At 72.8% G+C, this 57,671-nt stretch carries 45 protein-coding genes and 1 tRNA gene (2 of these 46 running past the window's edge); 19 read left to right on the top strand and 27 right to left on the bottom strand.

The features are described 5' to 3' along the window. Together OIE69_RS23990 and OIE69_RS23985 are read right to left on the bottom strand one after the other, a co-directional pair. Positions 1 to 59, bottom strand: the 5' end (the start) of a protein-coding gene (locus OIE69_RS23990; protein ID WP_392567561.1) for a GmrSD restriction endonuclease domain-containing protein. It extends 850 nt beyond the left edge of the window; 59 of the gene's 909 nt are visible here — the first part of the coding sequence; the start codon lies at positions 57 to 59; the stop codon falls past the left edge of the window. 164 nt (positions 60 to 223) lie between these two features. Further along, on the bottom strand, positions 224 to 961 hold the full coding sequence (locus tag OIE69_RS23985; RefSeq protein WP_326575477.1) for a hypothetical protein: 738 nt from the start codon (positions 959 to 961) through the stop codon (positions 224 to 226). 221 nt (positions 962 to 1,182) lie between these two features. Between OIE69_RS23985 and OIE69_RS23980 the strand changes: the two genes are divergently transcribed. The 3 genes from OIE69_RS23980 to OIE69_RS23970 all read left to right on the top strand — a co-directional run bounded on the left by OIE69_RS23980 (position 1,183) and on the right by OIE69_RS23970 (position 5,419). Next, positions 1,183 to 3,201, top strand: coding sequence for an N-6 DNA methylase (locus tag OIE69_RS23980; RefSeq protein ID WP_326575475.1), 2,019 nt, complete (start codon positions 1,183 to 1,185; stop codon positions 3,199 to 3,201). Between the two features lie 98 nt (positions 3,202 to 3,299). Next, positions 3,300 to 3,893: a hypothetical protein gene (locus tag OIE69_RS23975; protein ID WP_326575473.1), complete on the top strand. Its 594-nt coding sequence runs from the start codon at positions 3,300 to 3,302 to the stop codon at positions 3,891 to 3,893. Further along, positions 3,890 to 5,419, top strand: a complete 1,530-nt coding sequence (locus OIE69_RS23970) for a serine/threonine-protein kinase (RefSeq protein WP_326575471.1) — start codon at positions 3,890 to 3,892, stop codon at positions 5,417 to 5,419. The genes OIE69_RS23975 and OIE69_RS23970 overlap by 4 nt, the downstream gene beginning before the upstream one ends. A gap of 18 nt (positions 5,420 to 5,437) precedes the next feature. Here the strand turns inward: OIE69_RS23970 and OIE69_RS23965 are convergent, their stop codons facing one another. Both OIE69_RS23965 and OIE69_RS23960 read right to left on the bottom strand, forming a co-directional pair. Next, entirely contained in the window at positions 5,438 to 6,829 is a 1,392-nt protein-coding gene (locus OIE69_RS23965; RefSeq protein ID WP_326581389.1) for a polysialyltransferase family glycosyltransferase, read from the bottom strand. Positions 6,830 to 6,831: 2 nt separating this feature from the next. Continuing rightward, positions 6,832 to 7,800, bottom strand: coding sequence for a glycosyltransferase family 2 protein (locus tag OIE69_RS23960; RefSeq protein ID WP_326575469.1), 969 nt, complete (start codon positions 7,798 to 7,800; stop codon positions 6,832 to 6,834). Positions 7,801 to 8,254: 454 nt separating this feature from the next. On the opposite strand from OIE69_RS23960, the gene OIE69_RS23955 reads away from it, so the two are divergent. After that, complete coding sequence (locus OIE69_RS23955) at positions 8,255 to 9,643, top strand: hypothetical protein (RefSeq protein ID WP_326575467.1); 1,389 nt, start codon at positions 8,255 to 8,257, stop codon at positions 9,641 to 9,643. Next, on the top strand, positions 9,640 to 11,958 hold the full coding sequence (locus OIE69_RS23950; RefSeq protein WP_326575465.1) for a glycosyltransferase: 2,319 nt from the start codon (positions 9,640 to 9,642) through the stop codon (positions 11,956 to 11,958). The genes OIE69_RS23955 and OIE69_RS23950 overlap by 4 nt, the downstream gene beginning before the upstream one ends. 259 nt (positions 11,959 to 12,217) lie before the next feature. On the opposite strand, the gene OIE69_RS23945 is transcribed toward OIE69_RS23950, so the two are convergent. The 5 genes from OIE69_RS23945 to OIE69_RS23925 form a co-directional block, all read right to left on the bottom strand. Further along, positions 12,218 to 13,186 (bottom strand): acyltransferase, encoded by a 969-nt coding sequence (locus tag OIE69_RS23945; RefSeq protein ID WP_392567673.1) that lies wholly within the window; start codon positions 13,184 to 13,186, stop codon positions 12,218 to 12,220. Positions 13,187 to 13,339: 153 nt separating this feature from the next. After that, on the bottom strand, positions 13,340 to 13,762 hold the full coding sequence (locus OIE69_RS23940) for a hypothetical protein (protein WP_326575463.1): 423 nt from the start codon (positions 13,760 to 13,762) through the stop codon (positions 13,340 to 13,342). Between the two features lie 166 nt (positions 13,763 to 13,928). Next, entirely contained in the window at positions 13,929 to 14,822 is an 894-nt protein-coding gene (locus tag OIE69_RS23935) for a hypothetical protein (protein ID WP_326575461.1), read from the bottom strand. Then, positions 14,819 to 15,649 (bottom strand): VTC domain-containing protein, encoded by an 831-nt coding sequence (locus tag OIE69_RS23930; RefSeq protein ID WP_326575459.1) that lies wholly within the window; start codon positions 15,647 to 15,649, stop codon positions 14,819 to 14,821. Before OIE69_RS23930 ends, OIE69_RS23935 begins: the two co-directional genes overlap by 4 nt. Beyond that, positions 15,646 to 16,293, bottom strand: a complete 648-nt coding sequence (locus tag OIE69_RS23925) for a DUF4956 domain-containing protein (RefSeq protein ID WP_326575457.1) — start codon at positions 16,291 to 16,293, stop codon at positions 15,646 to 15,648. The genes OIE69_RS23930 and OIE69_RS23925 overlap by 4 nt, the downstream gene beginning before the upstream one ends. Before the next feature lie 580 nt (positions 16,294 to 16,873). Between OIE69_RS23925 and OIE69_RS23920 the strand changes: the two genes are divergently transcribed. Next, positions 16,874 to 17,959 carry an acyltransferase gene (locus tag OIE69_RS23920; protein ID WP_326575455.1) on the top strand — a complete coding sequence of 362 codons (1,086 nt, stop codon included), beginning with the start codon at positions 16,874 to 16,876 and terminating at the stop codon, positions 17,957 to 17,959. Positions 17,960 to 18,044: 85 nt separating this feature from the next. On the opposite strand, the gene mfd is transcribed toward OIE69_RS23920, so the two are convergent. From mfd to OIE69_RS23905, 3 genes are all read right to left on the bottom strand, one after another. After that, on the bottom strand, positions 18,045 to 21,584 hold the full coding sequence (gene mfd, locus OIE69_RS23915; RefSeq protein WP_326575453.1) for a transcription-repair coupling factor: 3,540 nt from the start codon (positions 21,582 to 21,584) through the stop codon (positions 18,045 to 18,047). A gap of 1,327 nt (positions 21,585 to 22,911) precedes the next feature. Beyond that, entirely contained in the window at positions 22,912 to 25,491 is a 2,580-nt protein-coding gene (locus OIE69_RS23910; RefSeq protein WP_326575451.1) for an ABC transporter permease, read from the bottom strand. Next, entirely contained in the window at positions 25,488 to 26,276 is a 789-nt protein-coding gene (locus OIE69_RS23905) for an ABC transporter ATP-binding protein (protein WP_326575449.1), read from the bottom strand. Before OIE69_RS23905 ends, OIE69_RS23910 begins: the two co-directional genes overlap by 4 nt. 334 nt (positions 26,277 to 26,610) lie before the next feature. On the opposite strand from OIE69_RS23905, the gene OIE69_RS23900 reads away from it, so the two are divergent. Continuing rightward, positions 26,611 to 28,128 carry an MDR family MFS transporter gene (locus tag OIE69_RS23900; protein WP_392567672.1) on the top strand — a complete coding sequence of 506 codons (1,518 nt, stop codon included), beginning with the start codon at positions 26,611 to 26,613 and terminating at the stop codon, positions 28,126 to 28,128. 18 nt (positions 28,129 to 28,146) lie between these two features. Here OIE69_RS23900 and OIE69_RS23895 read toward each other — a convergent pair whose 3' ends face one another. Continuing rightward, positions 28,147 to 28,377 carry a hypothetical protein gene (locus tag OIE69_RS23895; protein ID WP_326575445.1) on the bottom strand — a complete coding sequence of 77 codons (231 nt, stop codon included), beginning with the start codon at positions 28,375 to 28,377 and terminating at the stop codon, positions 28,147 to 28,149. A 78-nt stretch (positions 28,378 to 28,455) separates the two neighbouring features. Between OIE69_RS23895 and OIE69_RS23890 the strand changes: the two genes are divergently transcribed. Beyond that, positions 28,456 to 28,716 carry a Uma2 family endonuclease gene (locus OIE69_RS23890; protein WP_326575443.1) on the top strand — a complete coding sequence of 87 codons (261 nt, stop codon included), beginning with the start codon at positions 28,456 to 28,458 and terminating at the stop codon, positions 28,714 to 28,716. On the opposite strand, the gene OIE69_RS23885 is transcribed toward OIE69_RS23890, so the two are convergent. From OIE69_RS23885 to OIE69_RS23870, 4 genes are all read right to left on the bottom strand, one after another. Beyond that, entirely contained in the window at positions 28,701 to 29,663 is a 963-nt protein-coding gene (locus OIE69_RS23885) for a DivIVA domain-containing protein (RefSeq protein ID WP_326575441.1), read from the bottom strand. The two genes, OIE69_RS23890 and OIE69_RS23885, sit on opposite strands and share 16 nt — an antisense overlap. A 100-nt stretch (positions 29,664 to 29,763) precedes the next feature. Beyond that, entirely contained in the window at positions 29,764 to 32,073 is a 2,310-nt protein-coding gene (locus tag OIE69_RS23880; RefSeq protein ID WP_326575439.1) for an SUKH-4 family immunity protein, read from the bottom strand. 8 nt (positions 32,074 to 32,081) lie between these two features. Beyond that, the gene (locus tag OIE69_RS23875) at positions 32,082 to 33,068 is read right to left on the bottom strand and encodes an HNH endonuclease (RefSeq protein WP_326575437.1); all 987 of its coding nucleotides are present in this window, start codon (positions 33,066 to 33,068) and stop codon (positions 32,082 to 32,084) included. A 77-nt stretch (positions 33,069 to 33,145) separates the two neighbouring features. Next, complete coding sequence (locus tag OIE69_RS23870) at positions 33,146 to 33,721, bottom strand: hypothetical protein (RefSeq protein ID WP_326575435.1); 576 nt, start codon at positions 33,719 to 33,721, stop codon at positions 33,146 to 33,148. 312 nt (positions 33,722 to 34,033) lie between these two features. Here OIE69_RS23870 and OIE69_RS23865 point away from each other — a divergent pair, with 312 nt between their 5' ends. Continuing rightward, complete coding sequence (locus tag OIE69_RS23865; protein WP_326575433.1) at positions 34,034 to 34,528, top strand: YwqJ-related putative deaminase; 495 nt, start codon at positions 34,034 to 34,036, stop codon at positions 34,526 to 34,528. After that, entirely contained in the window at positions 34,525 to 35,004 is a 480-nt protein-coding gene (locus tag OIE69_RS23860) for an SUKH-3 domain-containing protein (protein WP_326575431.1), read from the top strand. The genes OIE69_RS23865 and OIE69_RS23860 overlap by 4 nt, the downstream gene beginning before the upstream one ends. A gap of 1,321 nt (positions 35,005 to 36,325) precedes the next feature. Here the strand turns inward: OIE69_RS23860 and OIE69_RS23855 are convergent. After that, a complete protein-coding gene (locus OIE69_RS23855; RefSeq protein ID WP_326575429.1) occupies positions 36,326 to 37,681 on the bottom strand; it encodes a sensor histidine kinase in 1,356 nt (451 codons plus the stop codon). 139 nt (positions 37,682 to 37,820) lie between these two features. On the opposite strand from OIE69_RS23855, the gene ppc reads away from it, so the two are divergent. Further along, positions 37,821 to 40,550 carry a phosphoenolpyruvate carboxylase gene (ppc, locus tag OIE69_RS23850; protein WP_326575427.1) on the top strand — a complete coding sequence of 910 codons (2,730 nt, stop codon included), beginning with the start codon at positions 37,821 to 37,823 and terminating at the stop codon, positions 40,548 to 40,550. Between the two features lie 84 nt (positions 40,551 to 40,634). On the opposite strand, the gene OIE69_RS23845 is transcribed toward ppc, so the two are convergent. Then, entirely contained in the window at positions 40,635 to 41,237 is a 603-nt protein-coding gene (locus OIE69_RS23845; protein ID WP_018559808.1) for a TetR/AcrR family transcriptional regulator, read from the bottom strand. A gap of 76 nt (positions 41,238 to 41,313) precedes the next feature. Next, on the bottom strand, positions 41,314 to 42,303 hold the full coding sequence (locus tag OIE69_RS23840) for an acyl-CoA desaturase (protein ID WP_326575425.1): 990 nt from the start codon (positions 42,301 to 42,303) through the stop codon (positions 41,314 to 41,316). 246 nt (positions 42,304 to 42,549) lie between these two features. Here OIE69_RS23840 and OIE69_RS23835 point away from each other — a divergent pair. The 6 genes from OIE69_RS23835 to OIE69_RS23810 all read left to right on the top strand — a co-directional run bounded on the left by OIE69_RS23835 (position 42,550) and on the right by OIE69_RS23810 (position 47,298). Then, a tRNA-Gln gene (locus OIE69_RS23835) sits at positions 42,550 to 42,620 on the top strand. A gap of 107 nt (positions 42,621 to 42,727) precedes the next feature. Continuing rightward, on the top strand, positions 42,728 to 44,167 hold the full coding sequence (gene glmU, locus OIE69_RS23830; RefSeq protein ID WP_326575423.1) for a bifunctional UDP-N-acetylglucosamine diphosphorylase/glucosamine-1-phosphate N-acetyltransferase GlmU: 1,440 nt from the start codon (positions 42,728 to 42,730) through the stop codon (positions 44,165 to 44,167). Between the two features lie 141 nt (positions 44,168 to 44,308). Then, positions 44,309 to 45,286 carry a ribose-phosphate diphosphokinase gene (locus OIE69_RS23825; RefSeq protein WP_089222310.1) on the top strand — a complete coding sequence of 326 codons (978 nt, stop codon included), beginning with the start codon at positions 44,309 to 44,311 and terminating at the stop codon, positions 45,284 to 45,286. Positions 45,287 to 45,482: 196 nt separating this feature from the next. Then, entirely contained in the window at positions 45,483 to 46,085 is a 603-nt protein-coding gene (locus tag OIE69_RS23820) for a 50S ribosomal protein L25/general stress protein Ctc (RefSeq protein ID WP_326575420.1), read from the top strand. Positions 46,086 to 46,152: 67 nt separating this feature from the next. After that, the gene (gene pth / locus OIE69_RS23815; RefSeq protein ID WP_392567560.1) at positions 46,153 to 46,755 is read left to right on the top strand and encodes an aminoacyl-tRNA hydrolase; all 603 of its coding nucleotides are present in this window, start codon (positions 46,153 to 46,155) and stop codon (positions 46,753 to 46,755) included. 48 nt (positions 46,756 to 46,803) lie between these two features. Beyond that, complete coding sequence (locus tag OIE69_RS23810; RefSeq protein WP_326575418.1) at positions 46,804 to 47,298, top strand: hypothetical protein; 495 nt, start codon at positions 46,804 to 46,806, stop codon at positions 47,296 to 47,298. A 78-nt stretch (positions 47,299 to 47,376) separates the two neighbouring features. Here OIE69_RS23810 and OIE69_RS23805 read toward each other — a convergent pair whose 3' ends face one another. Both OIE69_RS23805 and OIE69_RS23800 read right to left on the bottom strand, forming a co-directional pair. Beyond that, positions 47,377 to 47,745, bottom strand: a complete 369-nt coding sequence (locus tag OIE69_RS23805; RefSeq protein WP_326581382.1) for a VOC family protein — start codon at positions 47,743 to 47,745, stop codon at positions 47,377 to 47,379. A gap of 5 nt (positions 47,746 to 47,750) precedes the next feature. Continuing rightward, positions 47,751 to 48,572: a trans-aconitate 2-methyltransferase gene (locus OIE69_RS23800; RefSeq protein ID WP_326575416.1), complete on the bottom strand. Its 822-nt coding sequence runs from the start codon at positions 48,570 to 48,572 to the stop codon at positions 47,751 to 47,753. A gap of 121 nt (positions 48,573 to 48,693) precedes the next feature. Here OIE69_RS23800 and OIE69_RS23795 point away from each other — a divergent pair, with 121 nt between their 5' ends. Beyond that, positions 48,694 to 49,191, top strand: coding sequence for a MarR family winged helix-turn-helix transcriptional regulator (locus tag OIE69_RS23795; RefSeq protein WP_326575414.1), 498 nt, complete (start codon positions 48,694 to 48,696; stop codon positions 49,189 to 49,191). Between the two features lie 695 nt (positions 49,192 to 49,886). On the opposite strand, the gene OIE69_RS23790 is transcribed toward OIE69_RS23795, so the two are convergent. The 5 genes from OIE69_RS23790 to galT all read right to left on the bottom strand — a co-directional run bounded on the left by OIE69_RS23790 (position 49,887) and on the right by galT (position 56,027). Then, positions 49,887 to 50,969 carry a hypothetical protein gene (locus OIE69_RS23790; RefSeq protein WP_326575412.1) on the bottom strand — a complete coding sequence of 361 codons (1,083 nt, stop codon included), beginning with the start codon at positions 50,967 to 50,969 and terminating at the stop codon, positions 49,887 to 49,889. Between the two features lie 30 nt (positions 50,970 to 50,999). Further along, a complete protein-coding gene (locus OIE69_RS23785) occupies positions 51,000 to 51,791 on the bottom strand; it encodes a response regulator transcription factor (RefSeq protein WP_326575410.1) in 792 nt (263 codons plus the stop codon). Between the two features lie 906 nt (positions 51,792 to 52,697). Beyond that, positions 52,698 to 53,843 carry a galactokinase gene (galK, locus tag OIE69_RS23780; protein ID WP_326575408.1) on the bottom strand — a complete coding sequence of 382 codons (1,146 nt, stop codon included), beginning with the start codon at positions 53,841 to 53,843 and terminating at the stop codon, positions 52,698 to 52,700. After that, positions 53,840 to 54,829 carry a UDP-glucose 4-epimerase GalE gene (gene galE / locus OIE69_RS23775; protein ID WP_326575406.1) on the bottom strand — a complete coding sequence of 330 codons (990 nt, stop codon included), beginning with the start codon at positions 54,827 to 54,829 and terminating at the stop codon, positions 53,840 to 53,842. The genes galK and galE overlap by 4 nt, the downstream gene beginning before the upstream one ends. A gap of 124 nt (positions 54,830 to 54,953) precedes the next feature. Then, positions 54,954 to 56,027: a galactose-1-phosphate uridylyltransferase gene (gene galT, locus OIE69_RS23770; RefSeq protein WP_326575404.1), complete on the bottom strand. Its 1,074-nt coding sequence runs from the start codon at positions 56,025 to 56,027 to the stop codon at positions 54,954 to 54,956. Positions 56,028 to 56,128: 101 nt separating this feature from the next. Between galT and OIE69_RS23765 the strand changes: the two genes are divergently transcribed. Then, on the top strand, positions 56,129 to 57,671 hold the 5' portion of the coding sequence (locus OIE69_RS23765) for a sodium:solute symporter family protein (RefSeq protein WP_326575402.1). It continues 128 nt past the right edge of the window; the window shows 1,543 of its 1,671 coding nt (coding positions 1-1,543); it begins with the start codon at positions 56,129 to 56,131; its stop codon lies off the right edge, out of view.

Below are 57,671 nucleotides of genomic sequence, written 5' to 3'. Positions count from 1 at the left end.
CCCGCGCCGAGCAGCACGGCGACGGCCGCCGCTGCCGTTCCCGCCCTGGTTGTAAGCACCTCGGCACTCTAGGGGGTGGGGCGTACGGCCCGGCAGGGGGCGTACGGCGGCCGAACGGTGGGGCGCGCGGCGCCGGGTGACGGCCCGGCGGGAGGGAAGGCGACGGCCCCGGCGCGGCGTGCGCCGAGGCCGGGGCCGGGGCCGGGAACCGCAGCCGGTGGCCTCAGCCGGCCAGCTTGTCGATGTCGACGGTGTCCTTGGCCGCGGGCGCCTTGACCTCCGCCGGCTTGCCGAAGCCGGAGAAGAGCAGGGTGCCGGGCTCCTTGCCGCCCTTGACGACCACCTTCAGCACATAGGGCTTGCCCTCGGTCGCCACGTAGGCGGTGGTGGTCTCGGCGCCGTCCTTGCTGGTGATCGGCACCGCGGGCGTGCCGTCGAGGGTGACGGGCTCGCCCTTCTTCCCGCCCAGGTCGGCGTCCGAGTCCTTCTCCAGCTCGGCGAGGAACGCGTCGAGGTCGCAGGTTTCGACGAGGTCCTTGTTGTCCGGCGCGTCGGCCTTGGTCTTCATCCACCGGCCGCCGAGGAGGTCCTTCAGCGCGGCGCCGTCGGAGCCCTGGGCCTTCCAGAAGGCGTCGTCGCCCTTCATGTAGAGCGAGGGGCCCGCCTTGACGAGCTGCATGGTGCCGCCCTCGGCGGTGACCTCGCCCTGGCAGTCGCCGGTCCTGCCCATCGTCATACGGAACTTCATCGGCTCGCCGTCGGTGATGCCGTCGAGGGCGACGGTCATCGCCGGGACGGACTTCATGGCGGCCAGGGACTTCTTCCCGATCGTGGCGACCGGCTGGTCGGCGAGGGCGGTGGAGGCCGGTTCGGCCGTTCCGCCGAGCGGGCCGCAGGCGGCGATGGTGAGGGCGGCGGCGGCGCAGCCGAGGGCCGTGAGCGCGCGGCGAGAGGTGGTCATGTGGGTCGTCCCCCTTGGTGGACAGCGTGTGGATGACGGTTGCGGGCCGGCGGAACGCCGAGGGACTCCGTGAACCGATGGGTCAATCACAGCATGAGCTGTGAACCGAGTCAACATGAGATTTCGATTCACATGGATTCACGGCGTGAAGCCTCGGATCTAGCGTTCACCGGTATGCTCGTGGCCACAGCCGTACCCCGCGCGGGAAGGGAGCCAGCCAGGTGCCGGAGAACGCAAGCGAGGTGACCGCCGCCGGGATCGCGCGGCTGGCCGGGGTGGGGCGGGCGGCCGTCAGCAACTGGCGCCGCAGGCACGCCGACTTCCCCAAGCCGGTGGGGGGCACCGACACCAGCCCGGCCTTCGCGCTGTCCGAGGTCGAGAGCTGGCTCCGCGCCCAGGGCAAACTCGCCGAGGTCCCGCTGCGCGAACGGGTCTGGCAGCGGGCCGAGTCGCATCCCGCGGGCACCGCGGCCGCGCTCCGGCAGGCCGGCGCCGTCTGCCTGCTGATCCGTGAACGCCCCGACGCCGCGCCCCGGATGAAGGGCGCGCAGGACACGGAGGCCGGGGAGGCCGTACGGGAGGTCTTCGAGCGGCACTTCGGGGGACGGTTCGCCCCCGGCGCGCCCGTCGACGCCGAACTGCTGCGCGGAGCCGCCGAACTCGCCGCCGGGATGGGACCGCGCCAGGCCTACGAGTTCCTGCTCGGGCGCTGTCTGGACGCCAACCCCCGGCAGTACACGCTGACCCCGCCCGCGCCCGCCGAGCTGATGGCCGCACTGGCCGGCCCCGCCCGTACCGTGCTGGACCCCGCCTGCGGCACCGGCACCCTGCTGCGTGCCGCCGAGGCCCCGCACGAGGTGTACGGCCAGGAGGCCGACCCGGACCTGGCCGCGCTCGCGGCGCTGCGGCTCGCGCTGCACGCCGACCCGGCCGCCGGGGTACGGGTGGCGGGCGGCGACAGCCTGCGCGCCGACGCCTTCCCCGGGCTCGCCGCCGACGCGGTGCTGTGCCACCCGCCGTTCAACGAGCGCAACTGGGGCCACGAGGAACTCACCTACGACCCCCGCTTCGAGTACGGCTTCCCGGCCCGCACCGAGTCCGAACTCGCCTGGGTGCAGCACTGTCTGGCCCGGGTCCGGGAGGGCGGGACGGTCGTGCTGCTGATGCCGCCCGCCGCCGCCTCGCGCCGCTCGGGACGCCGGATCCGCGCCGACCTGCTGCGGCGCGGCGCGCTGCGCGCGGTGGTCGCGCTCCCGGCCGGCGCCGCGCCCCCGTACGGCATCCCGCTCCACCTGTGGGTGCTCCGCAGGCCGGGCGCCGGCACGCCGGCCTCCCCGCACCTGCTGCTGGTCGACACCGCGGGCACGCAGGACGCCGCCCACGGGGGCGAGAAGGTGCCCTGGCAGACGGTGCGCGCCACCGTGCTGGACGCCTGGCAGTCCTTCGACCGGCACGGCACCACCGAGGAGCGGCCCGGCGTGAGCCGCGCCCTGAAGGTCATCGACCTGCTCGACGACGACGTGGACCTGGCCCCCGCCCGGCATCTGCCGCCGCCCGCCGCTGGCGGCGGGGCGGCCGAGCTCGCCGGGGTGCGCGACCGGCTGGCGGCCACCCTGCTGCGTACCGCCGAACTCGCCCCCGCTCCCGCCGGGGCGGCCGAGCCCGCCCGCTGGCCGCTCACCACGGTCGGCGAACTGGCCCGCGCCGGGGCACTGGTGCTGCGCGCGGGCGGCAACGGGAGCGCCCGCCCCGACGGCGGTCCCGCCGTGCTCACCGAGCACGACGTCCTCGGCGGCGGCGCGCCCAGCGGCACCCTGCCCGAGGGGCCGCCCGGGGAGGAGCCGGTCCTGACGCGGGAGGGCGACGTCGTCGTCCCGGTGCTCGGCCGGGGTTCGGCCGCGCGCGTCGTCGACGCCGCCACCGCCGGGGCGGCCCTGGGCCGCAACCTCCATCTGCTGCGCCCCGACCCGGCCGCCCTGGACCCGTGGTTCCTCGCCGGCTTCCTGCGCGGCACCGCCAACAACCGCCAGGCCAGCAGCTACGCCTCCACCGCGACCCGGCTGGACGTCCGCCGCCTTCAGGTGCCGCGGCTGCCGCTGGCCGACCAGCGCCGGTACGGGGAGCGCTTCCGCACCCTGGCCGCCTTCGAGGAGGCCCTGCGGCTGGCGGGACAGCTGGGCGAGCAGTTGGTGCAGGGGCTCTACGACGGACTGACCGACGGCACGGTGCGTCCCGAATAGTTACGGGATCGGGTGACAGCCCGTCGGCGGCGGCGGATACTCTCGCGATACCACTCGCAGCTGTCCCCCGCACTGATGTCCCAGGGAGTCCGAGAGCAGTGACGAACGGCCCCGGTCCGGTCCCGCCGTACCCACCCGCTCAGTCCAAGGCCACGGCGACCACCCTCCGTGCCATCTTCCTCGCGATCACCGCGATCAGCTGCGGCTTCCTGTCCTGCCTCCCCCTGCTGCACCTGGCCGTCCGACGGCGCCGGACCATGGACTGGGTCTTCTTCTGGACCGGAACCGCGGTGAGCATCGCCTCCTTCGCCACGATCGGCAGCCTGCCGGAGGAGAGCTCCTGGACCGACGCCGCGCTGATCACCGCCTTCGCCCTCGTCCCCCTGGTCGGCGTCCACTACCTGGTGGCCGACCTGGCGCTGGCACGGGCGGAAGGGGCGCCCGGCTACCCGTCGTACGCCACGACCGTGCCGTTCCCGCCGCCGCACCAGCAGGCACCGCCGCACCCGCAGGCGGACTACAACCCGTACCGCGCGACCCCGCCGGCACCGGCCCCGCCCCCGCCCCCCGCGCCGCAGACGCCCGTGCCGCCGCAGCCGCCCGCGCCCCCGCACCAGCCGCGGATCAACCAGGTGCGGGCGGAACTGGACGAGCTGAGCGACCTGCTGCGCAAGCAGGAGGGCGGTCAGTGAACGGTCGGATCGTCGCCGGCCGATACGAGCTGGCCACGGTCCTCGGCCAGGGCGGCATGGGCCAGGTGTGGACCGCGTACGACCGGCGGCTGGACCGGCGGGTGGCCGTGAAGCTGCTGCGCCCGGACAAGGTGGCCGGCGGCGCCGACGCCGAGGAGCTGCGCCGGCGCTTCGTGCGGGAGTGCCGGGTCACCGCACAGGTCGACCATCCGGGGCTGGTCACCGTCCACGACGCGGGCAGCGACGCCGACGAGCTGTACTTCGTCATGCAGTACGTGGAGGGCGCCGACCTCGCCGACCACCTCGCCGAGCACGACCCCTACCCCTGGCCGTGGGCGGTCGCCGTCGCGGCGCAGCTGTGCGCCGTGCTGGCGGCGGTGCACGCGGTGCCGATCGTGCACCGCGACCTCAAGCCCCGCAACGTGATGGTGCGTCCTGACGGCACCGTGGTCGTCCTGGACCTCGGCGTCGCCTCCGTGCTCGACACCGACACGACCCGGCTCACCCACACCGGCACGCCCATCGGGACCCCCGCGTACATGGCGCCGGAGCAGGCGATGAGCGGCGCCGTCGGGCCCCGCACGGACCTGTACGCGCTCGGGGTGCTGCTGCACGAACTGGTCAGCGGCACCGTCCCGTTCGCGGGCTCCACGGCGCTCGGCGTGCTCCACCGGCACCTGTACGAGCAGCCCGTGCCGCTGCGGCAGGTGCGCCCGGAGGTGCCGGAGCCGCTGGAGGCGCTGGTGCTGCAGCTGCTGGCGAAGGAACCGCAGCACCGGCCGGCCGACGCCCAGGAGACCTACCGCAGGCTGGCGCCGCTGCTGCCGGTGCCCGGCCCCGTCCACCGCCCCCTCGGGCCGATGGACCCCACCCGCCCCTTCCTGCGACCGCTCGCCCCGTGGCCGGACCGGCCGGCCGCCCCGTCGCAGCCCACCCCCGCCCCGGGCGGGACCGCGGCCTCCGCGGGCCACGGCATCGCGGAGGCGGTCGACGAGGTGAAGCGGCTGCTCGACGCCGGCCGCATCACTCAGGCGGTCGACATCCTGGGCGGCGTGCTGCCGGCCGCCGCGGAGAAGCACGGCGAGCAGTCACCGGTCGTACGGATGCTGCGCAAGCAGTACGCGGCCACGCTGATGGAGGACGGCCAGTACCGCCGCGCCCTGCCGGAGCTGCGCCGGCTCGCGGACGAACTCGCCGCGGAGTCGGGGCCGCTGGGGCGTCAGTCGCTGCAGTACCGCTACGAGGCCGCGCAGTGCCTGGAGCAGTTGGGCGAGGCCCCCGCGGCGCTCGCCGAGTACCGGGCGCTGCTGCCCTCCTTCGAGCAGTACCGCGCCACCGACCCTGACCTGCCGCTGGAGGTGCGGCGCCGCATCGGCCACCTGCTGCTGTCGGTGGGCGACCGCATGGCAGCCCACGACGTGCTGTCCCGTCTGCTGTACGACTCCGACCGGGTGCACGGCCCGCACCACCCCTTCTCGCTGGAGGTCCGGCGGACGCTGACCTGGCTGGGGCAGGTGGGCCGCTAGGCCGTGGCGGCCCGGGGACTACCGTCCGGCGCGGGCGCGCAGGCGGCGGGCCACGCGCACCATCCGGCGCACGGTGGTGTTGCCGCGCAGCCGCTGGGTGGCGCTGAGCGGGCCGCCGCCGGGCAGCCCCAGCGACGTGAGGCGGCGGCGCCGGAAGTAGTGCTCGGTGTCCGGGCCGAGGTTGTCCCGCAGCCACGCCGCGGTCTCCTCGCGCAGCCCGGGGTGCATCCTGGGCTGCATGCAGAAGCCCACGGCCCGTACGAGCGCGGCGAGTTCCCCGGCCGCGCCGCCCCGGCCGTCGGGGACGGCGACGTCGGGCACGAGGTGGTCGACGATGGTCAGCGGGACGCGGTTGCTGTTCTGGTAGGGAGTGAGCCGGTCCAGTACCAGCCGGGTCCCGGCCCGTGCGATCGCGACGTCGCAGTAGGCGCTCGCGGTGAGCATCGCGGTGGAGAAGCAGCCGACGACCAGACGCGGCCGGCAGACCTCGTACAGCGTCTCGGCCAGCAGCGGGCCGTCGAGGACGCGCAGCCGTGCGCCCTCGGCCGCCGCGGCCTCCTCCATCGCCTTGGAGTAGCCGGCCGGAGCCGTGGGGTGGGGCTTGAAGACGATCGAGCGGTGCCCCGCGGCGATCGCGCCGCGGACCATGGTGACGTGCAGTTCCTCTTCCTCCTGCGGGCTGAGGATGCGCAGGGCGGCGAGGTACTGGCCGAGCAGCACCGCGGTCGGCGGGTCCTCGGCGAGCGCGGTGAGCCGGGGGTCGTCCGCCGCCTCGACGGCGATCTCCTTGAGGACGGCCCGGAAGGCGTCGTCGGGGACGAGTTCGGGTTCCGCGCCGGTCTCCGCCAGCAGCAGCGGGCGCAGTCCGGGGACCAGGTCGAGGTGGAGGACCCGCTGGACGCGGTTGCCGAGAGGGCCGGGCAGCTTCTCGCGGGTGGGCCCGTAGCTCATCAGGCCGTCCGCGTACACGTGGACGGCGCTCTCGGCGAAGATCGTGGCGAGCGCGCGTGCCGGGTTGACCTGGATCGACTCCACCACGAGCTCGACCGGGACGTCGCCGAGGCCCCAGGAGTGCCGGAACAGCCGCTGCCAGATGGAGCTCTCGTCCTCCGACGGGGCCCACTGGGAGGGGCGGTGCGGGTGGATCACCTCGTTCCACGAGACGACCTCGTCGAAGCGGGTGACGATCCGCCGGTACCCGTGCATGTCGGAGAGCTGGACGACCGTCTCGGGGACCGGGGCGTTGTTGCTCACCAGCAGGATGCGCCGGGTGCCGGTACGCGGCCCGAAGGCACCGGCGTCCAGCGCGGCGGCGAGCGTCGCGGCGCCGTAGAGGGTCGAGACCTCGAAGATCTGGGCCCGGTCGTGGTTCATGCTCTCCTCGGCGGGGTCCGCCATCGTCACGGTCATCGTCACGCCGCCTTCCGCGCGTCGGCGCGCAGCCGCAGGAGCACGTCCGCGCGCTGGATGTCCATCTCGGCCAGGGTCCGGTCCAGGACGTCCTGCGGCATGCGGGCCAGCGCCGCGGCGGACTGCCGTCTGAGCTGCCGGCCGGTCTCGGCGTCGTAGCGCCGCACGTTGGACATGTGGAAGGCGATCAGCGCGCAGTAGGTGCGCACGATCTTGGGCAGGAAGCGGTCGGCCTCGCGGTCGGCGAGGACGCCGTCGAGTATCGCGTCGTGGGCGGGTATGAAGTCCAACTGCCGGCCGTCGCTGATCTGGGTGAGGGAGTCGCTGACCCCGCGCCGGTAGAAGACGCCGAGCGGGCGGATCACCGCGAAGGACTCGGCCGTCAGGTGCAGCCGCCAGACCCACTCGCGGTCCTCCGCGGTCCGCAGGCCGGTGCTGTAGCGCATACCGCCGTCCTCGAAGAGCCGGCGGTGGTAGATCCCGGCCCAGACGAAGGGATAGTCGACCATGGTGGACACGTGCGAGGGCGCGATCGCGTCGCGCGGGTCGAGCACGGCGTCCCAGCGCCTGGCCGGCGGGCGGTGCACGACCCGTTCGGCGCCGGTGGCCTTGACGTGCCCGGTGCGCACGAAGTCGCAGCCCAGGCCCTCGATGCCGGCGACGAGCTCGTCGAGGTAGCCGCGGGCGTACCAGTCGTCGCCGTCCAGGAAGGTCACGTACTGCCCGCGGGCCGCGTCCAGTCCGGTGTTGCGGGACTGGGCGACGCCCTTGTTCTCCTCGTGCCGGATCACCCTCAGGCCCGGCAGCCGGCGCTCCCAGTGGTCGAGGATCTCCGGGGTGCCGTCCGTCGAGTGGTCGTCGACGAGGATGAACTCGGTGTCCGCCCCCGCGTTGTTGGCAAGCCCGCACAACATGTCCGGTGCGTATGCCTGAATATTGCGGAAGGGAACGATTACCGAAAGTTTGGGCACCTGGGAATCCAGACGATCTCGAGGCGGGCCACGGACTCCGGCCCCCCGGACGGCGCCGGAGGGCAAGCGTATAGGACTAGATCCAGAACGGGCGTCGAGAATGCTTCCGCAAGATGAACACAGGGAATACGGAATGCGAACTCCCGCTTTTCCGCACGTCGCCCGCAACACCCTCGGACCGCCACCCAGGTCGTTCGCATCCGATTAGATCCTCGTTCACTCGGACGTCACATCCGCTCCCTATGGTGATCGCCTCCGCCCCATGTGCCGTGCGCGTGTCCATGTGCGTCGAGGTACCCCGGGCGGGGTCTGTTGATCCGCGCGGGAAACCCATGCAGTTCTCCCCAGCGGCCGTGTCATTGTTGGGAGCAGCATGGTCAAGTTCCGGGCTGGATGGCTCGAGAAAAGATTGGACAACGCCGCGGGGGCGGATATTCCGATCGCTTCGGTTTCCGTGGCGGAGTGCGTCCGGTCCTGCGCCGTCCACGGCGGCAAACTCGTCAAGAACCTGGACTGGAAGAAGGGCCAGCTCGCCGAAGCCATCCGGGAACTCCTCGCCCGGTACGCGGCCGCGATGACCGACCCCGGGGACGCCGCCGCGCTCTCCGGGGGGAAGAGCACCTGGCCGAAGTCGAACCCCGAGGTCTTCGACGCCCTCCTCGAGGTGGGCAACAAGGCCGTGGACGTGCGCGGCGCCGACGAGCTGCGGCTCGCGACGCGCATCACCGAGACGATCTTCGGCGTCCGCAAGCAGTCCCGGGCCGGCTGGCGGCTGCGGGCGCGCCTGATGGACGCGCTGGGCGACGACGCCGCCACCATCGCCGCGTACGAGCGCTTCCTGGCCCTCACCCCCAACGACGACCTCAACATCGCGGGCCGCATCACCAAGCTCCAGGAGAGCGGTGAGCGCCTGGCCGAGACGCTGGAGCTGCTCCAGCACGAGGCCCCCGGCGCCCGTGAGTTCCAGGGCGTCCCGGACACCGAGCTGTGGGCGGAGGGCCTGGCCCTCAAGGAGGCCGGCGACTGGGAGCGTGCCGAGCCCCGGCTCGTGGCCGCGCTTGTCTCGATGACCGAGCAGGACCGTCCCGCCACCTCCGTGCGCGCGGCGCTGACGGACTACGTGAACCTCCGCCTGGAGCGGGACCGCGGCCGGCTGGCCGGCTCGGCCCGGCTGCTCGGGCTGTACGCCGACGACCGCCGGCTGCGCGAGCTGGACCCGATCCCGGACCCCGGGCTGACCGGTACGGAGATGCTCGCCCTCAGCGACTTCCGCAACCTGATCGCGGGGAAGACGATCTGCCTGGTCGCCAACTCCCAGCGGGTGGGCACCAGCACGATGGGTCAGGAGATCGACGCCTACGACCTCGTCGTCCGCTTCAACTCCTACCGGATCGAGGCGCCGGCCACCGGAACCAAGACCGACATCCACGCGACGATCCACCTGCACAACTACAACTGGGACAAGAAGGTCGAGACGCGGCTGGTCTTCAGCGGCAGCCACCACCAGTGGCGCAACTCGGTCCGCCGCCGCCTGGTCCCCGGCGCCCAGCGCTACGTGGGCGACCGGACGCTGCGCTGGCCGGTGCGCGAGATCGGCCGGGTCGGCGAGGACGTGATGCCCTCGATCCCCACCAGCGGCTTCAACATGCTGTGGCTGCTGGACTTCCTGGACGTCAGCCCGAAGATCGACCTCATCGGGTTCGACTTCTACGACAGCGGTGCCTACCGCCTTCAGGAAGCCATGAAGCTCCCGATCGCCACCGCGCACGGCTACTCGGACGAGAAGGAGTGGGTCATGGCCCGCGCCCAGGAAGTCACTGAAATGAGGATATCGCTCCGATGACCGCCTCTGTCCCGGTTCCGGCGACCCGGAGCGAGACGCTGACCGGCAAGCGCCGCGTCGCCTTCGCGTCGTACGTAGACGAGAACTACCTGCCCGGCTTCCTCACCCTGCTGCGCAGCCTGGCACTGACCAACCCCACTGTGTGCGAGGACTTCGTCGTCCTCTACGACGACCTGCAGCCGGCGTCGATCACCGAGATCCGCAAGCTGCACCCGCGCATCGTGATGCGCCGCGTGGTCCCCGAGCGCTACGACGACTTCGTCAAGGGCGACCCGGAGAACTACCTGGTCCGCAAGGCGTACTTCATCCTCGACGTCTTCCGGATCCGCGACTACGACACGGTGATCACGCTCGACACCGACATGGTCGTCCTCGGCGACCTGGCCGAGCTGCTGCGGATGCGGGACGGCGTCGGCGCGGTGCCGCAGTTCCTGCTGGACCAGTCGAAGCTCAACAGCGGCCTGCTGGTGATCCAGAAGGATTACCTCACCGACGAGTTCTGCGCGCGGATCGACGCCGTCGGCACCGCCGGCACGTACGAGCTCGACAAGCACGACCAGGGCATCCTCAACGCCCTGCTCGCGGGCACGTTCATCAAGATCGACCCGCGCTACAACTTCGTGAAGCGCCGCCTGTCCGGGGACCGTTCCCCCGGCGAGGAGGACGTCGCCATCCTCCACTTCACCGGCCGCCACAAGCCGTGGAACGGCGGCGAGCACGGCTACTCGGGCGCCGAGGCGGCGTGGCAGGAGTACGACCTCCCCCACGCGGACTTCGTCGAGCGCTTCCTGGCGCTGCCCGACGAGAAGCACCCGGACCTGCTGATCCACTTCGGCCGCCACCTGGTCGCGAGCGAGGGCCGGCACGACGCCGTCCGCGAGGTCGCCGAGGCGTACCTGGCCAAGGGCCGCTACGAGGACGCGGTGGAGATCCTCGGCCGCTCCCCCATCCCCGCCGACGAGAGCCGTTCCCACGAGCTGCTCGGCCAGGCGCTGATGGCCACCTCCCGCTACGAGGAGGCCACCGCCCACCTGCTGCTCTCCACGGCCCACGCGCCGGCCGCCGCCCGTCCCTTCGGCCGGCTGGCGAACATGGCGTGGGTCCTCGGCGACAACGCGGCCTCCCGCGAGTACGCCCTGGCCGGCCTCAACGCGGACGTCAGCGACCGCGCCTGCCGGATCTCGTACGAGCGCGCGGAGGCGATCGCCGCCCGCCCGGCCGAGGCCGGCGGCCCCTCCGAGCAGCTGGCGCACGTGGCGTTCTACATGGAGCGCCAGGGCAACGCGGGCGACAAGATCCTGCCCGAGACGGTCCGGCTCTGCTTCGGCCCGGACACCGGCGACCGCAGCTGGCACTCCATCCACGCGCACAAGCTCTTCGACGAGGCGGCCCTGGAGCGGGTGAACTCGCGCCGCGGCCTGGTCATCGGCGGCGGCGGCCTGTTCATCCCGGACACCTCGCCGAACGGCAACAGCGCCTGGCAGTGGAACGTGCCGGACCGGCTGCTGGAGAAGATCGACGTCCCGCTGGCGGTCTTCGCGGTCGGCTACAACGCCTTCGACGGCCAGTCGTACACGCGCCGCCGCTTCGAGGAGAGCCTGCGGCTGCTGGTCTCCAAGTCGGCGTTCTTCGGTCTGCGCAACCACGGCTCGGTGGAGAAGGTCCGCGCGCTGCTCCCCGCGGAGCTGCAGGACCGGGTGCTCTTCCAGCCCTGCCCGACGACCGTCTCCCGCCAACTGGTGCCCGGCTGGCAGGACCCGGTGAAGCGCGACGACACGGTGCTGATCAACTGCGCCTACGACCGCGCGGGGCTGCGCTTCGGCCACGACTACGACCACTTCCTGCGGGAGATGGCCACCGCGGTCCGCGCCATCGGCAAGCACGCCGAGGTCCGCTACGCCGCCCACGCCCTGGACGACGAGCGCTTCGTCTTCGACCTGCGGCGTGAGTACGGCATCTCGATGCCGGTCGAGCCGATGTACGACTTCGACACCGACCAGCTGCGCACCGCCTTCGCGCGCACCAAGCTGGTGATCGGCATGCGCGGCCACGCGGGCATGATCCCGTTCGGCTGCGGCACGCCCATCATCAGCCTGATCTCCCACCCGAAGATGGCGTACTTCCTGTCCGACATCGAGCGCCCGGAGTGGGGCGTCTCGGTGCACGACCGGAATCTCGGCGCCATCCTCGCGGAGCGCTCCATCGGCATCCTGGACAACCTGTCGGCAACGGTCGCCGACGTCCACGGACGCCAGGAGGCGCTGTGGAAGGTGACGCAGGACAACGTGGCGAAGCTGAAGACCGTCCTCGGCTGAGCCTCCCCGGAGGGCCGGTCCTTCGGTGAGGGGCGCCGTGTCGCCGACACGGCGCCCCTCCTTCGCGTCCTCCGCACCTCGCGCGCCGTCGCGCGCGTCCACCCGCTGTTGATCATGCCGGTGCGGGAACTCGGCCTGTTCGCCCGGACGCCGGTCGTCCAGCGGCCCGTGGCGGCGCCCGGGGCCGGCCATGGCGGCGCGCTGAGGTGATCACGCAGGAGCCCCCCGCCGCGGCGGGGGGCTCCTGTGTCGTGCGGGGTCAGCCCAGCCAGCGGTTGAGCCGCAGGCGCGTCCACAGCAGGCTGGTGGCGAAGGAGAGGACCACGGTCCCCGTCACCAGTAGCGTGATCATGACGGCGGCGCCCAGCCAGCCCGCGTCCGCGGAGACGAGGTGCGGGGCGAGCGCCCGCAGGAACATCAGGTGCACCAGGTAGGCGCCGAAGGCCGCACCGCCGAGCCGGGACACCAGCGGCCGCAGGCGCTCGGGGATGCTGATCCGGTTGAGGGCCATGACCAGGGCGCCCGCCAGGAACGGCACGGCCAGCCCCGCGTAGGGCGAGGGGTAGTGCACCCAGTGCTCGTACGCCACGACCGCGGCCCACGCGCAGATCCCGCCCGCCAGCCACATCAGGCGCCGGCGGCGCCCGGTGGTGGCCGCGAGCGGCAGCGCGAGGAGCGCGGAGCCGGCGGCGGCGTAGGCGACCTGGTACGGGGAGAGGTTCCACTCGAAGTCGGGCAGGCCCACGTGGAGGACCTTGCCGATGTCGCCCAGGAAGGTCGGCGCGATGGCCAGCAGGACGAGCAGGCTGCCCAGGGCCCAGGGCCGCTTCCCCGCCTTGATCAGGGCGGCGAGCGAGAGCAGCAGGATCACCGGCACATAGGCGTAGAGGTACCAGAGGTGGTAGGCGGGCTGGATGGAGCCGAACAGCGACTCGAATGCCAGCCGCTGCGTGGGCCGGGAGTTGGTGTCCCGGATCCAGTCCCAGGCGAGGTACGCGGCGGTCCACACGCCCATCGGCAGCACGATGCGGGTCAGCCGTCTGCGGACCTGCGTGCCGTCCCTGGGGGTGGCGCCGACCAGCACGACCCAGCCGGCGATCGCGAAGAAGAGCGGCACCGCGCACCGGGTCAGCCCGTCCGCGACGAGCCCGGTCCAGTAGACGGGCCGGCCTCCGGCGGGCTCGCGGCCCACGGCGTTGATGAGCTGGCCTGCGGCGTGGCAGACGATGACACCGATGGAGCACAGGACGCGCAGCAGGTCGATGTCGTGTCTGTGCTCACGCGGCCGGGCGGCGGGCGCGGCGGACGCCTCGCTCGTCCCGGTCGCGTGACCGGTGGTGAGGACGGGGGCGGCGGTGGTCGTCTGGGCGGAGATCGGCGGTCACTCCCGGGTGCGCTCGCGGAGCGCGACCGGGGTCCGGCCGGGCTCGGGGGTCGGATGGTGGTGGTGCAGTGCACGGACACCGCGGGCAGGTGTGTCCGCGGTCCGGTCCGTCATCGCGGGCACGGAGGGCAGCGGATCGGCGGGCCGGGCGGCCGGGCCGTCCGTGCCCGCCGGCCTCGACGCGAGGTTCATCCGCTCTCCGAACCGGGTGATGCCGAACAGTTCCTGGACCTCCGTGTACCCCGTTTCCCCGATTTCGCCGCGGGGGATCTCGTGGGCGCCGGCCTCGCTGTGGGAGAGGGGTGCCCCGGGGGCGTCCGCCCGGCGGCCCGCGTCGTGCTCCGCGCGGGGGTCGGCGCCGCGCGGCGCGGTGGCGGGGCTCACGGCCTCCGGCGCCTCGGCGAAGACGGCGATGTCCATGGATCCGTTCCGGTCGCTGTCCGATTTCACCTGCCCCGGCAGACTATGGGACACCGTGGGGGGTGCGAGGTGCGAACCTGGTGAAGTCCGGCGGTCCCGGGGTGGCGTCCAGGTGAACCTGGCGTGGAGGAGCGCGGACGTCGCAGGTCACAGGGGGTGGCGTCCGTCATGCGCGGCTCGTTCCCCGGGTCTGCGCCGCCCGGATGTAATCGCCGACCAGTGAGCCGAGCAAGGCACCGGCGAGGAGGTCGTCCCGCAGGTGGTCGGCGGTGTAGAGCCGGGCGTGCACCACCTGCGCCTGCATCCAGCGGTACTCGGCGGCGCGCCGCGGGGCGAGGGCGCTGAGGACGGCGACGGCCGCGGAGGAGAGCGCGGCGGGCGCCGCCGGATAGGCGCAGACGCAGCCGGCGGCCGGGGTGGCCGTCCGGTCGGGGCGCAGCGCCGGGTCGAGGGCGGCGGGGCCGCGGCGCCGGTAGTGCCCGGCGAGCCGGTCGTTGATCGTCCCGGCGAGTTCCAGCGCGGCGTCCAGACGGGCCCGGGCGGCCTCACCCTCGGCCCGGGACATCAGTTCGCGCTGGTCCTCCAGGTACAGGCGCCAGATGTCGCGCTCCCCGTGGGCGGTCAGCCAGGCGGCGGCCGTCCGGCCGGCGGCGGTCCGCGTGCGGGCGAGGCCGCGGACCTGCCCCAGTCCGGCGGCGCGTCCGGCCTCCGGGGGCGGGCCGGGCACCTGCTGCGCCGCCCAGCGGACGAACGCCGGGTCGTCGCGGGCGGTGCCGTGCCCTGCCCGCCACCGGGCGTACAGCGTGTCGGCGGCCCGCCGCTGCCCGTCGAGCCGCGATGTCCAGCCGCGCAGTTCGGCGTCCGGGAACAGCGGGGGCGGCGGGTCCTGCTCGATCCGCCGCACCGCGGTGCCCGTCCCGGATCCGGCGGGCGCGGTGGCGTGGGTGCCGATCAGGCCGAGGACGACGGCCGCAGCGGCGGCGAGGGTGACGGCCGGGTACCGCCGGCCCGCACGGGGGGCCCGGGGGCGGGCGGGGGCCCTGCGGCGGGCCGTGCTCACCGCGCGGGCCCGGCCGGGCCGGGGGCCCGGGCGGCCGGTCCGGTGCGCACGGGTGCGTGGAAGCAGTGCCGCACCAGGCGGAGCACGTCGTTGCCGGGGAGGCCGGGGACGAGCAGGACCTGCCCCACGACGTACTTGCTGAGCGGCAGCGGCCGCACCCCCAGGTCCATCAGCAGCCGGTCGGCGGTGCCCGGCCGGGGACCGCCCTTGGTCTCGACCAGGACGAAGCCCTGGTCGAGCGCGGCCGTCGCCCGGCCGCGGTGGCAGGTGAGCCGGCCGTCGACGGTGACCCGGCTGCCGGCCGCCAGGTCGGCGAGGGCCGCGCGGACGTAGCGGATCTCGCCCGCGGGGGCCAGCAGCCCGGCGCGGACCGGTACCCCGGCGCCGCCGAGCACGTCGTCGACGAAGGCGGCCGCCCCGGCCCCGATCAGCCCGTACTCCCAGGCGGCGAGGGTGCGGGCGTGCTTGACCGTGGCGCCGCGGCCGTCCTTGGTCTTGACCTCGACCCGGCACAGCGCGTCCTCGACGTAGAGCCGGGTGCGGACCTTCCAGCGCCTTCTGCGCCCCTGCACGTGGGCGTGCCAGGCGCCGAGCCCGGCGGTGTCGAAGTACGTGCTGCGGTAGCCGGTGGTGCGGCGGCCGCCGAGGTCCAGCACATGGTGCGTCGGCGCCAGGGCGGCGACCAGGCAGCGTGCCGACAGCACCGGCAGCAGGTACTTGCGGTCGACGCGGTGCTGCAGGGCCGCGGCGGCGTCGACCTCCGCGAGGCTCGCCCCGCGCAACCGGGCCAGCCCGAGCACCTCGGCGAAGGGTCCCGGGCCGGTCATACGAGCCTGCTCTCGAGCAGGCCGTCCTGGCCGCTCCGCCCGGCGGCCGGCCCCGCGCCGTCGTCCGGCAGACCCCAGCCCAGGGGCGAGTCGCCGCGGTAGCGGACCGACACCCGGGTCGTCTCGCGCACAAAGTCGACCTCGTCCACGAGCACCGCCAGCGGTTCCTGGCCGAACCGCAGCACGACCTCCCGATGGACCGCCGCGGGATCGGCGTACAGGCGGTCCAGGGTGAGGCGCACCGTCCGGGTCGGCCGGTGGGCGTGCGGGTCGTCGACGACCAGCACGGCCGCGAGCACCAGCGCGTCCAGCGCCACGAGCAGCCAGATCTCCCGCTGCGGCAGGCCCCCGCACAGGGCGATCACCAGCGCCGTGAAGGTGTAGGCGACGTCCCGGGCGGTGAAGGCGGTGCTGCGCAGGCGCACCAGGGAGAGCATCCCGAACAGCCCGAAGCCCACGCCGGCCGGGAACGAGCCCGCGCCCATCGCGCTCATCGCCGCGAACAGGCCGACGTTGAGGGACGTCAGCACCAGCGGCATCTGCGGGGCCGGGCAGCCGCGCCGGTAGAGCAGGCCCACCAGCACCATCAGGGCCAGGACGTCGAGTCCTCCACGGGCGAGCAGGTCCCAGGGTCCGTGCGTCATGCGCGGCACCGCGCGGGCGGGTGTGGTCCGGGCATGTCTTCCTCCGGGGGCCGGGTCGTGGGCCCGGGTCCCGGGGATCCGTCCTGGAAAGGGGGATGGGGCGGCGGATCCCCGGGGCCCGGGGGTCATCGGTGCGCGGGGCGGAGTTCCCCGGCGTGGGCGGGCGCCGGCGGACCCCGGCGCCGTCCACCAACGCCGGACAATTCGTCCAGCGATGCCGGACGCTAGCCCCGTGCCCCGCGGCGGGCAAGCCGCCCGCAGGCACCCTCGGACGCCGGACCGGGAGGGAAACCCCAGGCGGGAAGGGGGAACGCGGCACCGCGCACGCGTTCCGGCCACCGGACGGCGACACCCGAAGGAGTGAGAGAGGACCGCGGCGGATGACGCGGGACGCCCCCGTCACATCCGGGTGCACCAAGGGTGAACGGGCACACCGGCGGACGGAGTTCCGCCGGCCCCACCGGGCACCCGCGGCCCCCGGGGAGCGCCCGGCGGAACGAGACCGTACCGATACCGCCGGGACCCGGGGAGTTGGGCGACCGTTCGGTTCCGCGACACCCACGTGCCCGATCATCGCGCGGTGTCGAATGAAACAGCCGTGCGACTGCCGTTGCAGCGCAGTTCCGCTTCCCCCGGACACTCCGCCGACGCGCGGGAACACCGCTATGACATCGACCTGATGCGGTTGCTGTGCTCCGCCACCGTCATGCTCGGGCACGTGGGCTCCCAGTTCATCCGCTCGACCGGGAACGACCCGTCCCACGGGGCCGGTTCGTACTGGGCGGGGCATGTGGCCGAGGCGGTCAACCCGTTCGCGGTGCCCATGTACTTCGCGATCGCCGGGTGGGCGGTGCTGGTCGGCGCCCCGCCGCGGGACAGCGCCCGGATGTGGCAGCGGATCGTCCGCAACACCGTCCCGCTCTTCGCGTGGACGGCGGTGTACCTGGTGTGGGCCTGGCTCCGGGACCGCAACGAGCGGCCCATGACCGAGCTCGCGAGGGACTCGCTCCTCGGCTCCGTGCAGCCCGCCTACCACCTGTGGTTCATGTACAACTACATCCCCATCATCGTGCTGCTCGCCTTCGCGATGCTGATCAAGGACGGCAAGCGGCCCTGGGGGCTGGGGGCGGCGCTGCTGGGCATCGCCGTCCTGCCGAGCGCACTCGCCCTGGTCGGGGACTGGACCCACACCGACCTGCCCCCCGTGGCCTGGGGCTTCGGCACCTACTCCCTCGTGTACGCGGTCGGCGGCGCCATGCTCTTCGCCCTGCCGTCCGGCGCCGTCCCGCGGCGCCGGTGGCTGATCGTGCTGCTGCCGCTCACCATGGCCGCGTGCCTCTGGTACAACACGCGGGTCCACTACGTGATCCCCAACGCCCACGTGTTCGTTGCCGCGATGAGCGTCTGCGTCCTGCTGCTGGTCAGCCGGATCCGCGTCCCCGAGCGTTTCCAGCCGCGCCTGAAGCACCTGGCCGGCGCGGCGCTGGGCGCGTACATGGTGCACGTGCTCTTCGTCGAGGAACTGGTCCACCGCGTGGTCTCGCCGGACCTGAGCGGGCCGGTGGCCGCGGTGCTGCTGGTCGGGCTGGTCCTGGCGGTGATGGTGCTGTCGTTCGCCGCCAGCCTGCTGTGGGGCCGGCTGAACCTCCGCCGCCTGCTGGGCTGAACCGCGGGGCACCTGCCGAACGACAGGGCCCCGTCCGCGCGCCTCGACCTCGCGCGGACGGGGCCCTGTCGCGTCCCCTGAGGCCTCAGCCGTCCAGGACCGCGGTCAGCAACTCGGCCGTCCACGCCAGCAGTTCCCGGCCGACCACCGGCTTGCCGCCGATCCGCGCCGTGGCGGGACGCGGCACGAGGATCTGCCTGGCCGCCTGCTTCACCACCGTGCGGGGGTAGAGGCGGTTGAGCCGCAGCTCCTGCGACTCCCGCAGCTCCACCGGCGAGAAGCGGACGTTGTTGCCCTGCAGGGTGATGTCGCTGACCCCGAGACGGCGGGCCAGCAGCCGCAGCCCGGCGACCAGCAGCAGGTTCTCCACCGGCTCCGGGAGCTTGCCGTACCGGTCGGTGAGCTCCTCGCGGACGGCCTTGATGTCCTCCTCGGAGTTCACCGCGGCGATCGACCGGTAGGCCTGCAGCCGCAGCCGCTCGCCCGGCGCGTAGTCGTGCGGGACGTGCGCGTCGACCGGCAGCTCGATCTTGACCTCCAGCGGGGCCTCCTCGGCCTCGCCGCCGCCCTCCTCCAGCGCGGTCCGGTAGTCGGCGACGGCTTCGCCGACCATGCGGATGTACAGGTCGAAGCCGACGCCCGCGATGTGACCGGACTGCTCGCCGCCGAGCAGGTTGCCCGCGCCGCGGATCTCCAGGTCCTTCATGGCGACGTACATGCCGGCGCCCATCTCGGTGTGCTGGGCGATGGTCGCCAGCCGCTCGTGCGCGGTCTCGGTGAGGGGCTTCTCCGGCGGGTACAGGAAGTACGCGTAACCGCGCTCGCGGCTGCGGCCGACCCGGCCGCGCAACTGGTGCAGCTGGGAGAGGCCGAAGGTGTCGCCGCGCTCGACGATGAGCGTGTTGGCGTTGGAGATGTCGATGCCGGACTCGACGATCGTCGTGGAGACCAGCACGTCGAACTTCTTCTCCCAGAAGTCCACCACGACCTGCTCCAGCGCGGACTCGCCCATCTGCCCGTGCGCGGTGGCGATCCGCGCCTCGGGCACCAGGTCGCGCAGCCGCGCGGCGGCCCTGTCGATGCTCTCCACCCGGTTGTGGATGTAGAAGGCCTGGCCCTCGCGCAGCAGTTCGCGGCGGACCGCGGCGGCGATCTGCTTCTCCTCGTACGGGCCGACGAAGGTCAGCACCGGGTGCCGCTCCTCCGGCGGGGTGGTGATCGTCGACATCTCGCGGATGCCGGTGACCGCCATCTCCAGGGTGCGCGGGATCGGCGTGGCGGACATCGTCAGCACGTCGACGTTGGCTCGGAGCTTCTTCAGCTGCTCCTTGTGCTCCACGCCGAAGCGCTGCTCCTCGTCGACGATGACCAGGCCCAGGTCCTTGAACTTGGTCTCCGACGAGAACAGGCGGTGGGTGCCGATGACGACGTCCACCGACCCCTCCCGCAGGCCCTCCAGGACGGCCTTGGCCTCGGCGTCGGTCTGGAAACGGGAGAGCGCCTTCACCACGACCGGGAACTGCGAGTAGCGCTCGGAGAAGGTGCCGAAGTGCTGCTGCACCAGCAGGGTGGTGGGCACCAGGACGGCCACCTGCTTGCCGTCCTGCACGGCCTTGAAGGCCGCCCGCACCGCGATCTCGGTCTTGCCGTAGCCGACGTCGCCGCAGATCAGCCGGTCCATCGGGACCGACTTCTCCATGTCCTCCTTGACCTCGGCGATCGTGGTGAGCTGGTCCGGGGTCTCCGCGTACGGGAACGCGTCCTCCAGCTCCCGCTGCCAGGGGGTGTCCGGTGCGAAGGTGTGGCCGGGCGCCGCCATGCGGGCGGAGTACAGCCGGATCAGGTCGGCGGCGATCTCCTTGACCGCCTTCTTGGCACGCGCCTTGGTCTTCGTCCAGTCCGCGCCGCCGAGCCGGTGCAGCGAGGGCGCCTCACCGCCGACGTACTTGGTGATCTGCTCCAGCTGGTCGGTGGGCACGAAGAGCCGGTCGCCCGGCTGGCCCTTCTTCGCCGGGGCGTACTCGACCACCAGGTACTCGCGGGTGGCGCCCTGGACGGTGCGCTGCACCATCTCCACGTAGCGGCCGACGCCGTGCTGCTCGTGCACGATGAAGTCGCCCGCCTGCAGCGTCAACGGGTCGATGGTCTTGCGGCGCCGGGACGGCATGCGGCCCATGTCCTTGGTGGAGGACTTCTGGCCGGACAGGTCCGTCTCGGTGAGGACCGCGATCCTCAGGGCCGGGTCGATGAAGCCGCTCTCCAGCGAGCCGCAGGCCACATGGACCACGGAGGGCTCGACCGGGCCCTCGAGACCCGTGTCCAGGCGGGCCGCGATGCCCTCGTTGCCCAGCACCTCCACGATGCGGGCGGCGGGGCCGTGGCCCTCGGTGACGAAGACCGCGCGCCAGCCCTCGGCGAGCCAGCCCTTGGTGTCGGCCAGCGCCCGGGCAGTGTCGCCCCGGTAGACCTCGGGAGCGTGCATGCCGAGCTTGAGGGTGTCGTCGTCCAGCTCGTCATCGGCCGCGAACGGGCTCACCGACCACCAGGGGACGCCCAGCTCACGGGCTCGGTCGCGCACGTCCGCGATGCTCCACAGCGAGGCCGCGCCCAGGTCGATCGGCGCCTCGCCGCCCCCGGCGGTGGCCGCCCAGGAGGCCTCCAGGAACTCCCGGCTGGTCGCCACGAGGTCGGCGGCCCGGGTACGGACCCGCTCCGGGTCGCAGACCACGGTCAGCGACCCGGCCGGCAGCACGTCCAGCAGCAGCTCCATGTCGTCGACCAGCACCGGGGCGAGGGACTCCATGCCCTCCACGGCGATGCCCTGGGCGATCTTGTCCAGCAGTTCGCGCAGCTGCGGGTGCTCCTCCGCCAGCTCGGCGGCGCGGGCCCGCACCTCCTCGGTGAGCAGCAGCTCCCGGCAGGGCGGCGCCCACAGGCCGTGCTCGGCGACCTCCAGCGAGCGCTGGTCGGCCACCTTGAAGTAGCGGATCTCCTCGACGTCGTCGCCCCAGAACTCCACCCGGAGCGGGTGCTCCTCGGTGGGCGGGAAGACGTCCAGGATCCCCCCGCGCACGGCGAACTCACCGCGCTTCTCCACCAGCTCCACCCGGGCGTACGCGGCGGCGGCCAGGGCGTCCACGACCTCGTTCAGATCGGCGGTCCGCCCGGTCCGCAGCGCCACCGGGACCAGATCGCCCAGGCCCTTGACCTGCGGCTGCAGCACGGAGCGGATCGGCGCGACCACGACGCGCACCGGGCCGGCGGTCGGGTCGTCCGCGCTGGGGTGCGCCAGCCGGCGCAGCACGGCCAGCCGGCGGCCCACCGTGTCCGAGCGGGGCGACAGCCGCTCGTGCGGCAGCGTCTCCCAGGCCGGGTACTCCACGACGGAGTCCTCGGGCAGCAGCGACCGCAGGGCCGCGACCAGGTCCTCGGCCTCGCGGCCGGTCGCCGTCACCGCCAGCAGGGTGCGGCCGGCGCGGGCCGCGAGCGCGGCCAGGGCCAGCGGGCGGGCGGCGGGCGGACCCACCAGGTCGACGTGCGGGCGGTTGCCGTCCGCGGCGCCGCGGACCGCCTCCGCGAGCGCGGGATCGTCCACGACGACGTCGAGCAGACCGTTGAGGCTCATGTGGCTTTCCGTCCCAAGGGCAGACAGGCAGGGCAACGCGAACGGCCCGACGCGTCGAACGAGCCGGGGTGTCCCAGCGTACGACGCTCCGCGGACGCCCGGTGCCGTGAGCTGTGCGGCCCGGTTGTCGTGTGCGGGTTGTCTGCGCCTGCGGGCGGCTGCGCCGGGCCGCCCGGTTGTCGTGTGCGGGTGCGTTGCGCCTGCGGTCCGGGTGCCCCTTGCGGCCGGTGGTTGTGTGCGGGTGCGTTGCGCCTGCGGTCCGGGTGCCCCGGGCTGCCCGGTTATCGTGTGCGGGGTTGTTTGCGCCTGCGGCGGGCTGTCCCCCGCCCTCCCGCCCTCCCCCAGCCTTCGGCCGGGGGGACCCCCATCCGGCGCGGTCAGTGACCGCCTCGCAGGGTGCGTGGTGGGCCGGGGGCGGGGCCTCCGGGGCTGCACGTCCTGGACTGGGTTATTTACGTGCATGGCGGGCGGTACTTGTTGTGCCCCGGATGCCGCACACAAATATCCCGCAGCGTCCAGAACATCCACCCCTACGACCCCGCCCCCTCCCTATGACGGGGCGACTGACGGCCGGAGGGGGGTGAGGCGGTCCGGGGTTGCCGCACGCGTCTTACCGAACGCCCACGGCCATGGGGCTGAGGTGAAAGGCCTGTTGTCGTGTGCGCGTTCCCGCCCTCCCTCAGGCTTCGGCCAGGGGCGGCCTGATGCGGTGCGGTCGGTGTGGTTCCAACGCTGAACCTGGTTGCGAGTCGGCCGCCCGCCGGAGGTCAGGGGTCGTCCCCCCCATCGGCAATCGTCGTGATCTGCCGCCTGGCGACCTGCGGCGTCGCCGTGACACAGGCAAGCCCTGCGAGCACCCGCAGGCGAGGTGCGTCAGCCGTCCACTGGGAGGTACCACCCCCGGCCACGGGTGCGCGCACCCTTGCTCGGCCTGCGGCCGGGGACCTCCTGCTGGGGGCGGTTCCCAGCGGTGCGGGGAGGGGCGCCCCCCATCACCCCCCACCGGCCGTTGGTCGCCTTCCGAAACGGAGGGGGCGGGGTCGTAGGGGTGGATGTTCTGGACGCTGCGGGATATTTGTGTGCGGCACAGACGGCACCAATTGGACCGCCCGCCATGCACGTAAATAACCCAGTCCAGGACGTGCAGCCCCGGAGGCCCCGCCCCCGGCCCACCACGCACGCGCGAGGCCCGCACCAACCATCCGGGGCAATCGGGAGGGAGGGCGGGGGATGCCCGCCGCAGGCGCAACCAACCCGCACACGACAACGACCCCGGGCACGCAGAACACGTACCCGGGGCCGCAGCGCGCTGCGCGCGCTCCGCGCGCTATTCCGTCGCGATCGCGCCGAGCACGTTCATCCGGCCCGCCCGGAACGCCGGCACCAGCGCCGCGACCAGTCCGACGAAGGCCGAACCGATGAAGACGGTGATGATCGTCGGCCAGGGGATCTCCAGGATCCCGAGCCCCTGGAGCGCCAGCAGCTGCTGGGCCGAGGCGCCCCAGCCCATGCCGAGGCCGAGGCCGAGCACCGCGCCGAAGAGGGCGATGACGATCGACTCCAGGCGGATCATGCGCCGCAGCTGACGCCGCGACATGCCGATCGCCCGCATGAGGCCGATCTCCCTGGTGCGCTCCACCACCGACAGGGCGAGGGTGTTCACGACGCCCAGGATCGCCACGATGATCGCCAGGGCCAGCAGGCCGTAGATCAGGTTGAGCAGCTGGCCGATCTGGTCCTTGAGCATCTGCTTGTAGTCGGCCTGGTTGCGGACCTGGACCTGCGGGAAGTCGTGCAGCGCCTTCTTCAGCCCCGCGTAGGCCGCGTCCTGCCGTCCGTCCTTGGCGGCGGCGAACATGATGTCGTTGATCGGCATCCGGTCGGCCGGGACGTAGCGTGCCGCGGTCGTGAGGTTGGTGTACATCGCGCCCTGGTCGAAGACGGTGTCCGCGGAGGTGATGGCGGCGACCGTCAGCGCGGCGGTGTCCCCGTGCTCGAAGCGGACGGAGAGCTTGTCGCCGAGCTTGACCTTGTGCTTGTCGGCGAAGTCCTCGCCGACCGACATCGCGTTCGCGCCGTACGCGGCCGACAGCTCGCCGGCGACCGTCTTGACCTGCAGGTCCTGGGCGTACGTCGGGTCCGCGGCGGTCAGGGAGGTGTCGGACACCGATCCGTCGGGGGCGGTGAGCTTGACATCGAGGGACTTGTAGTCCGTGAGGTGGGCGAGGTCCGGCGCGGCCTTGATGGCCCGCTCGATCTGCGGGGTGATCGGCTGGCCGCTGTCGGAGGCGATGATGAAGTCGGCGCCGACGGACTTGTCGAGCTGGTCGGTCGCCGAGGCCACCATGGAGGAGCCGACCACCGACAGGGCGGCGACGAGCGCGAGGCCGATCATGAGGGCGGCGGCGGTGGCGCCGGTGCGCCGCGGGTTGCGGAGCGCGTTGCGCTCGGCGAGACGGCCGACCGGCCCGAAGATCCGCAGGACGCCCGCGCTGATCACCCGGACGACGACGCCGGCGAGCAGCGGCCCGACGACCACGAAGCCGACCAGGGTGAGCAGGATGCCGAGGCCGAGGAACATCGAGCCGTCCGCGGCCTTGGTGGCCTGCACGGCGGCGAGCAGGGCGGCGGCGCCCGCGACGGTGAGGACCAGTCCGATCGCGGCGCGCACCTTGCCGGCCCGGCCGTCGGTGGGGGTGCCGGCGTCGCGCAGCGCGGCCATCGGGGAGACCTTGCCGGCCCGCCGGGCGGGCAGGTAGGCGGCGAGGACGGTCACCACGACGCCGAGGACGAGCCCGATGACCGGGGTGGAGGCCTTGACCGTCAGGGACGAGGTGTCGAGGTTCATGCCCACGCTGCCCATGAGGTTCATGAGCAGGACGGCGAGCCCGACGCCGCCGCCGATGCCGAGCACGGAGCCCACCACGCCGAGCAGCAGCGCCTCGACCAGCACCGAGCGGTTGACCTGGCGGCGGCTGGCGCCGATGGCCCGCATCAGGCCGATCTCCCGGGTGCGCTGGGCGACCAGCATCGAGAAGGTGTTGACGATCAGGAAGATGCCGACGAGGACGGCGATCCCGGCGAAGCCGAGCATCGCGTACTTGATGACGTCGAGGAAGCCCGCGATGTCCTTCTGGTTCTCGGCGGTCCACTCGGCCTGGGTCTGCACCTTGTAGCCGGCGGTGGAGCCGAGGGCGGCGGTGACGTTCTTCTTCAGCTGGTCGTCGCCGACCCCGGGCTTCGCGGTCAGGCCGACGCTGCTGAAGACGTCCTTGGCGCCGAGCACCTTGGTCTGGGTGGTGGCGGTGTCGAAGTAGAAGATCGCCGCACCGGGGTTGGTGACCTTGAAGGTGGCGATGCCGCTGATCCGGGCGTGGAACTCGCCGGGGATGGCGATGACGCGCAGTTCGTCGCCCAGTTCGAGGTGCTTCTTGTCGGCGGTGTCGGCGTCGACCATCACCTCGGTGGGGCCGCGCGGGGCGTGGCCGGAGGTGACGTCGACGGAACGCAGCTCCGTCGAGTCCCAGTTGGTGGCGATGGTGGGGGCGCCGGAGGTCGGGCCGAGGTTGTCGCCGGCGGCGTCGGTGACGGTCAGGGTCTGGCTGTTGGCCTCGCCCGTCGCGGACTTGACGCCGTCGACCTCCTTCAGCCGGGCGACCGTGGCGGCCGGCAAGGTGGCCGCCTTGGTGGTCATCTGCATCTCGTCGTCGCTGGGCGCGCCCTTGGGCGTGACCGTGACGTCCGACGCGGTGGCGGCGAAGAGCTTGTCGAAGGTGGAGGTCATGGTGTCGGTGAAGACGAGCGTGCCGCAGACGAAGCCCACCGACAGCAGGACGGCGACGGCGGACAGCGCCATGCGTCCCTTGTGCGCGACGAAGTTGCGCATCGAGGTCTTGACGACGGTCACGACGTCCTCCCGCGCGCGTCGAAGTCCTTCATGCGCTCGAGGACGGAGTCGGCGGTCGGGTCCCGCATCTCGTCGACGATCCGGCCGTCGGCGAGGTAGAGGACGCGGTCGGCGTAGGAGGCGGCGACCGGGTCGTGCGTGACCATGACGATGGTCTGGCCGAGTTCGTCGACCGAGCGGCGCAGGAAGCCGAGGATCTCGGCGCCGGCGCGCGAGTCGAGGTTGCCGGTCGGCTCGTCACCGAAGATGATCTCCGGGCGGGCGGCGAGGGCGCGCGCCACGGCGACGCGCTGCTGCTGGCCGCCGGAGAGCTGGCCGGGCCGGTGCTTGAGGCGGCCGGCCAGACCGACGGTCTCCACGACGCGCTGCAGCCACTGGGGGTCGGCCTTGCGGCCGGCGATGTCCATGGGCAGCGTGATGTTCTCGGCCGCGTTGAGGGTCGGCAGCAGGTTGTAGGCCTGGAAGATGAAGCCGATCTTGTCCCGCCGCAGCTGGGTGAGCTTCTTGTCCTTCAGCTGGGTGATCTCGGTCTCACCGACCCAGATCCGGCCGTCGCTCACCGTGTCGAGACCGGCGAGGCAGTGCATCAGGGTCGACTTGCCGGAGCCGGACGGCCCCATGATCGCGGTGAACCGGCCGCGGTCGATGTCGACGTCGACCGCGTCGAGGGCCACGACCCGGGTCTCGCCCGAGCCGTACGCCTTGGTGACCTGAAGGGCCCGGGCGGCCACGGCCGTACGTTCTCCGCTGCCCCCGGACTTGGGAATCGATACTGCCGTTGTCACGTGGATGCTCCTGTTCGAGTGGTGCGCCGCCGTTTCCGGGCGTGCTTCGTCGCGTACCAAGACTGGCTTCGGGGAGGGGGCCGGAACGATGGTGCGGGTCTCCGTATCGGCCCGGGGGTTACCCCCACCAGAAGGCTAGGGAGCCCGGGAGGGCCCCCTCGTCCTCCGCCGGTACGAACCGGGGGTAGGAAAAAGTCCGGTGCGACCCCTAGGGGGCCTGCATCTTTCGGCTGACCCGGCTCGGGGTCGAGAGTGCACCCTCCGGTCGCGGGAGGTTCAAGCCCCGCCCTCCGGCCTGCGGGAACCCCCTGTGCGCGCGGGGGCCGGGCATGAAATCGTGTGTCGTACACACAACCAGGGGGGTCCCGTGGAGCGCACCGAGCAGACCGCGGCCGCAGCCGCCACCGCGGCTGCCGAGGGGCCGCGGCGGCGCGGTCCGGTGGTCGCCGCGCTGATGCTCGCCATGGCGCTCGCGGCGATGGACTCCACGATCATCTCCACGGCGGTGCCGCAGATCGTCGGCGAGCTCGGCGGCTTCTCCGTCTTCTCCTGGCTCTTCTCCGGCTACCTGCTCGCGGTCACGGTGACCCTGCCGGTCTACGGCAAGCTCGCCGACACCTTCGGCCGCAAGCCCGTGCTGCTGACCGGCATCGGGATCTTCCTGCTGGGCTCGGTGCTCTGCGCCGGGGCGTGGAACATGGCCGGGCTGATCGCCTTCCGCATCGTGCAGGGTCTCGGCGGCGGCGCCATCCAGGGGACCGTGCAGACGATCGCCGCCGACCTGTACCCGCTCAAGGAGCGCGGCCGCATCCAGGCGGCGATCTCCACGGTCTGGGCCGTCTCCGCCGTCCTCGGACCGCTGTGCGGCGGGCTGTTCGCCGGCTACTCCAGCTGGCGCTGGATCTTCCTGATCAACCTGCCCGTCGGCGCGGTCGCGCTGCTGCTCATCTCCCGCCATCTGCGCGAACGGGTCGGCGAGCGGACCCGGCACCGGGTGGACTGGCCCGGCGCGCTGCTGCTCTTCCTCTCCGGCGGGCTGCTGATCACCGGCCTCGTCCAGAGCGGGCCCGCCCGGTGGTGGCTGCTCGGCGGCAGCCTCGTCCTGGGCGGCCTCACCGTGTGGGCCGAACGCCGGGCCGCCGAGCCGATCATCCCCGGCTGGGTCTGGCGGCGCCGGGTGATCGTCGCCGTCAACCTGGCCCTGGGCATGCTCGGCGTGCTGATGGTGGCCCCGACGGTCTTCCTCCCGACGTACGCCCAGACCGTGCTCGGGCTCGGGCCGATCGCGGCGGGCTTCGTGCTGTCGGTGATGACGCTCAGCTGGCCGCTGTCCGCCGCCCTCAGCAACCGCGTCTACCTGCGCATCGGCTTCCGCAACACCTCCGCCCTGGGCATGGCGGCCGCCACCGTCGTCCTCGTCGTGCTGGTGATGCTCCCTTACGCCGGTCCGGCCTGGCAGCCCACCCTGGTGATGCTGCTGCTCGGCGGCGCGCTCGGCCTCTTCCAGCTCCCGCTGATCGTCGGTGTGCAGTCCACCGTCCCGTGGAGCGAACGGGCCACCGCCACCTCGTCGATCCTCTTCTGCCGCCAGGTCGGCCAGAGCGTCGGCGCGGCCGTCTTCGGCGCCGTCGCCAACGCCACCCTCGCCTCGCGCCTGCACGGCTCCGGCACCGACCTCGACTCGATCGCCGGCGTCGCCCACGCCGACGAGCAGGTGCGCCGCGCCGTCGCGGCGGCCGTCAACCACGTCTACGCGGGCGCGGCCGTCGCGGCGGTCCTGGCCCTGGCCGCCGTCCTCTTCGTGGCCCCCCGCCGCTTCCCGGTCCTGGAGGACGACCCGGCGGTGCGGTGAGCCCGTGGATGCGAAGACCTACGCGCGCATGCGGGCCATCGCCGAGGAGTTGATGGAGCGCGAGGACACCTGGGCCGTGGAGGTCGGTGAGGGCGTCATCACGATGATCACGTCGCCGGTGAACCGGCACGAGCTGATCACCCTGCGGCTGCGACGGCAGATCGAACGGCAGATGGCCGACGATCCGGAGTGGGCCGGGCACGTGGCCCACAGCGGTCCGGAGATCGAGGCGCCCGCCATAGGGCGCATGCGCCGTCCGGACCTCGTCGTCGTGGCCGAACAGGCCCTCGACACCCCCGGTTCCTCGACCCCGCCGACGTCGCCCTGGTGGCCGAGGTCGTCTCCACGTCCAACCCGGAGAACGACTACCGCGAGAAGACCCGGGACTACCCCGCCACGGGCATCCCGCTCTGCCTGATCATCGACCCGCGCGACACAACACTGGCCGTCCTCTCCGATCCGGGACCGTCACCCGGCGACGACGGCCCCCGTTACCGGGCGCGCCACGACTACGCCTTCGGGGACGCCGTCGCCGTGGGGCCCTGGGTCGTGGACAGCGGGGAGTTCCGCGCCTACGACGGCTCCTGATCGTCCCCGGGTGAGGGGGAGGGCATGTCGGGGGCGGCGGGGTCCGGTTCGTCCTCGGCGCCGGGGACCTCGCGGCCGGTGAGGGCGGCGAGGCTGCCGCGGACGTGGGCGAGGTGCTCGCGGATCTCCTCCCGGCGGACCTCGTGCTCGCGCAGTTCGCGTTCGGCGGCCAGACGGATGCGCTCCTCCCGCACCCGGGCCTGCGCGAGGAGTTCCGCGGCGGTGGTGTCGGCCTCCTCCTGGCGGCGCCGGGCGGCCTCCTCCGTCTCCGCCAGCGCCCGGCGGGCGTCGTCCACCATGGCCTCGGCGTAGGAGGTGAGTTCGGCCAGCCGGGAGTCCACCCCGGCCTCGCCCTCGGCGAGTTCGTGCTCCTGGGTGTCGAAGCGCTCGCGGTGTTCCTTCTCCAGTTCGGCGAGCGTGTGCTCGCTGTCCAGGCGGGCGGTGTCGAGGTCCCGGGCGGCCCCGTCCCGCAGCAGCCCGGCCTCCTCGCGGGCCTCGCCGAGGGCGCGCCCGGCGTCCGCGCGGGCCTGCTCCAGCAGCTCCTCGGCCTGCTCGTCCGCGGTGCCGCGGCGGGCGTGGGCGGCCGCGCGCGCCTCGTCCATGAGCGTCCGGCGGGCGGCCTCGGCCGCGTCGTGCGCGTGCCGGGCCTCCTCCTCGGCCTGCTCACGTACGGAGGTGGCCTCCTCCTCGACCAGCCGCAGCAGGTCCAGCGCGCCCTTGCCGAGGGATTCGTACGTGGGCGGCGAGAGCGTGGAGACCACGTCGCGCAGCGCCGCGCACTCCGCGGTCATCTCGTTGGCCAGGACGGTGAGCCGCGCGGCACGCTCCCAGGCAGCGTCGCGGTCCTCGGACAGCTCCTCCAGGAAGCGGTCGACCTGTTCGGTGCGGTACCCGCGACCACGGACGGTGGCGAAGCCGTGGCCGCCGCGGGGGTGTGCCGTACTCATACCCCCATTCTCGGGGATTTGCCGGATTTGCCCATATCGCGACACTCCGACCGGCCCGCCGGCCGATCGGAGTGACACCGGACGGGGGTCCGGGCCAGGCCTAGAGCATCCCGTCCCACATCTGTTCGATGAGCACCGGCCACCAGTGCTCGGGCGAGGCCACCGCCGCCGGGTCGAGCGCGGCCAGCTGGTTCTGGAAGTCGACCGTCCAGCGGCCCGCCTGCTCCGGTGTCAGGCCCAGCCGCCATCGCCACATCTTCCCGAGCAGCGCCAGGCAGCGGACGAACTCCGGCAGGCTGGTGTTGGCGAACTGCGGTACCGCCGCCGTCCCGCCCGGCCCGGCCTCCAGCGGCACCGCGACGATGTGCGCCGTGCCGTACTGCACGCACAGCTGACGGCCGAAGTCATTGCCCATCACCAGGTACGAACCCGCGTCCGGGGCCGGCTGCACGCCCCGCTCGGCCGCCAGCTCCGCCAGGGTCGGCACCGGCCGCCCGGGCTGGGCCTGGGCCCAGAAGAACGGGCCGAAGTCCACCGGCAGCCCGGACCAGGTGAGCGTCTGCGCGACGAGGTCCGGCACGCCCTGGCGGGCGACCGCCCGCTGGTCGAAGCGGAACACGCCCTGCGGCCCGAAGGACTGCGCCAGTTCGTGCCCGATCGCGTCCAGCGGGACCGGGGGGACCCGCTGGATCCGGTGCGGCTCTGGCATCGGCACCCGGTGCGGGTGGGCGTGCGCCGGGGCGCTCGCCACCTGGTGCAGCTCGCCGAGGTGGGTCAGCAGGTGCTGGACGCCGGCGCGACGGCTCGCGTGGTCCTTGCCGTACGGGGCGGTGCTGCTGATCCGCACCTGGGGCCAGGTCTCACGGATCATCCGGGCGCAGTAACCGCCCGGCAGGTCGCACGACTCCAGCTCCGTGTGCAGCTCCAGCACCGCCTGCGGAGGCACGCCGAGGGCACGCAGCTCGTGCAGGATCTGCCACTCCGGATGCGGTGTGCCGGGCGCGGAGCGGCGGATCAGCTGCTGCTCCGAGCCGTCCTGCGCGCGGTAGCGGAGCACGGCCATGTAGCCGGGGCCGACCGTGGGCACCCCGGTCGGCGGCTGGGCCTGGGCCTGCGGCTGCGGCGGCTGGGGGTAGCCGTACGCCGCGGGCTGCTGCGCCACCGCCGGGCCGGGCGGGGGCGGGGGCGGTGCCGGCGGGCCGGGCCGGTCGTTCGCGGGGAGCGCCTGCACGAGCTGCGTCGGCACGTACCCGGCGGCCGGGGTGCCGGGCACTCCCGGACCGGGCGCGGGCGCGGGCGGGCCGGGCGGGCCGGCCTTCGAGGTCTCGGCGGCGGCCACGTCGGCGGCGCCGCGGCCCGGGCCCGGCGGCGGTGGGGGTGGCGGGGGCGGGCCGTCCGGGCGGGAGAGCATCGTCGCGGCGTGGTGCACGTCCCCGGAGGCGGGCCGGGCGGGGGTGGTCGGCGCGGGCGGCGGCGGGGGCGGACCCTGCCGGCCCACCGCGGGCGCCGGGGGCGGCGGGGGTACAGCCGGGCCGCCGAACGGCGAGGGCGGCGGTCCCGGCGGCGGAGGCGTGGCCGAGCCGCCCGGGTACCCGTAGGCGCCGGGCCCGGGGGCCGGCGGCGGAGGCGGCGCGCCCGCACCGGCGCCGGGGTAGCCGTAGCCGCCCTGCGCCCGGGGCTGCGGCAGCGGCGTCCCCGTCTCGTGCACGCCGGGCAGCCGCTCGGTGCTGGCGTCGGCGCTCGTCACCGGCAGCGGGGTGTGGGCGTCGTCCGAGTCGCTGATCGGCGGCGCGTACACGGTCGCCGGCGGCGGCACGGAGGCCCCCGCGCCGTGGCTGTCGTTGGCGTCCCGCCACGCGGCGGGCGGCGGGGTCGGCGCGCCGCCGTACGGCGTCGGCATCGGCGGGGTCGGGGTCGGGACGTACGGCTGGGTGGGCGTCGACGGCCCGGGCGTGGTGACGGGAGCCGGGGCGGGCGGCGGAGTCGGGAGGGTGTCGCCGGGAGCCCCTTCCGACGCGCCGCGGCGGTCGGGGATGCCGAGCCGGTCGGCGGCGTCCTGCAGCCACTGCGGCGGGCTCAGCAGGAAGGACGTCGCCTCAAGGTCGATCCGCCGGGGCTGCTCCGGCACGGCGTCCGCGACCGCCTCGGCCGCGGCGCCGTAGGTCTCCTCCCAGCGGCGGACGATCTCGCCCACCGGCAGCGCGGGCCAGAGCGTGGCCTCGCCGCTGTCCCGGGCGATGACGATGCGGGTCTCCCCGTCGTCCGAGGTCGGCCCGCCGTCCCTCGGCTCGGACCAGACCACGAAGCCCCGGTCGAACTCCCGCACCCGCACCTCACGTGCGAGGTAGGCGGGGACGTCGGCGTTGATCCACCGCTCGGCGCGCTCCTGCGCCTGCGCGAACGTGACCATGTCCTGCCTCACCCCTCCACCGGGACGGCGCGGGCGAAGCCGCCGTCCACCATCAGGTTCGCCACCGTCTCCAGCTCCGGCGGGTCGCCGGCGAGCGCGGCCAGGAAGGCGTCGAAGTCCTCGCCGCAGGGCAGCAGCAGCCCGGCGGCCCGTTCCTCGGTGGAACCGAAGGCGCCGTCGGTGTCCCGCACGTCGTCGTACGGGCACAGCCACATGGAACCCAGGTCGGCGCCGCGCGACTTCACGGCGAGCACACCGCCCTGGACGTAGGAGATCGCCAGGTAGTCCTTGGTGAGGTGGTCCCGCAGGCACTTGTTGACGTAGACGAGGTCGTTGGGCGACGCCTCGTCCCGCACGGTGAAGAAGGGCTGGTCGATCAGGAGTCCCAGCATGGGCAGCAGGGCGACGCCGCGCGGTGCGCTGCCGCCCGCCGCCTTGAGGAAGGTGCGGTACGCGCCGGGCAGCCGGTAGCCGAGCTCCTCCTCGACGTCCCGGACCTGCTGCTCGGTGACCGCGACCCCGTCCTTGCGCAGGCCGAAGTGGACCGGCCGGGTCTCCTGGAGCGGCCGGGTGCCGCGCTTGTCGTGGTCGGCGGAGGCGGTGGTGGCCAGGCCGCCGTGGTGCCGCAGCAACGACTTGACCTCGGCGGGGACCAGTTCCAGACGGCGGCTTCCGGCGACGTGGTGCCAGGTCCACCCGTGCGGCGTGGCGACGGGGGGCAGGCTGCCCCACAGCTCGTGACCGGCGGCGTGCAGCGCGGCGTTGGCCGACACGTAGTCGGTGAGCCGGAGTTCGTCGATGCCGAAGCCGTCCGGCGGCTCGGCGATCTCGGCCGCCGCGCGCGCGTACGGCGAGAAGTCGGGGAAGCCGCGCTCGTCCACGCGTACGCCCTGCGGGTGGCGGGTGCGCCGCACCGGGTCCGGGAAGTGCACGATCTGACCGGCGTAGGCCGCGTTCGGTGGCGCGGCCCGATGCCCGGGCCGACCTGTCGTCATTGCCGATGCCCCCATGCTGGATCCGGTGTTGGGCACAGCCTATGGGGTGTGGCAACAGGCGCTTCCGCTGGTTCAGGTCACGGGTGTACGGCGGCCTCGGCGAGCTTTGCGTGCTGGGCGCGCACGACGGCGAGGGGCGGTCCCCCGGGGTCCCCGGAGGGCTTGACGGTGACATAGGTGGCCGTGCTGCTCCCGGTGCGCACGACGGTGACCGTGGCGGTGCCCCTCGCGGCGTCGCCGGTGTCGGTCATCACGTAGGCGGCCGCCTCGTCGCCGGCCGCGGGGGCCTTCGCGGGACGGACGGCGAAGTGCCGGGTGCGTCCCTCGCCGTCGGTCGCCCCGAAGGAGCGGCACTTCTCCAGGGCGGCGGTGATCCCGCCGACGACCTCGCCCGCCTCGCCGGTCGGGTGCGCGGAGAGCAGCAGCAGGTCCAGCTCCCCGTCACCGCCGAGCGCCCCGCGCGTGGTGACGGCGGCCGTCACCTGCGCGCCGCGCGGCCGGGCAGGGCGGCTGCTCACGGGGTCGGACAGCGGGCGGCACGCGGGCCGGTCCGCGGTGAGCGACGCCTCCGGGCCCGACGCGACGGCGGTCCCGGCGCCACCGGCCACCACATAGCCGGGCACGTCGGCGGAGGTGATCAGCGCCGCCCTCAACCGGGGCCCGGTGAGGGCCTGTTGTGCCTCTGCCGTGGAGGCACCGGCCGAATCCCGACCGTTCTCGGCGTGCTTGGCGCTCTTTCCGTCCGAGCCGGCGCTACTATCCGTACAACCACTGGCCAACGCAAGGAGCAGCACTGCGGCAGCACCTCGGACTGCGATACGCATCTCCCCACAGTGCCGTGACATCCGGCACAAAGTAAACCTCTCACCTCACAACCGACTTCCGTAACGCCTTGTCCGTTTGGCAGTCTTACGCACATAGGGGGACGTCCTCCTCGTGAGGACGGATCGGAGGGCCGTACGAAGATGCTGACGAGAGACGCCGCGGACCCGCGGCTCAACTGGGGAGCCGACGAAGCACCCGCTCCACCGGTGCTGCGCCACCGGCGCGACGGGATCCTGCCGGCGGTCGCCGCCGCGCTGTCCGTCAGGGACGAGGTCCTCACCTGCACCGGTGTCAAGGCCGAGCAGCCGCCCCCGCTCCACCCGCTCGTGCAGGACGTCCTCGACACCCTCCCCGTCGCCCAGCGTGAGCGCTTCACGGGGCGCTGTCCCGAGCCGGTGCTGCTGTCCCGCCACCTGACCACCGTCGACGGCGCCCGCAGCAAGCGCGCGGCGCGCAAGCCGCTCACGGCCGGCGAGGCCCGCAAGGCCCTCAAGGGCGCCAAGCTCACCGCCCGCCGCATACGCGAGGACGGCGACCCCGCCCACGGCGCCTACGCCCCGCCCTGCCGCTCCTGCCAGGCGCTGCTCGCGCACTTCGGCGTCCGCGCCTTCGACCCGGGAGCCGGCGCCGAATGAACTCGACCCGCTTCCCCGTCGGCGTCGACGCGGCCCTGCGCTCCGTCGGCTGGCAGCCCGGCCGCTGGGACATCCTGCAGGCCGAGGTCTGGGCCGACACGCTCCGCGCCCACGTCTCCCCCGGCGGCCACCGGCACAGCGTCTTCCCCGCCGCCGTCGAGGCCTGGGCCGAGTTCGGCGGCCTCACCGTGCCGGCCGTCTCCGCCCCCGGCCGCCACGTCGCGCCCAGCGCGGTCCACGTGGACCCGCTCCACGGCCTTCACCTCGCGCGCACGCTCGGCGACCTGGGCCGTGCGCTCGACACGGAGGTCGCCCCTCTCGGGGAGGAGTCCGCGGGCCACGGGCAGCTCGCGATCGACGCGGAAGGCCGCGTCTACTGCGTCGACCACACCGGCGACTACTACCTGGGCCCGACCATCGACGCGGCCCTCGGCGCCCTCACGACGGGGGCGCGCCCCCACCGCCTCACGACCTGACCGCGCCCGCCCTGCGGTTGCGGTGCCCCTTGCGGCCGGTTGGTTGTGTGCGGGTTGTTTGCGCCTGCGGGCGGCTGCGCCGGGCTGCCGGGTGGTTGTGTGCGGGTTGTTTGCGCCTGCGGGCGGCTGCGCCGGGCTGCCGGGTGGTTGTGTGCGGGTTGTCTGCGCCTGCGGCGGGCATCCCCCGCCCTCCCGCCCGATTGCCCGGCGCGGTCAGTGACCGCCTCGCGCGTGCATGGTGGGCCGGGGGCGGGGCCTCCGGGGCTGCACGTCCTGGACTGGGTTATTTACGTGCATGGCGGGCGGTACTTGTTGTGCCCCGGATGCCGCACACAAATATCCCGCAGCGTCCAGAACATCCACCCCTCCGACCCCACCCCCTCCGAATCGTGGGGCGACTGACGGCCGGAGGGGGTAGAGCGCGGTCCGGAGTTGCCGCACCTGCCTCACTGAACGCCCACAGCCGTCAGACGCTCCGTGGGCCACAGGGGCTTTCGGGGCGCGCGGGCCGACGCCGGCGGAAGGGTGAGCGGGCGCTGATCGCTCTGCTGAGCGGCCTGTTGTTGTGTGCGTGTTCCTGCCCTTTTTCGGCCTTCGGCCAGGGGCGGCCTGATGCGGTGCGGTCGGTGTGGTTCCAAGGCTGAACCTGGTTGCGAGTCGGCCGCCCGCCGGAGGTCAGGGGTCGTCCCCACATCGGCGCTCGTCGTGATCTGCCGCCTGGCGGCCTTCGGCGTCGCCGTGACATAGGCAAGCCCTGCGAGCACCCGCGGGTGAGGTGCGTAAGCCGTCCCGTGGGAGGTGCCACCCCCGACCACGGGTGCGTGCACCCCTGCTCGGCCTGCGGCCAGAGGACCCCTGCTGAGGGCAGCTCCCAACCGTGCGGGTAGGGGCGCCCCCCCCCATCACCCCCCCCCACCGGCCGTCAGTCGCCCCACGATTCGGAGGGGGCGGGGTCGGAGGGGTGGATGTTCTGGACGCTGCGGGATATTTGTGTGCGGCATCCGGGGCTCGGACATGGACCGCCCGCCATGCACGTAAATAACCCAGTCCAGGACGTGCAGCCCCGGAGGCCCCGCACCCGGCCCACCACGAACCCTGCGAGGCGGTCACTGACCGCGCCGGGCAATCGGGAGGGAGGGCGGGGGACAGCCCGCCGCAGGCGCAGACGACCCGCACACGACAACCGGGCAGCCCGGCGCAGCCGCCCGCAGGCGCAAACAACCCGCACACGACAACCCGGCAGCCCGGCGCAGCCGCCCGCAGGCGCAAACAACCCGCACACAACAACGAACCGCAACCACGACGACCCCGGGCCGTACCGCTACGCGGGAAGCATTGCGGAGACGCGGAACCCGCCCTCGTGCGTCGTGCCGGCGGCGAACCCCCCGCCCAGCGCGGTGACGCGCTCCTTCATGCCGACCAGCCCGTTGCCCCCGCTGGGCAGCACCAGCGCGGGCGCACCGTCGGAGGGCCCGTTCTGCACCAGGACCGCGACCTCCGCCTCGCGGTAGGCAAGACGGATGCGGGCCCGCGCACCGGGCGCGTGCTTGTGCACGTTGGTGAGCGCCTCCTGCACGACGCGGTAGACCGTGGCCTCGACCCGCGCCGCCAGCGGACGCTCCTCCCCCTCGACCGTGAGCTCGACGTCCATCCCGGCGGCCCGCGACTCGTCGAGCAGCCCCCTGAGCTCGGCCAGGCACGGCCCCTGCTCGTCCTCCTCCGCCTCGGCCGCCGCGACCGGCGCCGCGGGCGCAATCGTTTCCGCGGCGGCCGCCACACGAACCACCGACGCCGCCGACACGGACGCCGCAGGCGCCGCCGCCCGCGCCGCCGTCGCGGGCTCCGCCCGCAGGACGCCCAGCATCTCGCGCAGTTCGTTGAGCGCCTGGCGCCCCATGTCCCCGAGGAGCTGCGCGCTCGCCGAGGCCTTCTCGGGGTCCTTGACGGCGATCGCCTGGAGGGCCGCCGCGTGCACGACCATCAGGCTCACCCGGTGCGCGACGACGTCGTGCATCTCGCGCGCGATGCGGGTGCGCTCCTCCATGCGGGCGCGCTCCGCGGAGCTCGTCGCCGTCTCGGCGAGCAGCGACAGCTCCCGCTCCAGGCCGTCCGCCCGTTCCCGCAGGCTCTCCACCAGCCGGCGCCGGGCGCCGACGTACAGGCCGAGGAGCACCGGCGGCGCGGTGACGCCGACCGCCGCGAGCACGGAGGTGAGGGCGACCACGGCCAGCGGCGCGTGGTACGCCGCGCCGCCGAGGTCACCGTGCATCTCCAGGAAGGTGACGATCAGCATGCCGAGCATGGTCATCCCCGACAGCACCGCGATGATCCGCCGCGGCACGTCGGAGGCGGCCAGGGTGTAGAGGCCGACGATGCTGAGCAGGATGCCCATCTGGGCGGGCGTGACGGCGATGGAGACCAGGACGACGAGGACCGGCCAGCGCCTGCGGAGCACCAGCACCGAGCCGACCAGGAGACCGAACAGACCTGTGACGACAGGGGATATCCCGGTCTTCTCCGCGAAGGCCGCGCCCTCCAGGAGGCATTCCACGGCCGAGACGAAGGCCAGGGAGACGTCGAGCACCATGCTGCGCCGTCTGGGCCACCACCACGGCCCGGCGGCCCCCCGGCTTCGTCCGCCGGCCCCGTCCGGTACGTACTCCCCCGTCGTACTCATACGGACCAGCCTAGACGCGACGGTGTCCGCCTGGCGGTCAGCCCCGGTCCGGGGAGCGGCCCGGATCTATCCTTGTGCCGTCGGACAGCGCGGTCCGGACAATGCCGCCGACCATTCCACTGCACTAGGAGCCGCACCTGTGAGCAGCGCCGACAACACCACCGGCAGCGCCCCCCTCCGCGCGGACATCCGCCGCCTGGGAGACCTCCTCGGCGGGACGCTCGTACGGCAGGAGGGCCCGGAACTCCTCGATCTGGTCGAGAGGGTGCGGGCGCTGACCCGCAGCGACGGCGAGGCCGCCGCCGCCCTGCTCGGCGAGACCGATCTGGAGACCGCGGCCAAGCTGGTACGGGCGTTCTCCACGTACTTCCATCTCGCGAACGTCACCGAGCAGGTGCACCGCGGCCGTGAGCTGCGGTCCCGCCGGGCAATCGACGGCGGGCTGCTGGCCCGTACGGCCGACCTGCTCAAGGACGCCGACCCCGAGCACCTGCGCCAGACGGTGCGCAACCTCAACGTGCGTCCGGTCTTCACCGCCCACCCGACCGAGGCGGCCCGCCGCAGCGTGCTGAACAAGCTGCGGGTGATCGCCGCGCTGCTGGACGAGTCCGCCGCGGCGGGCGAGGACCGCCGCCGCGGCGACCTGCGGCTGGCCGAGAACATCGACCTGCTCTGGCAGACCGACGAACTGCGGGTCGTACGTCCGGAGCCCGCCGACGAGGCGCGCAACGCCATCTACTACCTGGACGAACTGCACGCCGGGGCGGTCGGCGACGTGCTGGAGGACCTGGCGGTCGAGCTGGAGCGGGTCGGTGTGCCGCTGCCCGCGGAGACCCGTCCGCTGACCTTCGGCACGTGGATCGGCGGCGACCGGGACGGCAACCCCAATGTGACCCCGCAGGTCACCTGGGACGTGCTGATCCTGCAGCACGAGCACGGCATCACCGACGCCCTGGAGCTGGTCGACGACCTGCGCGCGGCGTTGTCCAACTCGATCCGCAACTCCGGCGCCTCGCCCGAGCTGCTGGCCGACCTGGAACAGGACCTGCAGCGCCTGCCGGAGATCAGCCCCCGCTACAAGCGGCTGAACGCGGAGGAGCCCTACCGCCTCAAGGCCACCTGCATCCGGCAGAAGCTGCTCAACACCCGGGACCGGCTGGCCGGCGGCACGCCGCACGTGCCCGGCCGGGACTACCTGGGCACCGGCGGCCTCCTGGCCGATCTGCGTCTGCTGCAGGACTCGCTGCGCGCCAACCGCGGCGAGCTGATCGCCGACGGCCGGCTGGACCGCACCATCCGCACGCTCTCCGCCTTCGGCCTGCAGCTCGCCACGATGGACGTCCGTGAGCACGCCGACGCCCACCACCACGCCCTCGGTCAGCTCTTCGACCGGCTCGGCGAGGAGTCCTGGCGGTACGCCGACATGCCGCGGGACTACCGGCGCAGGCTGCTCGCCAAGGAGTTGCGCTCGCGGCGTCCGCTGGCGCCGTCCCCGGCTCCGCTGGACGCGGCGGGGGCGAAGACGCTGGGCGTCTTCGACACGGTGCGGGAGGCCTTCAAGCGGTTCGGGCCGGAGGTCGTCGAGTCGTACATCATCTCGATGTGCCTGGGTTCCGACGACGTCTTCGCGGCGGCGGTGCTGGCCCGTGAGGCCGGGCTGGTCGACCTCCACGCGGGGGTCGCCAAGATCGGCATCGTGCCGCTGCTGGAGACCACCGACGAGCTGAAGGTCGCCGACCGGCTGCTCGACGAGATGCTCTCCGACCCCTCCTACCGCAAGCTCGTCTCGCTCCGCGGCGACGTGCAGGAGGTCATGCTCGGCTACAGCGACTCGTCCAAGTTCGGCGGCATCACCACCTCGCAGTGGGAGATCCACCGGGCCCAGCGGCGGCTGCGCGACGTGGCGCACCGGCACGGGGTGCGGCTGCGGCTCTTCCACGGCCGCGGCGGCACCGTCGGCCGGGGCGGCGGCCCGACGCACGACGCGATCCTGGCGCAGCCCTGGGGCACGCTGGAGGGCGAGATCAAGGTGACCGAGCAGGGCGAGGTCATCTCCGACAAGTACCTGATCCCGTCCCTGGCGAGGGAGAACCTGGAACTGACGGTCGCGGCCACGCTGCAGGCCTCGGCGCTGCACACCGCGCCCCGCCAGTCCGAGGAGGCGCTGTCGCGCTGGGACGCGGCGATGGACGTGGTCTCCGACGCCGCGCACGGCGCGTACCGGCGGCTGGTGGAGGACCCGGACCTGCCGGCGTACTTCTTCGCCTCCACCCCGGTCGACCAGTTGGCCGAGCTGCACCTGGGCTCGCGCCCCTCGCGCCGCCCGGACAGCGGGGCGGGCCTGGACGGGCTGCGGGCCATCCCGTGGGTGTTCGGCTGGACGCAGTCGCGGCAGATCGTGCCGGGCTGGTTCGGCGTCGGCTCGGGCCTGAGGGCCGCCCGCGAGGCGGGCCGGGAGGCCGACATCGCCGAGGCGTACGAGCAGTGGCACTTCTTCCGGAACTTCCTGTCCAACGTCGAGATGACGCTGGCCAAGACGGACCTGCGGATCGCCGGGCACTACGTCGGCACCCTGGTGCCCGACGAGCTCAGGCACGTGTTCGACGCCATCAAGGCCGAGCACGAGCTGACGGTCGCCGAGGTGCTGCGGATCACCGGTGAGGCGGAGCTGCTGGACGCGCAGCCGGTGCTCCAGCAGACCTTCCGGATCCGGGACGCCTACCTGGACCCGATCTCGTACCTGCAGGTGGCGCTGCTGCACCGGCAGCGCGAGGCGGCCGCCCGCGGCGAGGAGCCCGATCCGCTGCTCGCCCGCGCGCTGCTGCTGACGGTCAACGGCGTGGCGGCGGGCCTGCGCAACACCGGCTGACCCCTGCCGCGCACACGACGAGGGCGGTGCCTCCCCGCGGGGAGGCGCCGCCCTCGTCGTGTGCGCGCGGAGCGGGGGGCGGGGTCAGTTCTTGCGGTGGCCGATCAGCCGGGGCCTGGGCTCGAGGCCGGAGAGCCCGTTCCAGGAGAGGTTCACCAGGTGGGCGGCGACCTCCGCCTTCTTGGGCTTCTGGGCGTCGAGCCACCACTGCCCGGTGAGCGCGACCATCCCGACCAGCGCCTGCGCGTAGAGCGGGGCGAGCTTGGCGTCGAAGCCGCGCTGCTTGAACTCCATGCCCAGGATGTCCTCCACCTGGGTGGCGATGTCGCTGATCAGCGAGGCGAAGGTGCCGGTCGACTGGGCGACCGGCGAGTCCCGTACGAGGATCCGGAAGCCGTCGGTGTACTGCTCGATGTAGTCCAGCAGTGCGAAGGCGGCCTGTTCCAGCAGTTCGCGCGGATGGCCACCGGTGAGGGCACCGGTGACCATGTCCAGCAGGCACCGCATCTCGCGGTCCACGACGACGGCGTAGAGGCCTTCCTTGCCGCCGAAGTGCTCGTACACCACGGGCTTGGACACACCCGCCTTGTGCGCGATCTCCTCGACGGAGGTGCCCTCGAAACCGCGTTCGGCGAAGAGCGTGCGCCCCACGTCGAGGAGTTGCTCGCGGCGCTCCTTGCCCGTCATGCGGACCCGCCGGGTACGCCGCGACGGCGCACCCTCGCTGCCCCTGCTGCTGCTTCTGCCGTCGCTCACCCGTCAATCATGCCGCTTCGCTGACGCTCTCCTTACGGCGGGCCGCGATCCGGTCAGCGGTCGGCCACCGTACGTCACTGGCCCAGCCGAGGAGTTCGAACCAGCGGATGATGCGGGCGCTGGAGTCGATCTGGCCGCGGAGCACCCCGTGCCGGGCGGAGGTGGGGTCGGCGTGGTGCAGGTTGTGCCAGGACTCGCCGCAGGACAGCACGGCCAGCCACCAGACGTTGCCGGACCTGTCGCGGGAGCGGAAGGGGCGCTTGCCGACCGCGTGGCAGATCGAGTTGATCGACCAGGTGACGTGGTGCAGCAGGGCCACGCGGACGAGGGAGCCCCAGAAGAAGGCGGTGGCGGCGCCGGTCCAGGACATCGTCGCCAGGCCGCCGACCAGCGGCGGGAGCAGCAGGGAGACGGTCGTCCACAGCCAGAAGTCACGGCTGATCCGGCGGATCGCGGGGTCCTTGATCAGGTCGGGGGCGTACTTCTGCTGGGAGGTCTGCTCCTCGTCGAACAACCAGCCCATGTGGGCCCACCACAGGCCCTTCATCAGGGCGGGGACGGTCTCGCCGTACCGCCAGGGGCTGTGCGGGTCACCCTCGGCGTCGGAGAACCTGTGGTGCTTGCGGTGGTCGGCGACCCAGCGCACGACCGGCCCCTCGACGGCCATCGAGCCGGCGATGGCCAGGGCGATCTTCAGCGGGCGGTTGGCCTTGAACGAGCCGTGGGTGAAGTGGCGGTGGAAGCCGATGGTGATGCCGTGGCAGCCGAGGTAGTACATCCCCACCATCAGGCCGAGGTCGAGCCAGCTCAGGCCCCATCCCCACGCGAGCGGGATCGCCGCGACGAGGGCGAGGAAGGGGATGCCGATGAAGAGTCCGAGGGTGATCTGCTCGAGTGACTGCTTCTTGTCACCACCGAGCGTGGCGCGGGGAAGCGGGGCCCCGTCGCCGGCCCCGGGTTCCGGGGACTCGGTGATCACGTCGGTCTGTGTGGTCATGGTGGTCCCTCAATGAAGGTCGGGGGGCTACGCCACCGTAACTTACGGCTTCGTAAGTATGGCAGCGCCGAGTGAAGGCCGAACAGAGCGCGCGTGTCGGCGGGAATACGGCTCTTGACACATGTACCCATGTTCGGGGAGGGGAAGTGCCGATCTTTCTCGTCGCATTGGAGGCGGTCGGTGCGGCATAGTGGTGGGGGCCGAACGGGCACCCTGACGGGTTGTCCTGTTCGGGAGGGGTTTCCATCCGCTGTGGTGTAACGGCAGCACTGAGGGTTTTGGTCCCTTAAGTCCGGGTTCGAATCCTGGCAGCGGAGCACGGACCGAGGGGTCGCGGCAACCGTCGCGACCCTTCCGCGTTCACCGCCCGAAACGCCCCGGTATCCTTCGGGTGACCTTCACCCCACGCCGAGGAGCCCGTTCCGTGAGCGCCCACCGCCCGGCTGCCGTCATCGTTCTCGCCGCGGGTGAGGGCACCCGCATGAAGTCGGCAACCCCCAAAGTCCTGCACGCGATCAGTGGCCGGTCCCTGGTCGGACACGTCGTGGCCGCGGCCCGCGCCCTCGAGCCCGAGCACCTGCTGGTCGTCGTCGGCCACGCCCGTGAGCAGGTGACGGCCCACCTGGCCGGGGCCGACGCCGCGGTCCGCACCGCCGTTCAGTACGAACAGAACGGCACCGGCCACGCGGTCCGGGCCGGCCTGGCGGAACTCCCGGAGCTGACCGGCACGGTGGTGATCACCGCGGGCGACACCCCGCTGCTCACCCCGGACACCCTGCGCGCCCTGGTCGAGGCCCACACCGCCGACGGCAACGCCGTCACCGTGCTGACCGCCGAGGTGCCCGACCCGACCGGCTACGGCCGCATCGTGCGCGGCGCCGACGGCTCGGTGCTGGCGATCGTCGAGCAGAAGGACGCCACCGACGAGCAGCAGGCCCTGCGCGAGATCAACTCCGGGGTGTTCGCCTTCGACGCGCGGCTGCTCGCGGAGGCGCTGGCCAAGGTGACCACCGACAACGCCCAGGGCGAGGAGTACCTCACCGACACCCTCGGCATCCTGCGCGAGGCCGGCCACCGCGTCGGCGCCTCGGTCGCCGAGGACCACCGCGAGATCGCCGGCATCAACAACCGCGTGCAGCTCGCCGAGGCCCGCCGCATCCTCAACGACCGCCTGCTGCGCCGGGCGATGCTGGAGGGCGCGACGATCATGGACCCGGCGTCGACCTGGGTGGACGTCATGGTGGAGTTCGAGCCCGACACCCTCGTGCTGCCGAACACCCAGCTGTACGGCGCGACCCGGATCGCCTCGGGCGCCGAGGTCGGCCCCAACTGCACGCTGACCGACACCCTGGTCGGCCCCGGCGCCACCGTGAGCAACACCGTGGCCGTCGACGCGGAGATCGGCGAGGCCGCCACGGTCGGCCCGTACGCCTACCTGCGCCCGGGCACCAGGCTCGGCCCGAAGTCGAAGGCCGGCACCTACGTCGAGATGAAGAACGCCACCGTCGGCGAGGGCACCAAGGTCCCGCACCTGTCCTACGTCGGCGACGCGACGATCGGCGAGTACACGAACATCGGCGCCGCCAGCGTCTTCGTCAACTACGACGGGCAGGTCAAGCACCACACGACGATCGGCTCGCACTGCCGCACCGGCTGCGACAACATGTTCGTGGCGCCCGTCACAGTCGGGGACGGCGCCTACACCGCTGCGGGCTCCGTGATCACCAAGGACGTACCGGCCGGTTCGCTCGCCGTCGCACGCGGCCAGCAGCGCAACATCGAAGGCTGGGTGGCCAGGAAGCGGCCCGGAAGCGCCGCCGCCCACGCCGCCGAACAGGCCCACCAGGCCGCGCCGGAGGCCTGACCGGCGAGGGAGCGGCGCAGGCAGTGGCCTTCCCCACGTGCGCGGTCGCTCCGGCCAGCGCGTACCGTGTGAGGTGCACAGAATTCCGCCAGCTCCTCTGACCGAAGGCGAAGCTGCGTTGAACACCAAGGAGACGGTGCAGTGACCGGGATCAAGACGACCGGTGAGAAGAAGCTGATGCTCTTCTCCGGCCGCGCACACCCCGAGCTCGCGGAGGAGGTGGCACGTGAGCTGGGCGTCAACCTTGTGCCGACGAAGGCCTTCGACTTCGCGAACGGTGAGATCTACGTCCGTTTCGAGGAGTCGGCGCGCGGCTCGGACGCCTTCGTGATCCAGAGCCACACCGCCCCCATCAACAAGTGGATCATGGAGCAGTTGATCATGATCGACGCGCTGAAGCGGGCCTCCGCCAAGCGCATCACCGTGGTCGTGCCCTTCTACGGCTACGCCCGCCAGGACAAGAAGCACCGCGGCCGCGAGCCGATCTCGGCCCGCATGATCGCGGACCTGCTGAAGACCGCGGGCGCCGACCGGATCCTCACCGTCGACCTGCACACCGACCAGATCCAGGGCTTCTTCGACGGCCCGGTGGACCACCTGTTCGCGCTGCCGATCCTGGCGGACTACGTGGGCGCGAAGGTCGACCGCTCGAAGCTGACCGTCGTCTCCCCCGACGCCGGCCGGGTGCGCGTGGCCGACCGCTGGTGCGACCGCCTGGGCGCGCCGCTGGCCATCGTCCACAAGCGGCGCGACCCGGACGTCGCCAACCAGGTCACCGTGCACGAGGTGGTCGGTGACGTGCGCGGCCGCATCTGCGTCCTGGTGGACGACATGATCGACACCGGTGGCACCATCTGCGCCGCGGCGGACGCCCTGTTCGCCAACGGCGCCGAGGACGTCATCGTGACCGCCACCCACGGCGTCCTGTCCGGCCCGGCCGCGGACCGGCTGAAGAACTCCAAGGTGAGCGAGTTCGTCTTCACCGACACCCTGCCGACGCCGGGTGAGCTGGACCTCGACAAGATCACGGTGCTGTCGATCGCGCCGACGATCGCCAACGCGGTCCGCGAGGTCTTCGAGGACGGCTCCGTGACGAGCCTCTTCGAGGACGCGCACTGATCACGCGCATCGCGTACTGATCGATTTCCGGGGCGGCCTCCCCGCCGGGTAGACTCTTCGAGTTGCTCGGCGAGGGAGGCCGTCCGCGTTTCCGCGGCGGACTCCGTTATCGACGCGCTCCTCGTAAGTGGAACGGCCCGTCGTGGGCTGGGCGACCGAATGAATTCCCGTCGTCATTACGAGGAGTGTGATTACCGTGTCCGAGGTCAAGATCTCCGCACAGCTGCGCAGCGAGTTCGGCAAGGGCGCCGCCCGTCGCGTCCGCCGCGCCCACCTGGTCCCCGGCGTCATCTACGGCCACGGCCAGGACCCCAAGCACGTCACCCTGCCGGGTCACGAGCTGCTGCTCGCGCTGCGTACCCCCAACGTCCTGATCAGCCTGGACATCGAGGGTGACGGCACCGAGCTGGTCATCCCCAAGGCCGTGCAGCGCGACCCGCTGAAGGGCTTCCTGGAGCACGTCGACCTGCTCTCGGTCAAGCGCGGCGAGAAGGTCACCGTCGAGATCGTGGTCAGCACCGAGGGCGAGCTCGCCCCCGGCGGCAACCTGCTGGAGCACGTGCTCAACACGCTGCCGGTCGAGGCCGAGGCGACCCACATCCCCGACGGTGTGACCGTCTCCGTCGAGGGCCTGGAGGCCGGCACCTCCGTCCTCGCCAAGGACATCCCGCTCCCCAAGGGCACCACCCTGGCCGTCGACGGGGAGACCGTCGTGCTCCAGGTCGTCGCCGCCCAGGCCGAGGCTCCCGCCGAGGGCGAGGCCGCCGAGGGCGAGGCCGCCGAGGCCGCTGCCGAGTAGTCACGGCAGCACCGCGGTTCCCGGCCGCCGCCCCGCTCCGCGAGGAGCGGGGCGGCGGTCCTGTTGAATGGACGTCATGAGCATGAGCGCAGCGGAAAGCGCCCCCGAGGGGCCCTGGCTGGTGGCCGGTCTGGGCAACCCCGGACCCGAGTACGCCGGCAACCGGCACAACATCGGCTTCATGGTCGCCGATCTACTCGCCGAAAGGATCGGCGGGCGCTTCAAGACCCACAAGAGCCGGTCCCAGGTCGTCGAGGGACGGGTCGGCGGCCGCCGCGTCGTGCTGGCCAAGCCCATGACGTTCATGAACCTCTCCGGCGGCCCGGTGACGGCGCTGCGCGACTTCTACAAGATTCCGCCCGGCAACCTCGTCGCGGTGCACGACGAGTTGGACATCGACTACGCCACCCTGCGCCTGAAGAAGGGCGGCGGCGACAACGGCCACAACGGCCTGAAGTCGATCACCAAGTCCCTCGGCCCCGACTACCTGCGGGTGCGCTGCGGCATCGGCCGCCCGCCAGGGCGGATGCAGGTCGCGGACTTCGTCCTCAAGGACTTCTCCTCGGCCGAGCGCAAGGAACTCGAGTGGTTCGTGGACCGCGCGGCCGACGCGGTCGAGACGCTCATCTGTGACGGGCTGGAGAGGGCGCAGGGCACCTACAACGGTTGACCATCGAAAGGTTGACCGAGTGCCACGCAATGGCCAAGGATCGCCCGCATGGTCAAACGGAGTCTCGCCCGCCGCACCGCCGAGAGCGCCTGGGGGCTGCTGCTGGTCGGCCGCATCGTCCTGCTGAGCGCGCTGGTCCTGTTGATGCTGGCGGCCGGGGTGTGGACCTCGTGGAAGACCGCCCAGCACGTCATGCTCACCAAGGGCCGCGAGCAGGGCACGATGACGGTCTCCGCCTGTGGCGCCGACACCTGCACCGGCCCCTTCGTGCCCGAGGGCCTCGGCTCCGTCCGCGGGAAGGTGACGATCGACAAGGCGGTCACCCATCGCGCCGGTGAGCGGATACCGGTGGCGGTGAAGCCCGGCACCGACGACGTGGTGCGCAGCGGACTCGCCGGCGTGCTGCACGCCTGGGTCCCGCTGGGCGGCGCGCTCCTCCTCGCCGCCCTGGTCCTGGCCGGGGGCCTGCGCTGGCCGCGCACCGCCTGGACCGCCGCCGCGGCCGGCGCCGCACTCCTGGGGGCGGCCTTCCTCACCCTGTGAGCCCGCGCGGCGCGATCGTCACCCCTGGACACCGGCGGCGCCGGCCCCCTGCGAGAAGGGGCCGGCGCCGCCGGTGTGTCACGCGGCGTCGACGGATTCCAGGAACTCCAGGCGGTTGCCGAACGGGTCGTCGGTGAAGAAGCGGCGGTGGCCCGGGAGGTCGCCGTCCCAGACGACCGCGGTACCGCGGGACTCCAGCCGCTCCGCGTAGGCCTCGATGCCGCTGACGCGCAAGCCCGGATGGGCCTTCCGGGCGGGGCGGAAGTCCGCCTCGACGCCGATGTGCAGCTGGACCGCGCCGGTGGCGAACCAGCATCCGCCCCGGGCGGCGAGAACCGGCGGCTTGGGCACCTCGCGCATCCCCAGGACCCCCGCGTAGAAGGCGCGCAGGATCTCCTCGGAGCCGGGCGGGGCGGCGAGCTGGACATGGTCCAGGGCGGTGATCACCGGGGTCACCCCGCCTTCCGTGCGACGGCGAAGATCCGCCGGAAGGGGAAGACGGTGCCGTGCGGCCCCGCCGGGTACGCCTTGCGCAGCAGGTCGCGGTACTGGCCGAGGAACTCCCTGGTGGCCTCCGGATCGTCCTCGAGGGCGGTCAGCACGGGGCGCAGCGCCGTCCCCTTGGTCCATTCGAGCACCGCGTCCTCGCCCTGCAGGAGTTGCACGTACGTGGTCTCCCAGACGTCGACGTCCACCTCGACCTCGGGGATCTCGATGAGCCGCTCCAGGTAGCCGGGGGGCTGGAGGATGTGGACGTACCGGCGGCCGTGGCCGTCGCCGAGGCGGTCCCGCCAGGCCGGGGAGTCGCAGAGGTCGCCGAGCAGGGCGTGACTGGGCGAGGTGAAGTTGCCGGGGACCTGGAAGGCGAGGACGCCGCCGGGGGCGAGGTGCTCGACCCAGAGGGGGAAGCGGTCGGCGTGGCCCTCGACCCACTGCAGGGCGGCGTTGGAGACGATCAGGTCGTAGGTGCCGTCGGGGACCCAGTGGGCGGCGTCGGCGGCGCGGAAGTCGAGGCTGCCGCCCCCGGGGGTGGGGCCCTCGTGGGCCCGGGCGGCCTCCAGCATCTCGGCGGAGCTGTCGAGGCCGGTGATGCGGGCGGCGGGCCAGCGCTCCGCGAGCAGGGCGGTCACGTTGCCGGGGCCGCAGCCGACGTCGGCGATCCGCGGGCTCTCGGCGGGCAGCTCCGGTATCCGGGCCAGCAGGTCGTGGAAGGGGCGGGTGCGGTGGGTGGAGTGACGGAGATACTGCTGGGGATCCCAGGCTGCTGCGGGCATGTTTCGAACTCCCTGGCGAGAGATGGATCTCTTCCTGCCGCCGACATTGCCCACAAGGTTCCAGAGCTAATCTCTTGATGTCAAGAGACTTCATGTCGACACAACCACTACACTGATCTCCATGGAGGACGAGGTCGATCGGCTGGTCGCTGCGTGGCGCAGGGAGCGCCCTGACCTCGACGTCGAACCGCTCGAGGTGCTCAGCCGGGTCAGCAGGCTGGCGAGGCACCTGGACCGGGCCCGTCGCCTGGCGTTCTCCGAGCACGGCCTGGAGCCCTGGGAGTTCGACGTGCTCACCTCCCTGCGCCGCGCGGGCGCGCCCTACCAGCTCTCCCCCGGGCAGCTGCTGACCCAGACACTGGTCACCTCCGGGACGATGACCAACCGGATCGACCGGCTCACCAAGAAGGGGCTCGTGGAGCGGCTGCCCGACCCCTCGGACCGGCGCGGCGTCCTCGTACGGCTCACCCCGGAGGGACGGGACCGGGCGGACCAGGCCCTGGCGGGTCTGCTGGCCCAGGAGCGGGCCATCCTCGGAGAGCTCTCCGGCCGCCAGCGCGGGGAACTCGCGAACCTGCTCCGACAGTTGACCGCGCCCTTCGACAACGTCCCCGGCTGACGTCGATCACCCGGCGTAGTCGTTGGGGAATGATCACAAACGGCCACGCTCCGCCACCGGTTGCACACACAAAGTGGCGCACTTAGCGTGATGACCGTGATCGCCGCTTAAAGGCTCAAATGGCCACTTTTGCGGCTGCCGGCGCACCACATTCCGACAACGTCAAGTGGAAGGCGGTCGGGGCGCGTCCGGCTTCCATTTCCCTGGACCCCGCCGGGTCCCGCTCCACCTTGGAGATGCAGATGACTCTGCACACCCGCGCAAGCAAGATAGCCGCAACCGCGGTGACCGGCGCCTTGGCCGGCACCCTCGCCATCGGCACCATGGGCACCGCCTTCGCCACCGACGGCCGGCCTGCCGCCGGGGTGCCTGCCGCTCCTGGACCGGATGGCCAAAGTGAACTCGTTTCCCCTTCCGAGCGTCTCCGGGACCTGTCCCGTGAAGTAGCGGCTGTGTCCGCACGCTCCCCCCACGCGGCCCTGTTCCAGGGCCGCGTCGTCGCCCGTACGGGTCTGCGCGTCCGTGGCGGACCGGGCGTCCAGTTCCCCAGCGTCGGCGTCATCCCCTTCAACGCCCTGGTGGCCATCGTCTGCAAGTCCGTGGGCAGCCCCATCGCCGGCAACCCGCGCTGGTACCAGCTCAGCGGCAACTACTGGGCCTGGTCCTCGGCCCGCTTCGTCGCCAACGTCGGCCCGTCACCTGCCTGGTGCAGCGGCACCGGCGGGGTCGGTGGCGTCGGCGGGGCCGGTGGCGTCGGTGGCGTCGGCGGGGTCGGTGGCGTCGGCGGGGTCGGTGGCGTCGGCGGGGTCGGCGGAATCGGCGGAATCGGCGTCCCCGGCTTCGTCGGCGGCATCGGCGGCATCGGTGTCTGCCGCAACAACGGGCACGGCGGCCGTGAGCACGGTCGCGGCGACCAGCGCTTCAACGGCGTGGAGGACCCGTTCCGCGAGGACGACCGCACCGAGGAGTCCCTGGACAGCGTCGCCCTCGCCAAGCGCAGCGACGGCCCCGGCGGCGGCCGCGGCGGTATCGGTGGCGTCGGCGGTGTCGGCGGTGTCGGCGGTGTCGGCGGTGTCGGCGGTGTCGGCGGTCCCGGCCTCGTCGGCGGTGTCGGCGGCGTCGGCGGTGTCGGCGGTGTCGGCGGTGTCGGCGGTCCCGGCCTCGTCGGCGGTGTCGGCGGCGTCGGTGGCGTCGGTGGCGTCGGCGGTCCCGGCCTCGTGGGCGGCGTCGGTGGTGTCGGTGGCGTCGGCGGCGTCGGCGGTCCCGGCTTCGTCGGTGGCCCCGGTGGGGTCGGTGGCGTCGGCGGAATCGGCGGAATCGGTGGCGTCGGCGGTATCGGCGGTCCCGGCTTCGTCGGTGGCCCCGGCTTCGTGGGCGTCCCCGGCTTGAACGGCGGCTTCAACTGCCGTGACAACGGGCGTGGCGGTAACGGCCGCGGCGACAACGGCCGCGGTGGTAACGGCCGAGGCGACAACCGGGGCGACAACGGCCATGGCGGTAACGGCCGGGGCGACAACGGCCGCGGCAACAACGACAGTGACCCCTTCGACGACGCCGGTGACAACCGCCGGAACGACGACGGCCGCGACCCCTTCGACGGCCTCAATGACCGCGGTCAGGAGAACGGTCAGCACCGCGACCGTGCCAACGACCGTGACACCAGCCGCTCGGCGCCGACCACCGGCGTCGGCGGTGACCGCCCGGCGCCGGCTTCCGGCGTCGGCGGTGAATAACCGCGGGTATCCGCGGTGACCCGGCGGGTCGCTCTCCCCGGTCACGGGGAGGGCGATCCGCCGTGCGCCGTGCCGTCAGACGTGCTGGACGGGGGCCGCCGAACCCACCCGGCCGCCGTCACCGTCGACCGGGGGCACCCCGGCCCGCCGGGCCAGCGCCACGGCGGCCAGCGTCGAGTGCACGCCCAGCTTCCCCAGCACGTTCTGCATGTGGGTGCGGACCGTGTGGGGGGACAGGTACAGCCGTTCGGCGACCGCCTTGCGGCCCAGACCGGCCACCATGCAGCGCAGCACCTCCTGCTCGCGCGGGGTGAGCGACTCCACCAGCCGCTCGCTCTCCGTGCGGTGCCGGCGGGCGGCCGTCAACTCCCGCAGCACACCGGTGAGCAACGCGGGCGGCAGGTGCGTCTCGTCTCGCAGGACGCCGCGCATCACGGCAAGCAGCCGGGACAGCGAGCAGTCCTTGGCGACCCAGCCGGAGGCGCCGGCCTGCAGGGCCCGGGCGGCGCGGCGCGCGTCGTCCCGCTCCGCCAGCACGACCGTCCGGGTGGCGGGATGTTCGGAACGCACGCGTTCCACCAGAGCGATGCCGTCGAGTCCGGCCTGTGCGCCGCCGTCGGCCGCGCCCAGCGGGGCGGCCTTCGGCGCGCCCATCACCCGGACCCCCACGGTCGCCCCGAGATCGGCGTCGACCAGCAGTACGTCGTAGCGGCGGCCGTCGGAGGCCGCGCGTTCCAGGCAGCGCTGGGCGGCCGCCCCGCTTCCGGCGGCCGAGACGTCGACGTCCGGTTCGGCCGCGAGGGCGGCCGCGAGCGATTCGGCGAAGATGCGGTGGTCGTCGACGACGAGAACGCGGATTCGTCCCACGGGCCCCACTCCCGGCATTCGGCACTTCCCCCCAACGGACGAGGTCGATGTGCACGGAGGGCCGGCACCTGGAGCGGACGCCGCACGCCGCCGGGCTAGCAGCCGTCCCCAACCAGGTGCCGAACCCTTGTGTCTCGCCCCCTGATGCCGCCGGCCCCCACCGGCGCTGCCAAAAAGCGTAGGGGCAGGAGCAGACAAAGGCGCCCGAATGGAAAAACTTGCGGGACGGAGTTCCCCCGGCGTGTGCCGGGCTGTGGCCCGTGGTGCGGTTTTCCACAGCGGTGGACGGAGAACGGCGCGCCGAGCGCACGCTGGGTGGGTGCGGTTCGTCTCGCGCCCTTCGGGCGCACAGCGGCCGGCTGCGGACGGGAGGTGGGGCTACCCCCCTCAACGCGGTGCGGCCCGGTTCGTGGCGCGGCTTCAGGCGCCGGAGCGGGGCCGGTTGCTCGTACGGTTTCCCTCTCGTCGCCGTCCGCGGGTACAGACGGCCGGTTGCCACGCTAACCGTTCGTGGGTGGCGCGCCCGCCGTAACCCGCGTCTGCAGGTGATTCCCCTCCGTCGGGCCCTGTTCCGCCGAACATGTCGGCGAAAGCGAGCCCGATCTCCCGTGGACCGCTAGACAGCACCCCGAATAGCCGCAGACGCAGGTCACGGCGGGCGCGCCCACCACCGGGAATGGGCGTGGAAGCGGCCATCGGCACCCGCCGACGGCGACGAGACCCAAGGCACCGGCAAGGCACCCCGCTCCGGAGCCTGAACCCCCGCCACGCACCCACCCGCACACCGACGAGGAGGTCCGCCCCACCCCCCCCTCCGCAGCCGGCCGCTGTTCGCCCGAAGGGCGCGAGACGGCGGAACAGCCGACCACGGCCCCGCCTCGCACCCCTCACGGCCCGGTTGTGCGCCTACGCCAGCCGGCGGGCCCCCGCCGACGGCACCGCGGTGAAGACCCGCGGCTCGCGGTGACCGGCCGTGGCGAAGGCGCCGGCGATCGCCTCGGCGGTCTTCTCCGCCGCGGACTCCTCCACCAGCACGATCGCCGAACCGCCGAAGCCGCCGCCGGTCATGCGCGCGCCGAGGGCGCCCGCCTCCACACCGGCCGACACGACCAGGTCGAGTTCCGGGCAGGAGACCTTGAAGTCGTCGCGCAGCGAGGCGTGGCCCTCGGTCAGCACCGGTCCGATGGCGCGGGCGTCGCCCGTCTCCAGCAGTTCCACGACGCGCTCGACCCGGCGGTCCTCGGTGACCACGTGCCGTACCAGCGGCCGCAGTTCGGGGTCCTCGACGCGGGCGAGCGCGTCGTCGAGCCCCTCGTACGGGATGTCCCGCAGCGCGTCCACGCCGAGCAGCGCCGCCGCCTCCTCGCAGCCCGCCCGCCGCTTGCCGTACTCGCCCTCGCTGTGGGCGTGGGTGACCCGGGTGTCGACGACGAGCAGCCGCAGGCCCTGGGAGGCCAGGTCGAAGGGGATCTGGCGCTGCGACAGGTCGCGGGTGTCGAGCCACAGTGCGTGCCCCTCGGTGCAGCACGCCGAGGCGGTCTGGTCCATGATCCCGGTGGGGGCGCCCACGTAGACGTTCTCGGCGCGCTGGCAGAGCCGGGCGATCCGCCACCGCTCCAGGCCGAGGCCGTAGAGATCATTGAGGGCGACGGCGGTGACGACCTCCAGGGCGGCCGAGGAGGACAGCCCGGCGCCGGTGGGCACGGTGCTCTCGAAGTGGATGTCGGCGCCGGTGATCTCGTGCCCGGCGTCGCGCAGTGCCCAGATGACGCCCGCGGGGTAGTCGGCCCAGCCGGCACCGCCGCCGGGTTCGAGTTCGTCGACGTGCAGTTCGACGACGCCGGCGGGAACGTCCGGGGAGCCGGTGTGCAGCCGCAGCCGCCCGTCGGCGCGGCGGGCGACCGCGGCGACGGTGGCGTGCGGCAGGGCGAACGGCATCACGAAGCCGTCGTTGTAGTCGGTGTGCTCGCCGATCAGGTTCACCCGGCCGGGGGCGGCCCAGACGCCCTCGGGGCCGGTGCCGTACGTGGCGCGGAAGCCGTCCTCGCTCACTTGGTGCCCTCCCGGTTCTGCAGGTCCTGCGCGAAAGTCCAGGCGTCGCGGACGATGTCGTCGAGGTCGGTGCGCGAGGGACGCCAGCCGAGGCGCTCCTTGGCCCGCTCGGCGGAGGCGACCAGGACGGCCGGGTCGCCTCCGCGGCGCGGGGCGACGACCTCGGGGACGGGGTGACCGGTGACCCGGCGGACGGTCTCGACGACCTCGCGCACGGAGAAGCCGTTGCCGTTGCCGAGGTTGCAGATCAGGTGCTCGCCGGGGGCCGGCGCGTCGACGGCGAGCAGGTGCGCCTCGGCCAGGTCGGCGACGTGGATGTAGTCGCGTACGCAGGTCCCGTCGGGGGTGGGGTAGTCGTCGCCGAAGACCGAGATCGCCTCCCGGCGGCCCTGGGCGACCTGCAGCACGAGCGGGATGAGGTGCGACTCGGGGTCGTGCCGCTCGCCGAACGCCCCGTAGGCGCCCGCGACGTTGAAGTAGCGCAGGGAGACCGCGGCCAGGCCGTGGGCGACGGCCTCGCTGGTGATCATGTGGTCGACGGCGAGCTTGGACGCGCCGTACGGGTTGGTCGGCAGCGCCGGGTCGTCCTCGGTGATCGGGACGGACTTCGGCTCGCCGTAGGTGGCCGCGGTGGAGGAGAAGACCAGCCGCCGCACCCCGGCGTCACGCATGGCGGTGAGCAGGTCCAGCGTGCCGGCGACGTTGTTGCGCCAGTACTTCTCGGGGTGGACGACGGACTCGCCCACCTGGGAGCTGGCGGCGAAGTGCAGTACGGCGTCGTAGGTGGCGTCGAGCACCTTCGCCGCGTCCTGGACACGTCCCTCGACGAAGTCGGCGCCCTCGGGGACGCCGTCCCGGAAGCCGGTGGACAGGTCGTCCAGGACGGTGACCCGGTGCCCCGCCTCCAGCAGATGGGCCGCCACGACGCTGCCGACGTAACCGGCGCCTCCGGTGACCAGAACCTTCTTCGGGCGAGGGTCGCTCACAGGGTCACAGCCTTTCTCGGGTTCGACTCGGGGCCACGGTAGCGGCGCCGGATGAACGTCCGCCGGGAGTGCGGCACGGCGACGGTCGAGGGGGCGAACACGCGGGCGATCGCACGGGCGCCGCTCACGGCGAGGCGACCTCCCTCAGGCGGCTCGCGGCGGTCTCCGGCGGCACGTCGTTGATGAAGACGCTCATGCCGGACTCGGAGCCCGCCAGGTACTTGAGCTTGCCCTTGGTGCGGCGGATCGTGAACAGCTCCAGGTGGAGCGCGAACTCCTCGCGCTGCGCGCTGCTGAACGGCGCCTGGTGCCAGCCCGAGATGTACGGGGTCGGCGGCTCCGCCGCGGCCTCCGGCCGGTACGGGCCCGCGGGGCCGAAGAGCCGGTCGAAGCGGCGCAGCAGTTCCAGGTAGATCCCGGGGAACTCGGCGCGGGCCGCCTCGTCCAGGGCCGTCAGGTCCGGCACCCTGCGGCGGGGGTAGAGGTGCACCTCGTACGGCCAGTGCGCGGAGTAGGGCACGAACGCCGTCCAGTGCTCGCCCTCCAGGACGATCCGGCTGCCGTCCTCGCGCTCGCGCGCCACGAGGTCGTCGAAGAGGTTGCGGCCGCCGGTGGCCTCGCGGTGCCGTTCCAGCGAACGCAGCATCAGCTCGGTCCGCGGGGTGGCGTGCGGGTAGCCGTAGATCTGGCCGTGCGGGTGGCCGAGGGTGACGCCGATCTCCTCGCCGCGGTTCTCGAAGCAGTAGACCTGCTCGACGCCGGGCAGCCGGGAGAGTTCGGCCGTGCGGTCGGTCCAGGCGTCGAGGACCAGCCGCGCCTGCTCGGGGGTGAGGTCGGCGAACGACCTGTCGTGCCGGTCGGTGAAGCAGACCACCTCGCAACGGCCATGTTTTCCGGTGAGCGAGGGAAAGCGGTTCTCGAAGACGGCCACGTCGTAGTGGTCTTCCGGGATCTCGCTCAACCTCCCGTCCCGGGACGGGCAGAGCGGGCACTCGTCCGCGGGCGGGTGGTAGGTGCGGGTCTGACGGTGGGAGGCGATGGCGACGAAGTCACCGAGCAGCGGGTCGTGGCGGATCTCCGAGGCGCTGGTCACCGGGTCCAGCGGGCGGCGGTCGACGGCGTCGCGGGGCTCGTCGTCGCGCAGGTCGTAGTAGATCAGCTCGCGCCCGTCGGCGAGCCGGGTCGATGTCTTCTTCACCCTGCGGGCTCCTCACCACGCCAACAAACAGAACCAAACACAATGAACCACAACGCAACAGCAACGTCAACGGAGACCCCGTTGCGGGGAGTGATCAAACCATGCAAAACCTGGCAGAAGGGCTACGGCTCCCCACGAACGCGCTCGACTACTCGATCCTCGCGATCTACTTCGTCGTCGTCCTCGGCATCGGCTTCGCCGCCCGCCGCGCCGTCCGGACCAGCCTCGACTTCTTCCTGTCGGGCCGGTCACTGCCCGCCTGGGTCACCGGTCTGGCGTTCATCGCCGCCAACCTGGGCGCGACCGAGATCCTGGGGATGGCCGCCAACGGCGCACAGTACGGCGCGTACACGGTGCACTGGTACTGGATCGGCGCCATTCCGGCCATGGTCTTCCTCGGCCTGGTGATGATGCCGTTCTACTACGGCTCCAAGGTCCGCTCCGTGCCGGAGTTCCTGCTGCACCGCTTCGGACCGGCCTCGCACCTGCTGAGCTCGATCATCTTCGCGGTGTCCGCCCTGCTGATCGCGGGCGTCAACCTCTACGCCATGGCGATCGTGCTGGAGGCCCTGATCGGCTGGCCGCAATGGGTGGCGATCGTCGTCTCCGGCTTCTTCGTGCTCTTCTACATCACCCTCGGCGGCCTCTCCTCGGCCATCTACAACGAGGTGCTGCAGTTCTTCGTGATCCTCGCGGCGCTGATCCCGCTCACCGTCGTCGGCCTGAAGCGGGTCGGCGGCTGGTCCGGGCTGACGGACTCGCTCACCGGCTCCCACGGCGCCGCGTTCCTCACCGCCTGGGACGGCACCGGCATCGGCTCGCCCAACCCGCTGGGGGCGAACTGGCTGACCATCGTGCTGGGCCTCGGCTTCGTCCTCAGTTTCGGCTACTGGACGACCAACTTCGCCGAGGTGCAGCGCGCCCTGTCCGCCAAGAACCTCTCGGCCGCCCAGCGCACCCCGCTCATCGCCGCGTACCCCAAGATCTTCATCCCGCTGATCGTGGTCCTGCCGGGACTGATCGCGCTGGTCATGGAGCCGGGCATCGGCAAGCCGGGCAGCGGACTCCAGTACAACGACGCGATCCCGGTGCTCATGCGCGACCTGCTCCCCAACGGCGTCCTCGGCATCGCGATCACCGGCCTGCTCGCCGCCTTCATGGCCGGCATGGCGGCCAACGTGTCGTCCTTCAACACCGTCTTCACGTACGACATCTGGGGCGCCTACGTACGGCGCGGCCGGCCCGACCAGTACTACGTCACCACCGGCCGCGTGGTGACCGCGATCGGCGTGCTGATCGGCATGGGCACGGCCGTCATCGCCTCGTCCTTCAGCAACATCATGAACTACCTGCAGACGCTGTTCTCGTTCTTCAACGTGCCGCTGTTCTGCGTCTTCATCCTCGGCATGTTCTGGAAGCGCTCCACCGCGGCGGCCGGCTTCTGGGGGCTGCTGAGCGGCACGGTCGCCGCGATGATCAACTACTTCTGGTTCTACAAGGGCGGCCTGATCTCGATCCCCAGCGACCAGGGCGCCAACTTCGTCTCCGCCATCGCCGCCTTCGTCGTCGGCGGCGTGGTGATGGTCCTCGTCTCGTGGTTCACCAAGCCCAAGCCCGTCGAGTCGCTCGCCGGACTCGTCTACG

This window comes from Actinacidiphila glaucinigra (assembly GCF_035918135.1).
Classification (GTDB): domain Bacteria; phylum Actinomycetota; class Actinomycetes; order Streptomycetales; family Streptomycetaceae; genus Actinacidiphila; species Actinacidiphila glaucinigra.
The sequence above is the reverse complement of the archived record's forward strand: the minus strand, read 5'-3'. Positions and strand labels throughout refer to the sequence as shown.

Excerpts from the sequence above, each read along its gene's own strand:
- OIE69_RS23880 (WP_326575439.1), bottom strand. The coding sequence starts at position 32,073 with ATGGTCACGTTCGCGCAGGCGCAGGAGCGCGCCGAGCGGTGGATCAAC.
- OIE69_RS23810 (WP_326575418.1), top strand. The coding sequence starts at position 46,804 with ATGGTCAAACGGAGTCTCGCCCGCCGCACCGCCGAGAGCGCCTGGGGG.
- OIE69_RS23855 (WP_326575429.1), bottom strand. The coding sequence starts at position 37,681 with ATGAGTACGACGGGGGAGTACGTACCGGACGGGGCCGGCGGACGAAGC.
- OIE69_RS23840 (WP_326575425.1), bottom strand. The coding sequence starts at position 42,303 with ATGACCACACAGACCGACGTGATCACCGAGTCCCCGGAACCCGGGGCC.
- pth (WP_392567560.1), top strand. The coding sequence starts at position 46,153 with ATGGACGTCATGAGCATGAGCGCAGCGGAAAGCGCCCCCGAGGGGCCC.
- OIE69_RS23985 (WP_326575477.1), bottom strand. The coding sequence starts at position 961 with ATGACCACCTCTCGCCGCGCGCTCACGGCCCTCGGCTGCGCCGCCGCC.
- OIE69_RS23845 (WP_018559808.1), bottom strand. The coding sequence starts at position 41,237 with ATGACGGGCAAGGAGCGCCGCGAGCAACTCCTCGACGTGGGGCGCACG.
- OIE69_RS23925 (WP_326575457.1), bottom strand. The coding sequence starts at position 16,293 with ATGACGCACGGACCCTGGGACCTGCTCGCCCGTGGAGGACTCGACGTC.
- OIE69_RS23895 (WP_326575445.1), bottom strand. The coding sequence starts at position 28,377 with ATGCGCCCTATGGCGGGCGCCTCGATCTCCGGACCGCTGTGGGCCACG.
- OIE69_RS23800 (WP_326575416.1), bottom strand. The coding sequence starts at position 48,572 with ATGCCCGCAGCAGCCTGGGATCCCCAGCAGTATCTCCGTCACTCCACC.
- OIE69_RS23930 (WP_326575459.1), bottom strand. The coding sequence starts at position 15,649 with ATGACCGGCCCGGGACCCTTCGCCGAGGTGCTCGGGCTGGCCCGGTTG.
- OIE69_RS23965 (WP_326581389.1), bottom strand. The coding sequence starts at position 6,829 with ATGACCGTGACGATGGCGGACCCCGCCGAGGAGAGCATGAACCACGAC.
- OIE69_RS23865 (WP_326575433.1), top strand. The coding sequence starts at position 34,034 with ATGCTGACGAGAGACGCCGCGGACCCGCGGCTCAACTGGGGAGCCGAC.
- OIE69_RS23950 (WP_326575465.1), top strand. The coding sequence starts at position 9,640 with ATGACCGCCTCTGTCCCGGTTCCGGCGACCCGGAGCGAGACGCTGACC.
- OIE69_RS23860 (WP_326575431.1), top strand. The coding sequence starts at position 34,525 with ATGAACTCGACCCGCTTCCCCGTCGGCGTCGACGCGGCCCTGCGCTCC.
- OIE69_RS23940 (WP_326575463.1), bottom strand. The coding sequence starts at position 13,762 with ATGGACATCGCCGTCTTCGCCGAGGCGCCGGAGGCCGTGAGCCCCGCC.
- OIE69_RS23795 (WP_326575414.1), top strand. The coding sequence starts at position 48,694 with ATGGAGGACGAGGTCGATCGGCTGGTCGCTGCGTGGCGCAGGGAGCGC.
- OIE69_RS23885 (WP_326575441.1), bottom strand. The coding sequence starts at position 29,663 with ATGAGTACGGCACACCCCCGCGGCGGCCACGGCTTCGCCACCGTCCGT.
- OIE69_RS23875 (WP_326575437.1), bottom strand. The coding sequence starts at position 33,068 with ATGACGACAGGTCGGCCCGGGCATCGGGCCGCGCCACCGAACGCGGCC.
- mfd (WP_326575453.1), bottom strand. The coding sequence starts at position 21,584 with ATGAGCCTCAACGGTCTGCTCGACGTCGTCGTGGACGATCCCGCGCTC.